40 protein-coding genes and 2 pseudogenes (1 of these 42 cut by a window edge) are annotated in these 57,671 nt (G+C 43.1%); 24 read left to right on the top strand and 18 right to left on the bottom strand.

Annotated features, from left to right (window positions below):
* Positions 1–406: 406 nt before the first annotated feature.
* The 8 genes from QX565_RS11000 to QX565_RS10970 all read right to left on the bottom strand — a co-directional run bounded on the left by QX565_RS11000 (position 407) and on the right by QX565_RS10970 (position 10,390).
* Positions 407–1,846 (bottom strand): HAMP domain-containing sensor histidine kinase, encoded by a 1,440-nt coding sequence (locus QX565_RS11000; RefSeq protein WP_025866810.1) that lies wholly within the window; start codon positions 1,844–1,846, stop codon positions 407–409.
* A 57-nt stretch (positions 1,847–1,903) separates the two neighbouring features.
* Positions 1,904–3,031, bottom strand: coding sequence for a sensor protein KdpD (locus QX565_RS10995; RefSeq protein ID WP_025866809.1), 1,128 nt, complete (start codon positions 3,029–3,031; stop codon positions 1,904–1,906).
* A 208-nt stretch (positions 3,032–3,239) separates the two neighbouring features.
* Positions 3,240–3,998, bottom strand: a complete 759-nt coding sequence (locus QX565_RS10990; RefSeq protein ID WP_414429678.1) for a TorF family putative porin — start codon at positions 3,996–3,998, stop codon at positions 3,240–3,242.
* A 12-nt stretch (positions 3,999–4,010) separates the two neighbouring features.
* Entirely contained in the window at positions 4,011–4,580 is a 570-nt protein-coding gene (locus tag QX565_RS10985; protein ID WP_025866807.1) for a K(+)-transporting ATPase subunit C, read from the bottom strand.
* Between the two features lie 11 nt (positions 4,581–4,591).
* Positions 4,592–6,640 carry a potassium-transporting ATPase subunit KdpB gene (kdpB, locus tag QX565_RS10980; RefSeq protein WP_289292779.1) on the bottom strand — a complete coding sequence of 683 codons (2,049 nt, stop codon included), beginning with the start codon at positions 6,638–6,640 and terminating at the stop codon, positions 4,592–4,594.
* A gap of 9 nt (positions 6,641–6,649) precedes the next feature.
* The gene (gene kdpA, locus QX565_RS10975; protein ID WP_221650320.1) at positions 6,650–8,356 is read right to left on the bottom strand and encodes a potassium-transporting ATPase subunit KdpA; all 1,707 of its coding nucleotides are present in this window, start codon (positions 8,354–8,356) and stop codon (positions 6,650–6,652) included.
* A gap of 7 nt (positions 8,357–8,363) precedes the next feature.
* The gene (gene kdpF / locus QX565_RS20595) at positions 8,364–8,444 is read right to left on the bottom strand and encodes a K(+)-transporting ATPase subunit F (RefSeq protein WP_081504715.1); all 81 of its coding nucleotides are present in this window, start codon (positions 8,442–8,444) and stop codon (positions 8,364–8,366) included.
* A 602-nt stretch (positions 8,445–9,046) separates the two neighbouring features.
* The gene (locus QX565_RS10970) at positions 9,047–10,390 is read right to left on the bottom strand and encodes a sigma-54-dependent transcriptional regulator (RefSeq protein WP_221650343.1); all 1,344 of its coding nucleotides are present in this window, start codon (positions 10,388–10,390) and stop codon (positions 9,047–9,049) included.
* A gap of 273 nt (positions 10,391–10,663) precedes the next feature.
* Here QX565_RS10970 and QX565_RS10965 point away from each other — a divergent pair, with 273 nt between their 5' ends.
* From QX565_RS10965 to QX565_RS10955, 4 genes and pseudogenes are all read left to right on the top strand, one after another.
* Positions 10,664–11,992: an aspartate kinase gene (locus QX565_RS10965; protein ID WP_289292778.1), complete on the top strand. Its 1,329-nt coding sequence runs from the start codon at positions 10,664–10,666 to the stop codon at positions 11,990–11,992.
* An 84-nt stretch (positions 11,993–12,076) separates the two neighbouring features.
* Positions 12,077–13,726: pseudogene (locus QX565_RS10960) on the top strand (FAD-dependent oxidoreductase); the annotation flags it as partial.
* Positions 13,727–13,813: 87 nt separating this feature from the next.
* A pseudogene (locus QX565_RS20640) lies at positions 13,814–14,536 on the top strand (DsrE/DsrF/DrsH-like family protein); the annotation flags it as partial.
* A 16-nt stretch (positions 14,537–14,552) separates the two neighbouring features.
* Complete coding sequence (locus QX565_RS10955) at positions 14,553–14,909, top strand: MarR family winged helix-turn-helix transcriptional regulator (RefSeq protein ID WP_289292776.1); 357 nt, start codon at positions 14,553–14,555, stop codon at positions 14,907–14,909.
* A 118-nt stretch (positions 14,910–15,027) separates the two neighbouring features.
* Here QX565_RS10955 and QX565_RS10950 read toward each other — a convergent pair whose 3' ends face one another.
* Entirely contained in the window at positions 15,028–16,326 is a 1,299-nt protein-coding gene (locus tag QX565_RS10950; RefSeq protein ID WP_289292775.1) for a S28 family serine protease, read from the bottom strand.
* 177 nt (positions 16,327–16,503) lie between these two features.
* Between QX565_RS10950 and QX565_RS10945 the strand changes: the two genes are divergently transcribed.
* Both QX565_RS10945 and QX565_RS10940 read left to right on the top strand, forming a co-directional pair.
* Positions 16,504–17,136: a DUF4136 domain-containing protein gene (locus QX565_RS10945; protein ID WP_289292774.1), complete on the top strand. Its 633-nt coding sequence runs from the start codon at positions 16,504–16,506 to the stop codon at positions 17,134–17,136.
* 18 nt (positions 17,137–17,154) lie between these two features.
* Positions 17,155–17,784: a porin family protein gene (locus QX565_RS10940; protein ID WP_002559122.1), complete on the top strand. Its 630-nt coding sequence runs from the start codon at positions 17,155–17,157 to the stop codon at positions 17,782–17,784.
* A gap of 113 nt (positions 17,785–17,897) precedes the next feature.
* Here QX565_RS10940 and QX565_RS10935 read toward each other — a convergent pair whose 3' ends face one another.
* The 4 genes from QX565_RS10935 to QX565_RS10920 are packed head-to-tail and all read right to left on the bottom strand — an operon-like array spanning position 17,898 to position 25,559.
* Positions 17,898–20,900 carry a serine hydrolase domain-containing protein gene (locus QX565_RS10935; protein WP_414429679.1) on the bottom strand — a complete coding sequence of 1,001 codons (3,003 nt, stop codon included), beginning with the start codon at positions 20,898–20,900 and terminating at the stop codon, positions 17,898–17,900.
* A 14-nt stretch (positions 20,901–20,914) separates the two neighbouring features.
* Positions 20,915–23,929, bottom strand: coding sequence for a serine hydrolase domain-containing protein (locus QX565_RS10930; protein ID WP_289292773.1), 3,015 nt, complete (start codon positions 23,927–23,929; stop codon positions 20,915–20,917).
* Positions 23,926–24,759, bottom strand: a complete 834-nt coding sequence (locus QX565_RS10925) for a bifunctional metallophosphatase/5'-nucleotidase (protein WP_289292792.1) — start codon at positions 24,757–24,759, stop codon at positions 23,926–23,928. Before QX565_RS10925 ends, QX565_RS10930 begins: the two co-directional genes overlap by 4 nt.
* A 32-nt stretch (positions 24,760–24,791) precedes the next feature.
* Positions 24,792–25,559 carry a 5'-nucleotidase C-terminal domain-containing protein gene (locus QX565_RS10920; protein WP_289292772.1) on the bottom strand — a complete coding sequence of 256 codons (768 nt, stop codon included), beginning with the start codon at positions 25,557–25,559 and terminating at the stop codon, positions 24,792–24,794.
* 155 nt (positions 25,560–25,714) lie between these two features.
* On the opposite strand from QX565_RS10920, the gene rplS reads away from it, so the two are divergent.
* The 8 genes from rplS (at position 25,715) to QX565_RS10880 (ending at position 41,157) form a co-directional block, all read left to right on the top strand.
* Positions 25,715–26,068, top strand: coding sequence for a 50S ribosomal protein L19 (gene rplS, locus QX565_RS10915; protein ID WP_195348863.1), 354 nt, complete (start codon positions 25,715–25,717; stop codon positions 26,066–26,068).
* Between the two features lie 187 nt (positions 26,069–26,255).
* Positions 26,256–26,816 carry an RNA polymerase sigma-70 factor gene (locus tag QX565_RS10910; RefSeq protein ID WP_195348862.1) on the top strand — a complete coding sequence of 187 codons (561 nt, stop codon included), beginning with the start codon at positions 26,256–26,258 and terminating at the stop codon, positions 26,814–26,816.
* A 263-nt stretch (positions 26,817–27,079) separates the two neighbouring features.
* Positions 27,080–28,015, top strand: a complete 936-nt coding sequence (locus tag QX565_RS10905) for a FecR family protein (RefSeq protein ID WP_221650315.1) — start codon at positions 27,080–27,082, stop codon at positions 28,013–28,015.
* Positions 28,016–28,215: 200 nt separating this feature from the next.
* Entirely contained in the window at positions 28,216–31,713 is a 3,498-nt protein-coding gene (locus tag QX565_RS10900; protein WP_289292771.1) for a SusC/RagA family TonB-linked outer membrane protein, read from the top strand.
* Positions 31,714–31,737: 24 nt separating this feature from the next.
* Positions 31,738–33,594, top strand: a complete 1,857-nt coding sequence (locus QX565_RS10895; protein ID WP_289292770.1) for a SusD/RagB family nutrient-binding outer membrane lipoprotein — start codon at positions 31,738–31,740, stop codon at positions 33,592–33,594.
* Positions 33,595–33,625: 31 nt separating this feature from the next.
* On the top strand, positions 33,626–37,420 hold the full coding sequence (locus QX565_RS10890; protein ID WP_289292769.1) for an endo-beta-N-acetylglucosaminidase: 3,795 nt from the start codon (positions 33,626–33,628) through the stop codon (positions 37,418–37,420).
* Between the two features lie 79 nt (positions 37,421–37,499).
* Positions 37,500–38,549 (top strand): hypothetical protein, encoded by a 1,050-nt coding sequence (locus QX565_RS10885; protein ID WP_289292768.1) that lies wholly within the window; start codon positions 37,500–37,502, stop codon positions 38,547–38,549.
* Positions 38,550–38,859: 310 nt separating this feature from the next.
* On the top strand, positions 38,860–41,157 hold the full coding sequence (locus QX565_RS10880) for a LamG-like jellyroll fold domain-containing protein (protein WP_289292767.1): 2,298 nt from the start codon (positions 38,860–38,862) through the stop codon (positions 41,155–41,157).
* 667 nt (positions 41,158–41,824) lie between these two features.
* Here the strand turns inward: QX565_RS10880 and QX565_RS10875 are convergent.
* Positions 41,825–42,802 (bottom strand): ROK family protein, encoded by a 978-nt coding sequence (locus QX565_RS10875; protein WP_002559109.1) that lies wholly within the window; start codon positions 42,800–42,802, stop codon positions 41,825–41,827.
* Positions 42,803–42,978: 176 nt separating this feature from the next.
* Between QX565_RS10875 and QX565_RS10870 the strand changes: the two genes are divergently transcribed.
* The 6 genes from QX565_RS10870 (at position 42,979) to QX565_RS10845 (ending at position 50,610) form a co-directional block, all read left to right on the top strand.
* Positions 42,979–43,695: an ABC transporter ATP-binding protein gene (locus QX565_RS10870; RefSeq protein ID WP_221650310.1), complete on the top strand. Its 717-nt coding sequence runs from the start codon at positions 42,979–42,981 to the stop codon at positions 43,693–43,695.
* 132 nt (positions 43,696–43,827) lie between these two features.
* Complete coding sequence (locus QX565_RS10865) at positions 43,828–45,087, top strand: ABC transporter permease (protein ID WP_289292766.1); 1,260 nt, start codon at positions 43,828–43,830, stop codon at positions 45,085–45,087.
* A 153-nt stretch (positions 45,088–45,240) separates the two neighbouring features.
* Entirely contained in the window at positions 45,241–46,485 is a 1,245-nt protein-coding gene (locus tag QX565_RS10860; RefSeq protein ID WP_289292765.1) for an ABC transporter permease, read from the top strand.
* Between the two features lie 64 nt (positions 46,486–46,549).
* A complete protein-coding gene (locus QX565_RS10855; protein ID WP_289292764.1) occupies positions 46,550–47,653 on the top strand; it encodes an efflux RND transporter periplasmic adaptor subunit in 1,104 nt (367 codons plus the stop codon).
* 18 nt (positions 47,654–47,671) lie between these two features.
* Positions 47,672–48,985, top strand: a complete 1,314-nt coding sequence (locus tag QX565_RS10850; protein ID WP_221650306.1) for a TolC family protein — start codon at positions 47,672–47,674, stop codon at positions 48,983–48,985.
* A gap of 44 nt (positions 48,986–49,029) precedes the next feature.
* Entirely contained in the window at positions 49,030–50,610 is a 1,581-nt protein-coding gene (locus tag QX565_RS10845) for an ExeM/NucH family extracellular endonuclease (protein WP_255585905.1), read from the top strand.
* A gap of 84 nt (positions 50,611–50,694) precedes the next feature.
* Here QX565_RS10845 and QX565_RS10840 read toward each other — a convergent pair whose 3' ends face one another.
* Positions 50,695–51,195 carry a DUF3836 domain-containing protein gene (locus QX565_RS10840; RefSeq protein WP_221650305.1) on the bottom strand — a complete coding sequence of 167 codons (501 nt, stop codon included), beginning with the start codon at positions 51,193–51,195 and terminating at the stop codon, positions 50,695–50,697.
* A gap of 262 nt (positions 51,196–51,457) precedes the next feature.
* Here QX565_RS10840 and QX565_RS10835 point away from each other — a divergent pair, with 262 nt between their 5' ends.
* From QX565_RS10835 to QX565_RS10825, 3 genes are read left to right on the top strand one after another with little or no spacing between them, the layout of a single operon-like run.
* On the top strand, positions 51,458–52,885 hold the full coding sequence (locus QX565_RS10835; protein WP_289292763.1) for an O-antigen translocase: 1,428 nt from the start codon (positions 51,458–51,460) through the stop codon (positions 52,883–52,885).
* 17 nt (positions 52,886–52,902) lie between these two features.
* A complete protein-coding gene (locus QX565_RS10830) occupies positions 52,903–53,787 on the top strand; it encodes a glycosyltransferase family 2 protein (protein WP_289292762.1) in 885 nt (294 codons plus the stop codon).
* Positions 53,784–54,881, top strand: a complete 1,098-nt coding sequence (locus QX565_RS10825; RefSeq protein ID WP_289292761.1) for a glycosyltransferase — start codon at positions 53,784–53,786, stop codon at positions 54,879–54,881. The genes QX565_RS10830 and QX565_RS10825 overlap by 4 nt, the downstream gene beginning before the upstream one ends.
* A 20-nt stretch (positions 54,882–54,901) precedes the next feature.
* Here the strand turns inward: QX565_RS10825 and QX565_RS10820 are convergent, their stop codons facing one another.
* Genes QX565_RS10820 through QX565_RS10810 form a run of 3 tightly spaced genes read right to left on the bottom strand, consistent with a single transcriptional unit; the run spans position 54,902 to position 57,358 of the window.
* Positions 54,902–56,002 carry a DegT/DnrJ/EryC1/StrS family aminotransferase gene (locus QX565_RS10820; protein ID WP_289292791.1) on the bottom strand — a complete coding sequence of 367 codons (1,101 nt, stop codon included), beginning with the start codon at positions 56,000–56,002 and terminating at the stop codon, positions 54,902–54,904.
* The gene (locus QX565_RS10815; protein ID WP_289292760.1) at positions 55,995–56,975 is read right to left on the bottom strand and encodes a GNAT family N-acetyltransferase; all 981 of its coding nucleotides are present in this window, start codon (positions 56,973–56,975) and stop codon (positions 55,995–55,997) included. The genes QX565_RS10820 and QX565_RS10815 overlap by 8 nt, the downstream gene beginning before the upstream one ends.
* Positions 56,972–57,358, bottom strand: a complete 387-nt coding sequence (locus QX565_RS10810; RefSeq protein ID WP_002559095.1) for a sugar 3,4-ketoisomerase — start codon at positions 57,356–57,358, stop codon at positions 56,972–56,974. The genes QX565_RS10815 and QX565_RS10810 overlap by 4 nt, the downstream gene beginning before the upstream one ends.
* 277 nt (positions 57,359–57,635) lie before the next feature.
* On the opposite strand from QX565_RS10810, the gene QX565_RS10805 reads away from it, so the two are divergent.
* On the top strand, positions 57,636–57,671 hold the 5' portion of the coding sequence (locus QX565_RS10805) for a biosynthetic peptidoglycan transglycosylase (RefSeq protein ID WP_289292759.1). 1,929 nt of this gene lie beyond the right edge of the window; 36 of the gene's 1,965 nt are visible here — the first part of the coding sequence; the start codon lies at positions 57,636–57,638; its stop codon lies off the right edge, out of view.

Here is a 57,671-nt window from a genome sequence, read left to right as displayed (position 1 = left end):
AACAAAATAATAGTTATCTTCATTTGTATATACAGATCTTGCAATAATACCCTCTCAGCTGTATTAAATACATTTATTTATGTTTTTCAACTGTTATAATATACATAAGTCCATTATTCATTATATAATACAATTTAGTACTAAAAGCTACTAAATAGTAATTGAAAAAAAATATGGATTCTTTTATTAAATTAAGCCACCAAGAAATCTTCAAAAGCAGAAAATAGATCTATTACTCCTAAATAGAATTAAAGATGTGTTATATTAAGCTGAGTTACCTTAAGGAACGAGTCTTTTATCTTTGAATAGTATGTAACCTTTTAAGTTAGAACAAATAGAATAGTATAAATTTCAAAGAGTTTCAATGCATTGAAACTATTTTCTCAATACATTGAAACAAACTGTATCACGCTTTCAACCGAATAACAAACCGGCTACCTTTGCCCAACTCGCTCTCTACAGTCAACGTGCCGCCATGTGCTTCTACGAAATCTTTAGAGATGGAGAGTCCCAGGCCACTGCCTTGCACTTTAGTGCCGGGTACACGAAAATAGCGGTCAAAAATGCTCTGATGATAACGAGGATCGATACCTTTACCAAAATCCTGTACATAAAGCTCTATCTGGTCACCTTCTTGCTGAGCACCAATAACCACACGTCCGTTCTCTCTTGAATAACGGATGGCATTACTTAGCAGATTGGTAAGTACCCAGGCTATTTTTTCACTATCTACAAACAATTTGCCGATCTTCTCTTCCGGATATTCCACTTCAATCTGTATATTGAACTTATCGGCCTGAACCTGATTGGCCTTGATAGCATATTCAATCAACTCAATGGGCTTCGTGATCTTAGGCATCATCTGGAGTTTTCCGGCTTCTACCTGAGTCATATTCAGCAGTTCGCCGGTAATCTCCAACAGGCGCTGGCTACTGTCTTTAATGCTCTTAGACAGCTGTTCCTGCTCTTCATTCAACGTACCCACACGTTTATCTTCCAGTAGTTGAAGGCTCATCATGATAGCAGAAATAGGAGTCTTCAACTCATGGGAAATGGTAGAGATAAATGTGGTTTTAGCTGAATCCAGCTCTTTAAATTCGGTGATATTCTTCAGAAGGATAACATCGCCCAACTTATGAGGTTCGTCTTTATCGGCATTGGTATTGTTGATAGGGATATAGGCAGCCTTGAAATAGCTCTCTTTATTATCTGCATAAATTTTCAATGGTTCTTTCTTATCACCGGGGCTAACGAGTTCGCGAATCAAGCGACGGAGAAGATCATTCTTCAAAGAGAGCTCTTCGGCAGATTGGCGGATCACGTTTTCTCTTTTCAAATTGAGCACATTCAGTGCCTCGTTGTTGATGAAAAGAATTTCACGCTCGGTATTCAATCCGATAATAGGCTCATTGATACTATTGACAATGGCTTCCAGAAACTTTTTGGCTGAAAGGATATCGGCAAGCGTACTGGCCCGATACTCGGTGAGGCGTTCTGCCATACGATTAAAACTGTCAGCAACTTCCCTGAATTCTTCACTGCTTTTCATATCAAGGCGCTTTTCGTAGTTATGATTGGCAATTTCAAGAATACCTTGTTTAAGCTCAAGAATAGGTCTACTAATGGAACGCGGTAACCAAAAAAGCAGAACCAGACCTGTGAGTACACAAATACCTCCTGTAACAGAGATCCATAATAAAGCCCGTTCGAGGGCAGGCAGTGCAGCAGGACTGTCGGGGTCCGTAGCAGTCAGTAGCTGTAGGTTGACAACAGATAGAGTTACCAATAAAATAATCATTCCGGCCAGTATCCCGATTCCGAAAAGCAATTTCGTTTTTATATTCATGATTTAAAGAAGTTTTTTAGTTTGTGAGTTCGTGAGTTCTTTAGTTTACTTACAAACTCATTCCACTGCAAGTATAATCAAATCTACGTTTGCTTGTGCCAGATTTGCCAAAAACTTTTTATAGGCGAACACTGCACAAAGGGCATTCGAGACACGTAAGCGGGGGCTTCCCATACAGATAGTTGTTATCTGCCTCTCACGACACGTCCGGACAATGCTTCCAAGTACATCCTTCGACTGTACCTGAACAACTTCTCCCCCCAACTCAGCTACCAATTTAAAATGATTTAATAAATGACGTTGGCTGGCAAGATCTATCCGGTCCATACTCTCACGGGGCGTCTGCACATAAAGGGCAACAAAGGTGGTATTGTAACGGGTGGCCAGACGGGCCGCTTTACGGATAATACGCCGGGGCGTCTTTTCATGGCTGCTAATACAAGCCATAAACTTTTCATGCCGGACACCCATACTCATTACAACTTCGTTCTCTACTTTTTTTTCTACACGCAACGCTACCTCTTTCAGAGCGAGTTCGCGTAACTGAAGGATATTCTCCGTTTTAAAGAAGTTATTCAAAGCTACCTGAATTTTATCCGGACGATATATCTTTCCGGCTTTCAAACGGGTTATCAGTTCCTCGGCGGTAAGGTCGATATTCACCACTTCATCTGCCTCTTGTAACACACTATCGGGAACACGCTCTTTTATTTCGATGCCGCAAATGTCCTGCACTTCTTCGTTTACACTCTCGATATGCTGAATGTTGATGGCAGAGATTACATTAATGCCCTCATCAAGCAGTGTCAGTACATCCTGCCAACGTTTCTCGTTCAAACTACCTTCAACATTGGTATGTGCCAACTCATCTACAATCACGATTTCCGGGTGGATACGGATGATGGTTTCAAGGTCCATCTCTTCCAGTTCTTTCCCTTTATAAAAAATCTTCCGCCGCGGAATCAGCGGCAAGCCCTCTATGAGTGCCTCTGTCCCGGCACGCCCATGTGTTTCGATGTATCCTATCTGCACATCTACCCCGTTATCGAGTAAATCATGTGCTTCCTGAAGCATACGATAGCTCTTACCTACACCGGCAATCATCCCGATATAGACTTTAAATTTTCCCCGGCGTGACTTCTTTATCAGATCCAGGAAATGCTGTACACTCTCTTCTCTATCCATACTTCTATATATCTATTTTTCAACCCCATAAAGCTGTGTCAAAAGTCTAAAAAAGCTATCAACCTGCAATTCAACAACGCAGATTAACGCAAATTATCGCAGATTCAATTTAATCTTTGCGTTAATCAGCGTTAATTTGCGTTTTAATAATAACGAGTTTTACTTTTTACACATCCTCAAAATACTAATTAGTTATGCCAGAGTTTAGTTAGGGTTTTAAAGTAATGCCGAAAACCAAATGGGCATCTTCCATACGTGGATTCCAGATGGCTTGTGCAAAAACCGGCAGGGAAAACCGATCACTAAACCGGATGGCAGTTGTTCCTTTCAAAGCAATATTGGTCACTGCAAAACCATTGCAATTATACTGAGGAGCAGTGTAGGGAACAATGCCACACGTTACATTCAGATCTACTGTCTTCACACTGAACGGACAGTTGAGTTCCATATAAGAGGAATAATTCTGTTTCATTTCTCCCCGGTCATTCTCCTTTTTATCCTGTCCGGCAAACATCGTGTACCAGGCAATTGAAAGCGGAAACTTTTCAACCGGCAGCGTATAAGCCAATCCTGCTTCAAAGTGATGTGCTGTTTCATGGCTTTTGAATTTAAAATAATTACCCGTCCCTTGCCCGGGCCACCAAAGGTCTGCCACTGAAAGGGTCAGTCCTGTACTTCCAAAAGCATAAGCAGCGGTCAGGTCTATTTCTTTATTCGCTTTTCCTTCTGAGGCCTGACAACCATCGAAATCGGTTGATCCCCAGGCCGTCAATGAAAAGCCACCGATAGTAAAGCCTAAGGTTGGCTGGATACTGGCTCCGGTCTGATACATTCCACGCCATACATATGAACTGACTAAGTCGCCCTGTACGGTAAATTCCTGTGCTTGTGTGTTGGTGGTTGCCATTAAGCAACCAACTACAGCTACCAATGAACCTAAAAATACTTTCTTACTAAAAACCTTCATATACTACAATGTTTATTTTGCTTTTTCCAAAGCAATGTTCAGTTTCAATACATTCACTTTCTCTGTTCCAAAAAGTCCTAATAAGGGCTTTTCTATCGTTTTGTCGACAATCTCTTTTACCTGTTCCTCATGCATCCCACGTGCCTGTGCCACTCTTTTCACCTGTACATAAGCACAAGTAGGGGTGATATCCGGATCGAGTCCCGATCCACTGGCAGTTACCATCTCGGCAGGAACCTCACTACGGTTCAGGTAGGGATGATGAACGAGGAAGGTGTCAATGCGGGCTTCCAGTTCAGCCAGATATTCGGGATTCGTAGGCCCTTTGTTACTACCGGAAGAACTCGTAGCGTCATAACCATCTCCGGCACAGGAAGGACGACCCCAGAAATAAATATCTTTTGTGAAATTCTGCCCCACATTGGCAGCACCGACCACCTTACCATCCAATGTTGCCACTTCGGCATTTCCTTTATTCGGTCCTGCCACCTGTGCAAAAAGCCAAAGAATAAGGACATAAAACACTGCAAAGAATACGCAGAACGCAAGCGTTATTTTAAATGATTTCAATAAAGTTTTCATCGTCATATTATTTAAAAGAATAAACTTACTACCAAATCGATCAACTTAATCCCGATGAAAGGTACAATTACCCCTCCCAATCCGTATATCAGCAGATTACGGCGAAGCAGTGCACTGGCACCTATCGGTTTGTACTGTACTCCCTTCAAAGCAAGTGGAATCAGGACCGGAATAATGATAGCATTGAAAATTACAGCCGACAGAATAGCACTCTCCGGACTATGCAAGCCCATGATATTGAGCGCTGCCAACTCGGGGATAGCCACCATAAACAAAGCAGGTACAATTGCAAAGTATTTGGCTACGTCGTTGGCTATCGAGAATGTGGTCAGTGTACCGCGTGTCATCAGTAGCTGTTTACCGATCTCCACAATCTCAATCAGCTTGGTAGGATCATTGTCAAGGTCTACCATATTACCGGCTTCTTTGGCTGCCTGTGTGCCACTATTCATTGCTACGCCCACATTGGCTTGTGCCAGTGCAGGAGCATCATTCGTTCCGTCGCCCATCATCGCCACCAGTTTGCCGGCTTCCTGTTCTCTCCGGATGTATTCCATTTTATCCTCCGGTTTGGCTTCGGCTATGAAATCGTCTACTCCCGCCTTTTCTGCAATATATTTGGCAGTCAGCGGATTATCTCCGGTCACCATAACGGTTTTCACTCCCATCTTACGCAGGCGTTCAAAACGCTCCTGAATGCCCGGTTTGATGATGTCCTGCAACTCTATCACCCCGGTAACCTGCTGATTGACGCATACCACCAGCGGTGTACCCCCATTGCCGGAAATAGCTGCAATAGTCTCTTCCACTTCCTTCGGAAAGGTGTTCCCGGCCTTTTCTGCAATCCGGCGGATAGCGTCAAATGCCCCTTTGCGAATCTGGGTACCATCGGACAGATCAACGCCCGAACATTTCGTTTCGGCAGTAAACTTAATCATGCGCGCGCCGGTTGTGTTCAGGTTCCGCATTCGCATCCCCGACTCACGTCCCAATTCTACAATCGATTTACCTTCGGGAGTTTCATCGGACAGAGAGGCCAGCAGGCAGGCTTCTACAAAACTACGTTCGTCTACTCCCGGTGCCGTATGGAATTTGGTCGCTTTACGGTTACCAATGGTTATCGTACCTGTTTTATCCAATAGCAGCGTATCAATGTCTCCGGCTGTCTCAACGGCTTTACCGGATTTAGTAATTACGTTGGCACGCAACGCACGGTCCATACCGGCAATGCCAATGGCAGAAAGTAATCCTCCGATAGTGGTCGGAATGAGGCAGACAAACAGTGAAAGAATGGCAGCAATAGAAATGGTTGTACCCGGATGATCAATGTTAGTATAATCGGCAAAAGGAATCAGCGTGATACAAACAATCACGAATACCAGCGTAAAACCTGCCAGCAAGATAGTCAGGGCAATTTCATTCGGCGTTTTCTTTCGGCTGGCACCTTCTACGAGGGCAATCATCTTATCAAGAAAACTCTCACCCGGTTGCTGAGTCACCAATACTTTAATGTTATCCGAGAGTACCTTCGTTCCGCCCGTCACCGAGCTTTTGTCTCCTCCGGCTTCTCTGATAACGGGTGCTGACTCTCCCGTTATAGCGCTCTCGTCGATGGAAGCTAATCCTTCAATTATCTCACCGTCGGCAGGAATCGTATCTCCGGCTTCACAAACAAAGATATCTCCTTTCTTTAGCTTTGAACTGCTCACGGTCTGAAGTTTATCACCTGTCATCAATTTTGCAGGAGTCTCTTCGCGCGTCTTACGCAAACTATCTGCCTGTGCTTTGCCCCGTGCTTCGGCAATGGCCTCGGCAAAATTGGCAAACAGCAAAGTGGCAAACAGAATAACGAATACCAGCAGATTGTATCCGAATGAACCGTAATGATCTCTGTTTAGGGAGAGGATGGTAACCACCAGCATAATAACCGTTACTATCTCCACTGTAAACATAATCGGATTCATCATCATCGTTCGTGGATTCAACTTCACGAATGATTGCTTTAAACTCTCTATGACTTGCTCCTTTTGAAATAAAGAAGCCGATTTATTCTTTTTCATACTCTTTACTTATAGACTAAAATGTTCAGCAATCGTACTCAAGGCGTGTACCGGGAAGAATGACAAAGCAGCGACGATAAAAATAACTGCAAACGTCATGACGCCGAAAGTTGCTGTATCTGTTTTCAATGTGCCGGCGCTCTCGGGGATAAACTTCTTCTGAGCCAGCAAACCTGCAATAGCTACTTGCCCGATGATAGGGATGAAGCGACTGAGAATAAGTACAATACCGCAGGAATAGTTCCAGAAATAAGTATTATCACCCAAGCCTTCAAAACCGGAACCGTTGTTGGCAGCCGAAGAGGTAAACTCATAAAGCTGTTCGCTCAGCCCATGGAAACTGGGGTTATTGAGCCAGCCTCCTTCACTCGCCACAAAATCCGGATGATGTGCATATAGATAGCTGGACAGAGCTGTACCAACAAGAATCACAAACGGATGGAGTAGTGCCACAATGGTAGCTATTTTCATTTCACGGGCCTCTACCTTCTTTCCCAGAAATTCCGGTGTACGTCCCACCATTAATCCGCTGATAAATACGGCTATTATGATAAAGGTGTAATAGTTCATCCATCCCACACCAACACCACCAAACCAAGTGTTTATCTGCATGTTCAGCATCTCGATCAACCCACTAAGCGGCATAGTAGAGTCGTGCATACTATTTACCGATCCGTTGGAAGTCACCGTAGTTGTCACGCTCCACAGAGCACCGGAGGCTGAGCCGATACGTACTTCTTTTCCTTCCATAGCTCCACCGGACTGGGCAATTCCCATTTCGTCGATACGCGGATTACCACCCATTTCCTGGCTTACGTTGATAAAGACTCCTACCAGATAGGCTGCCAACATAACTCCAAATATGCTATATGCCAGTTTCTTACGTTTAATGTAGAATCCGAAGGCAAAGACCATTGCCATAGGAATAATCAGGATAGACCAGCATTCTACCACATTGCTCAGGAAAGTAGGATTCTCCAGGGGATGTGAAGAGTTGACTCCAAAATACCCTCCCCCATTCGTACCCAGTTGTTTGATCGGTACGATAGCTGCCGTAGGCCCTTGCGAAACCATTTGCTCCTGTCCTTCCAGCGTGGTTACTTTCATCTTACCGTCAAATCCCATCGGCGTACCCTGTAAGATAAGGATAAAGCCCACAATCAATGAAAGCGGCAACAGGATACGTGTACAACTCACTACCAACAGTTGCCAGAAATTACCAATTGTTTTCGTGGTTTTAGCAGCCATCGCCTTCATCATACCCGCCATAGCAGCCATACCGGTTGCAGCAGTTATAAACTGGAAGAGCATAATTACGAACAACTGCGTAAAGTAAGTCAGCCCGCTTTCGCCGCTATAGTGCTGCAAGTTGCAGTTGACCATAAAACTAATACAGGTATTGAATGCCTGATCGGGTGTTTGCGGCCCGTTCCCATCGGGATTTAAAGGAAGCCACCCCTGAGAAATCAAAAGCACCATTCCCCAAAAGAACCAGAATGCATTCAGAATCAATAATGATTTGAGGAATTGTTTCCAGTTCATCTCTTCCTGCGGACGGATGCCGCATACTTTATAAATTATTCTCTCAACAGGAGCCATGAAGTCCGACCAGGTCTTCTCTCCTTTATAAACCTTAGCGATGTACTTTCCTAACGGATAGGCAAGTACCACCATCAGGATCACCTGTAAAACTACACCTAAAATTTCTGTATTCATTGCTTCATTAAAATTTTTCCGGTTTGATGAGTACGTACATCAGATAACCGAAGATTGCGATACCTATCACAAATAGTATTGTATACATAAATCTAATTCTCCCTTTCTTTAAATCTTCTCAAACCAATCCACACATTTCCAAAAGAGCCAGAAGCAGGCAAAGCCGCTCAAGAGGCAGAAAATAAATGATACTGTAATTCCCATGTTTTTACCTTGTTTTAATTGTTACTAATTATTTTTACCTGATTTACTGTGTGCCAATTGCGTGCCAAAAGCGGAAAGAAAGTAATAAAACAATAAGTATCAACAGATTACATCACAAAGCATTTAAAAGAAGAAACAGCGCTACCCTTCCATTTTGAAAAGGATTGCACTGTTTTGAAAGAATGGAAAGCGTTGTTCCATTAAAGGGTTCGTCAGGGATGTCGTAGACAAACCTATCGAAGCTCGTAGAGGAGCGTTGTTTTACATGTACATGTAAAGCTGTACGACATGTGCATGTCGTGCTGCTCCACATGTGCATGTCGTGCTGCGATACATGTACATGTAAAACAACGTTCTCCGGTGAGAAAAACAACACTCTTCTACGAGATAAGGAAAGTATCCCGGTGAGTAAACACACGAAGGAAGGTGAGAGTAATATGCCATGCCAACGCAGTCCTATTGGCACATTAGCATATTGCCACACTATTATAGTTTATATTCCTCGATTTTACGATACAACGTGGTAAGTCCTATTTTAAGCAGACGCGCCGCTTCTGTTTTGTTCCCTTTGGTATACTCCAACACACGGGCAATATGCCTGCGCTCCATGGCAGATAATTCAAAACTCCCCGGTACAGCCTCGTCAGACTGCTCATAATGACAATTCTGTATTTCCAGCGGAAGGTCGCATACCTCCAGGCACTCTCCATCGCATACAATGAGGCTACGCTCTATCACGTTACGCAATTCGCGTATATTTCCCTTCCACATTTGCTGGCAGAGTGCTGCAAGATATGCCGGAGACATCCCGGTCACCGGATGGGAGAGCTTTTCGGAGAAACTACGCACAAAAGCCTCAGCAAGAATCCTGATATCTCCCGCTCTTTCGCGAAGGGATGGCAAGTGTACCTGGAAAACCGAAAGACGATAGAATAAATCTTCCCGAAAACGTCCGGCAGCAATTTCCTCCGGTAAATTCCGGTTAGTGGCAGCAATGATCCGGACATTCACCCGGGTGGGTTTCGTATCACCAATCTTTATATATTCGCCGGTTTCGAGAATACGGAGTAACTTGGCCTGTAATTCAAAAGCCATCTCCCCCATTTCATCCAAAAAAATAGTTCCGTTGTTTGCCTCTTCAAAAAGCCCCTTCTTATCTTTCAATGCCCCGGTGAATGATCCGGCCCTATGACCAAACATTTCACTTTCCAGCAAGTCTTTGCTGAACGAAGAACAATTGACGGCCACGAAGTTCTGCTTGCCCCGCTTACTGTTATAATGTATAGCTTGTGCAAAAACTTCTTTGCCTGTTCCTGTTTCTCCGGTCAACAATACCGGCACATCAGTCACAGAAACCTTCCGGGCCAACTGTACAGCCTCTTTCAACGGTTTCGATTCACCCAGAATAGACTCGAAGGAGTACATCTGTCCCACCTTCTTTTCCAGTTTTTCAAGGCGAACATTCATGCGTGCTTTCTCCACAGCCCTGCTGATAAGAGGGATAATCTTATTGTTATCATCTCCTTTGGTGATATAATCAAATGCCCCATTTTTGATGGCCTGTACGCCATCCGGGATATTTCCATGAGCAGTCAACAGGATTACCTCCGTATTGGGAGCCGCCTTTTTAATAGCTACTACCAAGTCCACACCATTCCCATCGGGAAGAAATACATCACACAAAGCTACATCGGGGGAGTGAAGTTCCAGTTGCTTTAAAGCCGATTTGCAGTCTCCGGCCTGGCACACTTCATAACCTTCTAATTCCATCATTCGCGCCAACAGGCTACGAATCTGGGTTTCATCATCGATAATAAGAATCTTACTCATGATTTCATAAGAGCGGTAAAAACAGGGTGCGCAAATATACAGCTTTTCAACAGACTGCCAAAGATTTTGGTATGCCATTTGATTTTTATATGTGAGAAGCAGAGTGGAGAAAGGCTTACAAATAGCTCCGAAGCACTTGTAAAGGCATTTGGAGGATATAACTCCCGAAACCGGAACCTTCCGCTCCCCTTTCATTTTGATAAAAACGAACTGAAATGAAATGGTACTTCCCAAACGTATAACTAATAATACAATCACTTAAAAACAAAAACAATGAAAGTCTGTAAATTTGGTGGAACCTCTATCGGTTCTGTAGAGAGAATGAAAAATGTGGCCAACCTGATCAGCGATAATGACCCTAAGATCGTTGTACTATCGGCAACCGCCGGTACAACCAACCATCTGGAAGAGATAGCTTCCCACCTATTCAACCGCGAAATAGACGAAGCACACGACGAAATAACCAGACTTGAATTCAAGTTTATAGATTTCGCCAACGAACTGTTGGAGGATGATTGCATCAAGCAGGAAGCCATAGATTATATCCTGGACCGATTCCGCAGACTCTGGAAGTCTATCCGGGATACATTCACCTCTGCCGACGAGAAAGAAATTGTAGCACAAGGCGAACTTATCAGCACTGCACTGATGAGTTTCTACCTCAAAGAGCAGAAGCGGCACAATGTACTCCTTTCTGCCTTCGACTTTATGCGTACGGGACCTGAAGGAGAACCCGATCTTGAATATATCAGCCAGCATTTGCAAGAGGCACTACAGCATAATAAGGGTATTTCACTCTTCATCACCCAGGGATTTATCTGCAAGAATGCTTATAATGAGACGGATAACCTGAAACGAGGTGGCAGTGACTATACCGCTTCGCTTATCGGGGCAGCTATCAACGCCGAAGAAATTCAGATATGGACAGACATTGACGGCATGCACAACAACGACCCGCGCATCATAAAAAACACCACGCCTGTGAAGAAACTGAGTTTTGAAGAAGCAGAACGCCTGGCTTATTTCGGAGCAAAAATACTCCATCCTTTTTGTATCGCTCCGGCCCGGGAGAAGAATATACCGGTACGTCTTCTCAACGCCATGGAGCCACAGGCAGAAGGCACGCTTATATCAAAAGCACAAGACGATAATATCATTAAAGCCATTGCCGCCAAAGACTCTGTTTTTCATATCAAATTCGAATCAAACAACCTGCTGCGCCCGTATCTGTTCATCAGCAAAGTATTCAGCACTTTTGCCAAATACAGAACTCCGCTCTGTCTGCTCACTTCCTCCAATACCGCTATTTCCATCGCCACCGACCGCAATGAGACTCTCACGCACATCATTCGTGAACTGTCAGCGTATGCCACAGCGTACCTGGAAGATCACATGTCGATTGTTTCTGTCGTAGGTAATATGAAATGGCAGTTCACCGGGTTTGAAGCACGAATCATGGAAGCCCTGAAAGATATTCCATTGCGTATGATTTCATACGGCAGTACCAACAACGATGTATCTGTAGTAGTGAAAGCTGTTGATAAACAGAAAGCCCTACAAGCCCTCAATGATGCATTATTCGCTCCCGGATACGCAAAATAGACTTTTTTTCCAACCATCGGTGAACTTTATCTATTTCTTTTGCGTTATTATTTCCAAAGGAAACTATTTACAAGAAAAAGAAACATGAAGATTATTATCATCGGAGGCGTAGCAGGAGGAGCAACCACTGCTGCCCGAATCAGAAGAATGGACGAGACAGCAGAGATTATTCTCCTTGAAAAAGGAAAGTACATATCCTATGCCAACTGTGGACTACCCTATTATATAGGAGGGGTAATCGCCGAACGGGAGAAACTCTTTGTGCAAACCCCGGAGGCTTTTTCCGTACGTTTTCGTGTAGACGTACGTACAGAGAACGAGGTCATTTTCATTGACCGGAAAAGAAAGACCGTAACCGTGCGCCTCAGTAGTGAAGACACGTACGAAGAGAGTTACGACAAACTATTAATCTCTACCGGAGCTACTCCCGTTAAACCTCCATTGCCGGGCATTGACTCTGAGGGAATTTTCACGCTACGCAATGTGAAAGATACGGACCGGATAAAAGAGTATGCCAACCAGCATGCTCCCCGGAGAGCCGTAGTAATCGGTGCCGGATTCATCGGACTGGAAATGGCAGAAAACCTGCATGCACTGGGAGCCAAAGTATCTATTGTAGAAATGGCCAACCAGGTGATGACTCCCATAGACTTCTCTATGGCATCACTCGTACATCAACACCTGATGGATAAAGGGGTAAACTTGTATCTGGAACAGGCAGTAGCTTCTTTTGAGAAGGCAGGCAGAGAGATAAAGGTTGTTTTCAAAGACGGACAGTCCATACCCGCAGATATTGTAATACTCTCCATCGGGGTACGCCCGGAAACAACGCTGGCACGTGCTGCCGGACTGACTATCGGAGAAGCCGGAGGTATCTCGGTCAATGACTACTTGCAAACTTCGGACGAATCGATTTATGCGATCGGAGATGCCATTGAATATCGCCACCCGATAACCGGGAAACCCTGGTTGAACTATCTCGCCGGTCCTGCCAACAGACAGGGACGCATTGTTGCTGACAATATATTAGGAGCCAAAATCAGTTATGAGGGTGCTATCGGCACTTCTATCGCCAAAGTTTTCGATCTGACCGTAGCCACTACCGGCTTACCGGGCAAACGGTTGAGGCAAGCTGAAATAGCTTATGCTTCCTCTACTACCCACTCGTCTTCGCATGCAAGTTATTATCCGGACGCTACGCAGATGAGTATTAAGATTACATTCGATAAGGAAACAGGAAAACTATACGGTGCACAGATTGTGGGTTATGACGGAGTGGACAAACGCATCGATGAATTTGCCCTGGTCATCAAGCATCAAGGCACCATCTACGACCTGATGAAACTGGAACAGGCCTATGCTCCTCCTTTCTCATCCGCCAAAGACCCGGTAGCCATTGCCGGTTACGTTGCAGAAGATATCCTGACAGGAACCGTGAAACCGGTTTACTGGCGTGACCTGCGTGACATTCGCCTGGAACATGAGTTTCTGCTGGATGTACGTACACCAGATGAATTCTCTCTGGGTTCATTGCCGGGAGCTATCAACATCCCACTGGACGAGATACGCGACCGCATGGATGAAATACCCAAAGATAAGCCGGTCTATGTGTTCTGCGCTGTAGGGCTGAGAGGCTATCTTGCCTATCGTATACTCGTTCAACACGGATACGATAAAGTCCGCAATCTGTCCGGCGGATTGAAAATATACAAGGCGGCCACTGCCCCGATTATCAGGAATGAGGGGTGTGATACTCCTGCCAGTATGGAAGAGAGTGCAACACCCGTGTCCATTCAGGAAGAGCCCGCCGCTCCTTCGCGCACCGTTCAGGTAGATGCCTGTGGTATGCAATGCCCCGGTCCTATTCTGAAAATGAAAAAGACAATGGATACGCTTGTACCGGGCGAGCGGGTACAAGTAACCTCCACTGATCCCGGCTTTGCCCGCGATGCAGCCGCCTGGTGCAACTCCACCGGAAACAAGCTGATATCCAAAGAGAGTGCTGCCGGAAAATCAATCATCGTTATCGAGAAAGAAGAGCCCAAAGCTTGTAGCATGGTGACATCCTGTGAAGGTAAAGGGAAAACATTTATCATGTTCAGTGACGATCTTGACAAGGCATTGGCTACCTTTGTACTGGCGAACGGTGCGGCAGCAACAGGACAGAAGGTAACTATATTCTTCACTTTCTGGGGACTGAATGTTATCAAGCGTCTCAGCAAGCCTAAAGTAGAAAAAGATATCTTCGGAAAGATGTTTGGCATGATGCTGCCTTCGAGTTCCCTGAAGCTGAAATTGTCTAAAATGAGCATGGGTGGTATAGGCGGCAAAATGATGCGCTACATTATGCACAGTAAAGGTATCGACTCGCTGGAATCTCTTCGTCGTCAGGCATTGGAAAATGGTGTGGAGTTTATTGCCTGCCAGATGTCAATGGATGTAATGGGCGTGAAGAAAGAAGAATTGCTGGATGAAGTTACAATTGGCGGCGTAGCCACCTACATGGAGCGTGCAGACAATGCTAACGTCAACTTGTTTATATAAGTAAGAACATAAGAGTATGAAAACAATATGCATGATGCGCGATCTTTATAAAGCTCTGGCGGAGTTTGAAGCGCAATTTGAGAAAGAATATGACCTGTCGCTCAATGAAGCGATGATACTATGTGCCTTGCAGGAGGTAAAGGAAGAAATGACTTCTACTGCCCTCTCTGCCCGTACAGGTATGGCTGCTTCACACACATCCAAAGTTATCAGAGCAGTGGAAGAGAAGGGATTGATAAAAAGAGCCTTAGGAAAGACTGACAAAAGGCAAATGTATTTCAGCCTGACCCCGGAAGGGAAAGAACGGCTGAAAGAACTCAACCTTGAAAAGGTAGAGGTGCCGGAGAGGCTGAGGGGAGTGATTAGTGAATAGTGAGTAGTGATTAGTGAGTAGTGATTAGTAGGCTGCGCTATCATTCTGCATAGTCAACTGTCAACTGTCAACTAAATAAGCGCAGCCCACTAATCACTAATCACTAAACCGCTAATCACTACTCACTAATCCCCTCCTCTATCTGCGCCATCGCCCGAACCCTCATCGCTTCGGGTAATGTACTGATACGTGCCAGGTGGCTTCCCCCGGGCTGCACAAATACATGGATATTCTTTTTCCCTTTCAGCCAGGTGACACCGGCTGCCGTCCATGGGTCATTCTGACCATAAATAAATATCATCTTCGGATCATTCTGCTTCAAGAACTTCACAATCTTCCGTCCCAGCCGCTTATCAAATTTCATGTCTCCCAATTCCTCCGGAAGCATCAACCGGTGCAGATAGTTCTTACTGCTTTTGATAGAAAGATATTTCTCAAACGGCTTTATATCATAGCCATAATAGCCCAATTCACGTGCAGCCTGCACAAAGAAGGATACGTTAGGACTGTCCTTTATGAAATAAGAAGGTTCACTGATCTCCAGGAAATGCCGGAATACCTCATCGTCCGTAGCCGTTACGGAAGGAATAGTACTCACTTCTGTTCCCCACTGCCACAACGCAAAGGAATATTCGAGCACACAATAATCATAAATCTCCTCCAACGGTGCACGGAATACATATTTCTTTTCAGCACAATACTTCTCAAAACGAGGCAGTAACGTACTTTTACGTTTCAACACTTCCAACTGGAAGTCTTCTATCACCTTTCTCTCTTCTGCCGTAGATACCTGCCGTAAAAACGGTTCATGCCTTCCGTCTTCCACCCCATAACAAAGCGGAGCGACATAGGGTACCGAAACGTCTACATCATCGGGGAAGAATGCACGATATAATAAAGATGTCTGTCCTCCTTTGCTGATACCGGTACTTATCCACTTCCCTGGATACAACGTTTTAAAAGCAGTAGTCACTGCATGCAAATCTTCTGCAGAGTTCTCAGCAGTCAGATATTTCCAGTCCCGGGGTTGCGGGGTAGACTCCAGAAAATAGCGGTGTTCCACAAATATCATATTGGCATTGAACAGCCGTGATAACTCCTCACGATACCCCGGACGCAACGCATAAGCAGCACCATAACCTTCGGTAACAATCACCGTTGGACGATCAAACCCGACATGTGCCACAATGACGCGTTGATCGAACGAACCTTTTTCGGGACGACGATGATCCAGTGGTTGTGAGAAATACGCAACATATTTTTCAACAAATTCAGTAGTTTCCAATGGCTTCACACTATCCACGGAAGTTATGTTTTCTACTTTTCTTTGTAACTCTGTCTGTGCCGATAAATGGGTGGACAGGACAAAAAGTAAGAAAGCCAAAAGTGCTGCGTAGCAGCGGGGTAACGGTCTCATATGTATTCAGTTTTTAATTTCGTACAAAGATAGCCCCTCTAACAAAAAAGTCGGCCCATACTTTAACATTTTAACATTCACCTTTGCGAACCTTTTATAAAAGAAGTTGTTGTTTCTATCAAAAGCCTAAGGTACCAGGGCAGGATTTTTTTATTTAACCTAAACATTATAAAAGATATGAAGAGATTAATTCCTATTTTATTAGCGGTCTTTGCATTCGCTGCTTGCGAAAAAGACCCTGACATGGACAAATTGGACAATGATTATTTGGTGTATACCAACTACGACAAGAAGGCTAACTTCAAAGAGTTCACCACTTACTATTTGCCGGACAAAATTCTTGTAATCAGCGACAAAGAAGAACCAGAATATCTGGAAAGTGAAGCTGCACAAGAAATTCTTGCTGCTTATAAGAGCAATATGGATAACAGAGGCTACACGATGGCTGCTTCTAAAGAAGATGCTGACCTGGGTGTACAGGTAAGTTATATTAAGAGTACCTATTTCTTCACCGATTACGGACAACCAGAATGGTGGTGGGGATATCCAGGATACTGGGGCTCAGGCTACTGGGGTAACTGGGGTGGCGGATGGTATTATCCGTATGCTATAAACTATAGCTACAGTACCAACTCGTTCATTTCTGAGATTGTAAATCTGAATGCACCGGAAGGACCGAAAGAAAAGATTCCTGTTCTGTGGACAAGTTACATGACCGGACTGGTATATTCCAGCAGTATGAACAAGGCACTTGCCGTAAAAGGTGTTAACCAGGCATTTGCACAATCACCCTATCTTACTAACAAATAATAAATAATCAGAACCGTTATGAAGACAATAAAATATATTTCATTGAGAGTGCTGGCTATAGCAGCTTTGGCTCTCGTCTTTGCCATGCCGGCAAAGGCACAATTATCAGATAATGGATACGCTAATATCGACTGGCAGTTCAATGTGCCATTGAGCAATGGATTTGCCGATGATGCCAGCGGTTGGGGTATGAACTTTGAAGGTGGTTATTTTGTAACTCCCAATTTAGGTCTCGGACTCTTCCTCAACTATCATAGTAACCATGAATATGTAGGTCGCGAAACTTTCCCGGTAAACGGTGGCAGTATGACCAGCGATCAGCAACATACTATTTTCCAGATGCCTTTTGGTGCTGCTGCACGTTATCAGTTCAACCGTGGCGGAGCATGGCAACCTTACGTTGGTGTAAAACTGGGTACTGAATATGCAAAAGTACGTTCTAACTATAATGTCTTTGAATCCAGAGATGAAAACTGGGGATTCTACGTTTCACCGGAAGTCGGATTAAACGTTTACCCATGGGCTTACGGTCCGGGCTTACACCTTGCACTGTATTATAGCTACGGAACAAACAAAGCTGATAAGGTATTGACTTATAGCGTTGACAAACTGAACAACTTCGGTTTTCGCGTCGGTCTTTCCTTCTAAAATAGTGATTAGTGATTAATGATTAGTGATTAGTGGCATGCGCTGTGAGTGCGCAGCCTGCTAATCACTTATCACTTATCATTAATCACTAATCATTTATCACTAATCACTTATCATTTTTTTAACGCCTCATACATCGCTTCCTGTATTTGTCCACGTATGTCCAATTGCATCAGCTTACGGTTTGTGGCATCAGGATACGTACGATTACTGAGAAAGACATATACTAAATCATTTTCCGGATCCACCCAGGCACATGTTCCTGTAAATCCGGTATGACCATAAACAGAGGCGGGAGCCGATTCAGAACAAGGACTCTTGTCGGGTGATTTTGCATCCGGCTTGTCAAACCCTAATCCACGGCGGCTGATTTTGGATACTTCCGTAGTAAACAACTGACACGTTTCGTTACTCAGATAACGGCGTCCGTTCAACTCTCCTCCATTCAACAGCATCTGATAGATAGAAGCTACTTCACGGGCATTTGAAAACAATCCTGCATTTCCGGAAACGCCTCCCTGGAAAGCTGCTGACTCATCGTGTACAAATCCTTGTAACACACATTTACGAAGGAATTTATCATTGGCAGAAGGCACAATCTGAGCTTTCGGGATATGCCGTAAAGGAAGATATAAAGTACGCTCCAATCCCATCGGTTCGTAAAATTCACGTGCCAGGTATTCATCCATCGGCATACCAGCCAACTGTTCAGCCAGGAAACGAAGAAGAATAAACCCAACATCACTGTAACGGTACTGCTTAGCCCCCAAAGGAGCTTCAATAATCTTCTCTTGTAGCACTTTTATAAACGACTTATTGAGCCAAAGGCTATCGCATATCTGCAAAGTGTAATTAGCATTCCGGGTTCGGGACAGTGTCTCCGGCTTGAAATGAAAGTTCGGATTGGCCCAGGTGGTAGCTCCCAGTCGTAACGGATGCAACGCATCTTTACGGGCGGAGAACAGACGGCCTTTATAACTCTCCTTATCAATAGCCTCCGGATAGAGTACAATTCCGGCAGGCAGTCCGGACTGATGTAACAACAGTTCACGAATGGTCATATCTTTCTTATTCGTACGTTGCAACCACGGCAGGTAGTCAGATAATTTATCAGAAAGGTTAAAACGTCCTTTATCGTACAATTTCATTAAAGCCAGCAACGTTCCGGTCGTTTTAGAAAGAGAAGCCAGATCATACAGATCTGTAGGCCGCACCAGCGTACTTCCTTTACCTGCATGTGTTCCAAAAGAGTGATCGTACATCGTCTTTCCGTCTTTCAGAATCACAATCTGACATCCGGGATAAGCTCCTTCTTGGATACCCCGTTTAGCGATGGAATCAATACGCCTCAAGGCAATGGAAGACATTCCATACTCTTCCGGATTGAAATGCGTCGGCGTATGCGGAGTTATTGTAACTCCGGCACCGGTTGGAAACAGCCCTCCTAAGCTGGCGGAAAGTCGTCCATCGGCAGAAGCACGGGCGAAGAGTACGTCAGCAACCTGTTGCTGTACATCGTGACCGGCAGAATGTGCCAACACTACGGACTGGGCGGCTGACACGGCACGATGTATCTGTAGCATCATCTTTCCGGGAGTGAAAAAGACATAGATTGCCGGAGCCGCTTTTTTATCAGCTGCCAAGGCAGCAAAAAAAGGTTGAAAAGGTGCCAGCCGCTGTTCGGCAACAGCCACAATAACACGGCGGTACTTCGAGAGAGAATCTCTCAGAACCTTTCCCTGTGCCTCCGTCATCTCTTTGCGAAGACGAAAGCGCACAAGGGATGTATGTTTCTCCAACTGTTTGGCAAGGACATCCGTCTCTCCCGCATCGCCTACCTCCAGCAGAGCCATAGGTGGCGTTTCTTTGTCGGAATGAAGAGGAAGTATATTTCCTTTGTTATTCAGTACTGTTATAGCAGCCAGATTCAAACGCCGGATAAGGTCACGCGTCTGAGGTGTATTGATACGACTTCCTAATCCGGAAAGTTGAATGGTCGGTTTTCTCTTTAAACCAAGAATGTATTTATAAGTAAGTACCTTCCGGCACTTACGATCTATATCTTCACGGGATAACTCACCACGATCTACAGCCTCAACGACTGCCGCAACCTCTGTTTTCAGATTTCTCGGAGCAAGTACCATATCATTACCCGCCTTCAATGCCTGCAAACTGACACTGGCATTACCGGACACCCCTCTCATGGCAAGTGCATCGGTAAAAATGAGACCTTTAAAAGCCAGTTCTTCCGTAAGCAAACCGTACACCACATTGCGCGAAAGAGAAGAAGGCAACCCTCCCAAAGGTTCAATAACAGGTACTTGGAGATGCCCTACCATCATCCCGCTCAATCCAGCACGTATGGCTTCTTTGAAAGGATACAATTCCACGCTGTCCAACCGTTCGCGAGTGAAGGGCAGTACAGGCAATGCTTTATGAGAGTCGACGTCCGTATCTCCATGTCCCGGAAAGTGTTTACAAACAGAAAGCACTCCTCCTCCTTCCAGTCCGGTGGCATAAGCAATCACTTTATCAGCCACACGTACGGGATCTTCACCAAAAGAACGATTGTTGATAACCGGATTTTTAGGGTTGACATTCACATCGGCCACAGGAGCAAAGTTAACCTGTACTCCCAGTTCATGGCATTGACGAGCCATCTCACGACCGTATTCATAGATAAGGCGATTGTCTTGTATGCACCCTAATACCATATTGCGTGGGAAAAGCGGCGTGCCGCGAAGGCGCATCGCAAGTCCCCATTCACCATCAAAAGTTATCATCAACGGCAAGCGTGCCATTCGTTGCGCCTGATTGGTGAGGATGGCCTGTGTCTGCATCTTACCGCCGGAAAACAAAAGTCCTCCTACCTTATAAGTATCCACAGCATCACGCAGTAACGCCTGATTGTGTTTTGTATCGACCGGAGCAATGGTATAAATAAAAAGCTGACCGATCTTCTCTTTCAGGCTCAGACGGTTCATCACCGAATCGACCCATTGCCGGCAACGCGCATCTTGTTCCGCTTTATAAAGCAGGAGAGGTTGTACATCGTTCTGTCCATATATTGCTTTTCCGAAACATAAAAGCAGAAGAATTATCAGGTATTTTCTCATATTCATCATTGGCATCATTCATTATCGCCAGGCAAGTCTTTGGTATCCGGCAAAGAATCATAAATAGCTTGCTGTATGTTCTGGCGTATCTTCATATTGTTAAGTTTAGTATTCCACTGATCGGGGCAAACACGGTTACTCAGAAAAACGTAGATCAATCGTTCTTCGGGATCTACCCAGACACAAGTCCCTGTAGAGCCGGTATGCCCATAAACCCGGGCAGGTGTCCCAGAAGCACAATTACTGGCTTTCACATCCCGGTAGTTCGGCTTATCAAATCCCAATCCGCGATGGCTGAGAACGGATGTGTATGTGGTAAACAGGCGAACGGTAGCCTCATCCAGATAACGATGTCCTTTCCACTCTCCATCATTGAGCAACATCTGATATACAGCTGCCACCTCTCCGGCTGTGGAAAATAATCCTGCATTACCGGCAATACCACCCAGGCAAGCAGCCGTTTCATCCTGCACATAACCGCAAAGGTCTTGCCTCCGCAGATAATCGTTGGCCGCTGTTGGCATCACTTCCGATCGATCATAGTGAGTAAGCGGCGTAAACAAGGTACGTTCCAATCCCATCGGACGATAGAATTCCTTATTCAGAAACTCATTTATAGGCTGTTTTGTTATTGCCTCAACCACCTGTTGAAGTACGACGAAACCGACATCACTATATACATAGCGTTTCTGTCCCATTTCCGAACGGGCTATTGATTGCTGAACCGTACTCTTAAATGCTTTATTCAGCCACATACCTTCGGCCATATGCAACGTATGTGTTGTTGTCTGCTTCGGAGATATTAACCCTTTCTTAAACTTAAAGTCCGAACAGGCATAAGTATATTCCCCAATACGTGTGTGATGCCACTCATCTGCGAATCCTTGTGTAAAAGGTCCCGTAACGGTGTTCTCATCTATTGCCTCCCGATAGAATCGGATATAAGGCAGCAATCCGGACTCATGTAACAGAAGATCACGAATCGTTATATTCTTTTTGTTGGATGAGCGCAACCAGGGCAACCAGGCAGATGCCTTATCCGTAAGTTTCAGCTTTCCCTGATCATAAAGCTTCATCACAGCGAGTAAAGTAGCGGTGGTCTTAGTCAGCGAAGCAAGGTCAAAAAGATCAGTGGGGCGCACCGCAGTCTTATCTGTATCAGAATGACTACCAAAACAACGATTGTAAACAGGAATACCATCTTTCATCACCACCACCTGACAACCCGGGAAAGCTCCGGCAGCTAATCCTGCATTGACAAGCGAATCAACACGGTGCAACCTGTATCCTTTCATACCGCAATCTTCGGGTTGTACCACAGGCTTCATTCCCGGAACAATATCACTCCCCTCACCTATTGCAAACAGATGCCCGATACGCATAGACAACCGTCCCCCGGCAGGAGCTTTGGCAAAACAAACGTCTGCAACATGTCGCTGAAGATCTTCCTCGGACGAATGTGCTAACACAACAGCAGCGGTACGTTCCAACATCGCCCGAATTGGGAACATCGCCCGGTAAGAAGTGAAAAAAACACAGGTAACAGGTACCTGCAAATCCAATGTATTCAGAAGTGGGGCACATACAGCCAATTCTTCTTTCTCCATTGTAACAGAGATAACGACACGACGAAAACGTTTCAAGTCATTAGTGATCCGGTGCCACTCTTCCTCTGTCATATCTTTTGTGATCCGAAAACATTCCACCGGCGATGTATACTGAACAAAGCGGTCGATAAAGGGTTGATCGGACTTTTCCCTACCTACACTCAGAATGGCCGTAGGCTGATCGGCCGGCAAAGGAATTGTAGTAAAATTATTGCGTAATACGGTCACTCCCGCAAAGCACAATTTGCCCGCAAGCGCTTGTGCTTCGACTGTATGAATGCGCCCATTCAATCCATCTGCAGAGATTCTGTTTTCTTTATCCAATCCTAACAGATACTTATAAGTCAATATCTTACGGCATTTGGTTTCAACCTCATCCACACTCAAATCTCCCCGGTCAATAGCTGCCAGCACCGTCTCAAATGCTTGTTCTATATCTCTACCCACGAGTACCATATCATTACCCGCCCGTAGCGCTTTGACTGTAACATCACGTTCACCGGATACAGCTTTCATAGCCAACGCATCAGTAAACACCAATCCGCGAAAGCCCAGTTCTTCTTTTAAAACATTTGTCACAACGCTTCGTGACAAAGAAGCAGCAGTCAATCTGTCCGGTTCCAATTCAGGTACCCGCAGATGCCCCACCATGATACCTCCCAATCCGGCACGAATCACCTCACGAAAAGGTAACAACTCAACGCTATCCAACCGGGCACGGTTATAATACACGGTTGGCAATGCTTTATGAGAATCTACATCCGTATCCCCATGGCCCGGGAAATGCTTACTGACAGACAGTATACCACCACTTTCCAGACCACGGGCATAAGCTAATGCCCGCTCGGCTACAGCCTTCGGATCACCTCCAAACGAGCGTATGTTAATTACCGGATTCTCCGGGTTGGTATTCACATCTGCGTCCGGAGCAAAATTGACGTGGACACCCAGCTCGCGAAGCTCACGGGCCACCTCATGTCCATATTCTTCTATCAGTGAATTGTTTGTTATACAGCCCAATGCTGCGTTTTTAGGAAAAAGAGGTGTATCCTGTAATCGCATGGCAAGCCCCCATTCCCCATCAAAGGTTATCATTAGAGGAATCTCTGTTTCCTGCTGTGCAAGGTTAGTCAGTCTCACCTGCCCGCCGGCTTCTCCACCGGAAAAGAGTAATCCGCCTACTTTATATTTCTTTGCCAGCTGGCGTACCAGCTTTTCGTTCTTTTTGCTCCATTCCGGACTTAGTGTATAAACAAATGTCTGACCGATCTTTTCTTTCAGACTCATCCCCGAAAGTATCTTGTCCACCCACTCCCGACATGCATCGTCTTCCTGCCGGGGAAGCAGACAGGGTACTTGTTGTGCCATCAGAGACGCTACTGCCACCAACAACACAACAAGTATACCTATCATTTTCCTCATCGTTCAAATGTCAAATCTATCTTTCCCACAAAAATACCGTTTTTCCCTGTATGAGATACTGGTACACTCTCTCCGTCCAGATTCACGAAAACAGTCGGTTCCTGCATGAAAGTATGTGAGTGCCCACCCAGTACCACATCAATATTGCGGGTTTGATGCACCAACATTTCATCTTCTTTTATTCCCATATGCGAAAGACAGACAACAGCATCACATCCTTCTACTTCTTTCAATTTGGCAGCAATTTCATTGGCCACGGTCACAGGATCCTGAAAGGTTACTCCTTCATATTTATCCGCCTGCACCAGTCCTTCCATTTTTGCACCAAGGCCGAATACACCTATCTTCAAACCATCACGTTCCAATATAACATATGGTTTTACAAGCCCTTCAAGCACTGTTCCTTCCACCCCATAATTGGCACATACTATCGGGAAATCTGCCATCTTGAACAAACGCGCCATATTCTCCAACCCAAAGTCGAACTCATGATTGCCAATGGTGGCAGCGTCGTACTTCATGAGATTCAACATTTCGACCTCTACCTCACCTTTAAAAAGATTGTAGTAAGGAGTACCCTGCGAAAAGTCTCCACAGTCGAACACCAATACATTCGGATTGTCTTTACGAAACTGGTCAAGCATGGTGGCACGACGTACAAACCCACCCATTCCAGCATATTTGTCGGCTGCATGTATATCTATCGGTTCTATGCGGCTATGTGTATCACTGGTTTGCAACAAAGTGAGTGTCTTTGTCTGTTGCGCAAATCCCGGAAGGAGCACACACAGGAAAAACAATATAGTGGCTGATATCTGATATCTTTTCATCTTCTCATAATTTGGTAATTCGTTATTCATAATTATTTCACCGTAATTCTCCCTTCTATACGTGAAGTGATCTTTTTACCGGCTTTAGTCTGCTGCTCTACATAATTCATAAACAGCCCGCGTAAAGTAGCACCGGGAGGACAATCTCTTTTTTCGGCCTTTGCCAACGGCCCCATTCCGTCATTCCCATCTGCCAGATAGTCAATGGTAGCTACCGTATACAGTTTATTATCATCGATTGGCTTACCACCAATAGTACCATCAAGTAATTTACCGTCTTTAGTGATTTCAAGACGTACTCCGCTTACTCCCTCACCTTTACAGGCCGCTATGGCAGCAAACAGTTCTTTCAATACGCTTCCCTTTAGTGTCACTACACACAACGAATTCTCAAAAGGCAATATCTCATAAATGTTTCCACAGGTTATTTCTCCTTCAGAAAGTATATTCCGCAAACCACCCATATTCATCAGTCCCATATCGGCAGGTTTACCCAATACTTGCGTAGCAGCCCCTTTCAGTACATCTGCTACCAGATTGGAAAGCAAACTTTCCGGTCCTCCCTTTTCCATTGTCATTTCACTTGTACCTACTACACGATACATCATGCTGTCTACCGATGCCTTGTAAGGAGCTAACAGCGCCACAGCCTCTGCATCAGGATGTGTATCCCAGACCGAATCAATTGTAATCATACTTCCTTCGGTATTCACCAGTTTATAAGGTGACTGACATGAAGAAAGCATCAGGAGTACCATCAGAGCCACTCCGGAAAAGAGCTTTGCATAAGTTTGTTTCATATCTTGTTTTTTTAATCGTGCTACAAATATAGATAAAAATGTTGGTAGTGTGCTAAATAATTCGTTACTTTGCACCGCTTTCGCGCAATCGCTGTCAGGAGAGAGTTGCCTGATATGTTGCGTTGTAACGATAAAACAATTTAATAACAAGAACAATGGATTTCATTAAAATTGCAGAAGAAGCATTTGCTACCGGTAAACAACACCCAAGCTTCAAAGCAGGTGACACAGTAACTGTAGCATATCGTATTATCGAAGGTAACAAAGAACGTGTACAGTTGTACCGTGGTGTTGTTATCAAAATCTCTGGTCACGGAGACAAGAAACGTTTTACAGTACGTAAAATGTCAGGAACTGTAGGTGTAGAAAGAATTTTCCCGATTGAATCACCGGCTATTGATAGCATCGAAGTGAACAAGGTAGGTAAAGTTCGTCGCGCTAAATTGTACTACCTGCGTGCACTTACTGGTAAAAAAGCAAGAATCAAAGAAAAAAGAGTTAACGGTTAATTCCGAGACCCTTCGATTCGAGATAAAAAAGAGAGAATTCCACAAGGAATTTTCTCTTTTTTATTATGTCCATTTCCCACCTGTCATAAAACTACAATCCATACTTTTTAAGCTTTTTTTGGGCTAATCCTATCACTCATCTGTTATTTTCACTACATTTGCCCACTATTAAGATTTTACCCTGAATATGAATAAAAACTCAGAGCTGGCCGCCTTCAACAAATTATTTTCCGACTACAAAGAGCGATTCGTTCGCTTTGCATATACGTACGTGCGGGATCAGGCTGTCGCTGAGGACTTTGTTATCGATTCTCTTATTTATTACTGGGAAAACCGCCACCGATTGGACGAAAACACGAATGTACCGGCTTATGTACTAACCACAATCAAACACAAGTGCCTGAATTACCTGCAACATATCCGCCTGCACGAAGAGGTGGCCGAAAACATGGTAAATCATGCACAATGGGAACTACAAACCCGTATCGCTACATTGCAAGCCTGCGAACCTTATGAACTTTTCACAGCAGAGGCTGAGGAAATAGTGAACCGCACCCTTGAAAGCCTACCCGAACGTACCCGCCAGATTTTTATCATGAGCCGAATGCAGAATATGACCTATCAAGAGATAGCCAGTCAACTTGACATTACAGCCAAAGGAGTCGAGTTTCACATTGCTAAAGCACTAAAAGAATTGCGTATCAGTTTGAAAGACTACATGCCAGTCTTTATCTATCTGTTTTTATAGAAAACAAATTGCTGATAAAATCAGCATCCTCGGAAACACCATTCAAAACGTATGTACATTAGGGATTTATAAAGAAATTCTTCTGCCCCTGTGCTGTCAAATCGGCTATATTCTATATAGCATGAATGGGTAGACGCTCTTTTCTTTCTCTTGTACTTCAATGTTATTAAAAGTTAAATAGGTGAGAGTTGCACTATGCATCCCTCTCACTTAGCTGCTGTATTATCGTAACGGCTCATAATGCCTTTAAACAAAAAAAGAATATGAATAAAGAACTATTATATACTTTCTTTCAAGGAAAAACCACGCTGAATGAAGAGGTGCGTATACGAGAGTGGATGGAATCTTCTCCGGAAAACTATCGCACTTTCTTAGAAGAGAGAAAACTATTTGATGCCATGATACTGCTTGCTGACGAAAAACGTCTGTTGTCCAAACGTAACCAGTTTAAGCTGTTAGTAAGCACATGGGGCAAAGAAATAGGCAAGATCGCTGCCGTGGCTATTATCACCCTTGTAATGACGCTTACCAGCCAATACATATTCAACAATGAAGATATGATGCCCTTGCAAAAACTCAGTGTACCGGCAGGACAGCGCATCAATATAGAATTGGCAGACGGTACGGTGGTATGGCTGAATTCACGAACCAGCATTCAATATCCCGCAGTATTCAACGGGAAAGAACGTAAAGTAAGTATTAACGGAGAAGCCTACTTCGAAGTAGCACACAACAGGAAGCAACCTTTTATTGTAGAAACTCCCAAAGGGCAGGTTGAAGTAACCGGAACAAAGTTTTATGTAGAAGCTTATTCTGATAACAATGATTTTGTGACTTCACTGATAGAAGGTTCCGTCAATGTTACTAAAGACGATAAATTGATCACACTACGCCCTTCTCAGATGGCCTATCTCCAGGATGGAAATCTCCGGATAAAAGAGATAGAGGATTATAATGTATACAGGTGGCGCGAAGGATTGATGTGTTTCAAAGACAAGACCTTTGCCGAGATTATGGAGAAATTTGAAAGACACTATGGAGTAACAATCAAGATAGAAAATAAAGAAGTACTTAATTACCGTTGCAGCGGTAAATTCCGCTATTCCGATGGTATTTCATATGCTCTGCGGGTTTTGCAAAAAGACGTAAAGTTCAAATTCCACAGAGATGAGAACAGCGATATTATTCACATAAAATAAAAAGGAGAACCAGCCTATGATGTAGAAATTGCCTAATCCCCCAAAAGGAGGATACCGACAGGTCCTTCACCACACTGCCGGAATCCCTTTGAATCAACACAGTAGAAACCATATTAAATCAATGCAAAGATATGAATAAAAAGTCTATAATGGATTTTTTATCTTTTGATGAAAAACAAATTAACCATCTTCTTAAGATTATGAAAGTAGCACTTCTATTAATCTGGATTTCCATATTTTCACTCAATGCCAAAGAAGGGTATTCACAAAGCGCCCGGATTTCGTATTCAGCACGAAATACCCCTATTGAAAATATATTGAATGAGATAGAGAAACAAACAGAGTATTTATTTATTATAAACTCGCACGTTGACATTGATAAGAAAGTGTCAATTAACGCCAAAGAAATTCCTGTTTCTAAAGTTCTGGATGATTTATTTAAGGGTACAAACATCCATTACCTAATGGAGGGTTCACACATCATTCTTTCCAACAAAGTAGGAGAAACCAAAACAGACGGAATCAATCAGAATGATAAAAGAGTAACCATTTCCGGTAAAGTAACCGACAGTACAGGGGAGCCTCTAATTGGTGTCAACATCACTCTCAAAGGAACGAATGAGGGAGTAATCAGTGACATCGACGGTAATTATTCTATCCGTATTCCGGAACTTTCCGGAGAACTGACATTCTCGTATATCGGGTATAAGGCAATGACTGTCGCTATCCGGAAGAATATGATTAACGTCACTTTAGCCGAAGACACAGAAGTTCTGGATGAAGTAGTCGTTACCGCACTTGGTATCGAAAAGAAAGCATCCTCACTTACTTATGCCACTCAAAAAGTAAACGGAGATGAGTTGACACGTGCCAAAGATGCCAACTTCATCAATGCTTTGCAGGGAAAAACCGCTGGTCTGGTAATCACACCAAACTCTACCGGTGCCGGTGGCTCTTCAAAATTGCTCCTTCGTGGTAATGCATCTATCTTAGGAAACAACCAACCGTTGATCATCCTGGATGGAGTACCTATGGCAGACCGCAGTACCGCACAGATTGAGGATGCTTTGTTGTCCGGTGGTAATAGTACGGACGGAGGAGATGGTTTATCAAACATCAATCCGGATGATATCGCTGATATTAACATCCTGAAAGGTGCGAACGCAGCTGCATTATACGGTTCAAAAGCTGCCAATGGAGTTCTTATCATCACAACCAAGAAAGGTCAGGAAGGACGTACTTCGGTGGATGTATCAAGCAGTATGTTATTTGAAACCCCACTGGTAACTCCTAAGTTTCAAAATACATACGGTGCAAATGCTGAGTTTTATGATGATACCAGCCTGAATCCAAATGAAGCAATCAATAAGCGTCGTTTGAACATGTATTCATGGGGAGATCGCATAGGCCGTATGTCACAAACGGCTCTAAACGAAATACCCTATGCACGTAATAACGCTGTAGATAATATTAGTTCATTCCTTCAAACCGGTACTAACTTCAATAATTCTATTTCCGTATCTTCCGGAGCAAAGAATTCAACTTCTTACTTCTCTTATGGTAATACAACCTCGAAAGGAATGATACCTCAGAATAAGTTTGAACGGCACAATATCACATTACGCCAAACTGTAAACCTGCTGGACAATCATGTCGAGGTCAGTTTTTCAGGAAGCTATATACACCAGACTTCTAAAAACCGTCCGGGTTCAGGTATATATGCCAATCCTTTATATGACCTGTATCTGATGCCTCGTAATGCAGATATCTCTTACTTCAAAGATCACTCTGAAACATACGGTCAATTGTACTACGTCAGAGAAATAAACGGAAAGTACCCCAAAGCCAATGCCGAAGGCCCTATACAACAATGGCCCTGGTTAGACAATGAGAACCGGAACTCACCCTACTGGTATGCCAACCGCCTGCAAAAGGAGAATGTCCGTGAACGCGCATTTGCTACAATCGGACTAAAAGTAAACATCATTGATGGCCTGACCGCATTGGCCCGTTGCAAGATAGACAGGACCAAAGATACGAACGAAACAAAAACCTATCAAGGTACCAACGCCAAAAACGTGTACAACTCCATACACGAATATAACAAAGCAACCAGTGACCAGATCTTTGCAGACTTTCTGGTTAGCTACAACAAGAAAGTAGGTGATTTTGATCTATCAGCCAATGTAGGAGGAAGTACGTTGAAAGAAGATTTCACTTCATTCGGATTCAATTACTGGATGGCAGATTCAACGAGTACACCGAATGTCTTCGATCCGAGCAATATTATCACAACCAAGCATGACGGAGCCAATGTACCGACCAGCAAATCGAAAGACCAGAATTGGGAAAATGCAGTGTATGCGACAGCATCAATCGGCTATAAAGACATGGCATTCATTGATGCTTCTGTCCGCACTGACTGGGCACGTGTATATACTCAGTTCTCAGCCTTGGGAACTCCCAACCATTATACCTACTACAGTGTGGGTGGTAATGCATTACTGAATTCCATATTCGGTATACAAAGTGATGTACTCAACTATTCTAAAGTGCGTATATCCTACAGTGAAGTAGGAAACTCAATACCCAATTTGAGTTATGGAGGTATGTCCAAAAACTGGGGTTCGCAAATCACGGAAGCCTCCGGTTATCGAACCTTCTATAACCCATTGCCAGAGACCATGCGTTCTACAGAACTCGGAGTAGAAGCCCGCTTTTTAAACAACACCATTGACTTTGACCTTACGTTTTACAATACGATCATGTTGAATCAGTGGTTGCCTAAATCAGCGGCTACAGGAGGACAAATACCTCTGAACTCCGGTAAAATCAGAAACCGCGGATTTGAAACGACTTTAGCTTATAATTTTTCAAGACTCAACGGAAAGTTCATCTGGCGTACAGCATTCAATTATTCATTCAATAAGAATGTGATTCTTAAAACTTACGGAGAGAACTTAAATAAAGTGATGGAGACGACCCCTGTATATACCGGTGGGTTGAAGATCCGCTATGAAGTAGGTAAACCATACGGCGAATTGTACGGAAGAACATTTGCCTACGGATCAGACGGGAAAATAAAAACAGATGTCAATGGTGCTCCCATGATCAGTTCTAAGTACGACTGCTATCTGGGAAATGCCAACTCCCCGCATCATCTGGGTTGGAGTAACTCACTCAATTACAAAAACTTCTCTTTTTACTTCCTGATTGACGGTAAAATAGGTGGTACGGTTATCTCTTATACGGAAGCAAGATTGGACGCATACGGACTCTCGGAAAGAAGCGGAAAAGCACGTGACGCAGGTGTCACTTATCTGTCCAAATCCTCAGTAGGAGGGCAGCTTGTTATGAAGCCTGTTCAGGGAGTTGTCATGCCCGACGGACAAATAGCACCAGCCAAAGGTTACTACCAAGCTATCGGTCTTGGTGAACCGGCTTTAAGTGAATATGCCTACTCGGCTACCAACTTCCGTTTACGGGAAGTTTCATTTGGTTACACCTTCCGTAAATTGTTTAAGTTACCTATCGACTTAAGTGCTTCTCTGGTAGCACGAAATCTGTTCTTCTTATACAAAGATGCTCCGGTTGACCCCGATGTATCCGTATCCACAGCCAATAGTTACGGTGGTATTGAAGCATTCTCATTACCTACTACCCGCAGTTACGGCCTAAACTTAAAATTATCATTCTAACCACCTCTTCAAATTATTAGAGATATGATGAAAAACAAGAAATCTATATTATTCTCTTTCCTCTTAACGATGACATTAACAGCATGTTATGACTCATTGTTAGACTATGACGGAAATGCCTCAATCATCAACAGAGAAGACGGTACTTCTTCGAGTACAGGAATCTTAGCCAATGCAGAGCTTGCTTCCGAATTTCTCCGGACAGCACAGATGAGGGTTCTTGACTCACGAGAGCACAAATATCAGTATCAACGTAGCTTTATCAGTGATGACTATGCTGGTTATATGTCTGTTCCTCATAGTTTTGACGGACGCTTGAAATCGTCTCTATCTTTCTATGCGGATTTTGCCAGTGGTCCTACCGCAAATATGCAATGGGTAGCCCAGCAGGTTGTACCGGTAATGCGTTCTTCCGATACCCTTAAAATAGCTCCTTTAGGTGCATTTGCATCTATACTATTTTCTGATGAAGCGGTTCAGTATACCAATGTACACGGACCGATGCCGCTGAAAGATTACAAAGAACTGAAAGAAGACCATCCGCTGACTTACGAAAAACAAAGCGAAGTATACTCTCAGATATTCCGTGATCTGATTAAAGCCGATTCCATACTGGAAGTTTATCAGGAAGCCCCTACCAACAATATTGACGCTCTTATCGAGAAAACGGATATGGTGACCGAACAAACCTCTGCCAGTGCTATTGTCAAAATGTGGCGGAAATATGCTAATTCCCTCATTCTGCGTATGGCCATGACTACTGTTAATGTGGAAGGATATACCTGTATGGTCAACGGAGTCCCCAAAACGGCCCGCCAACTGGGAGAAGAAGCTGTTCAGCGTGGAGTTCTGGAAGCTGGTGATAAAACGATCGGATTGATTTGCGGAAGCGGAACAGATGTTGGATATCATCCTTTGTACAAGATAGCTAATAGCTGGGTAGACTCTCGCCTCAACGCAAGTTACCACAATATCTTAGTACGAACCCAGCACCCGATTCTCGAATTCTGGTTCGCTAAAAATGGCGGAGATATAAAAAATCAAGAGCAAAAAACATTGAAAAAAGAAACTGAATATGTCAGTATTCGTTCAGGAATCACATTGGATGTAGCCGGTGTTACCTCACAAAACTATCAATACTACTCCAAATTCAACCTGAATTTTGCAGGCGAGAAACTGGCATTATTCAAAACGGAAGAAGCGCTCTTCCTACGTGCAGAAGGTGCTCTGCGAGGTTGGAGTATGGGAGGTTCGGCACAATCATTCTATGAAGCCGGAATCAAAGAATTCTTCGATAAACACTCTATGTCGGGCAGATATGATGAATATATGGCCTGGAGAGGCATGGGAGATCAGACGGTCTCTTCCACCCTGAAAAACGAAGCTATTTATCGTGACTGGTATGATGCAGACAATAATCTGCCATTATGGTCAGGGTACTATCAGCTCAACAATGCATGGTACTTCCCTGCTAACGCTGACAACAATCCCTATTACCATAATCCGGATGAGGATAAAGAACAGGCATTGCAGAAAATCATTACCCAGAAGTGGATTACGCTGTTCCCAATGTCACTGGTTGCCTGGACCGACTATCGCCGTACCGGATATCCGTTGCTCATCCCTGCCTGTCCTTATGCTTACGGATACTCTGACGGCTCATTGGAAGAACCGCGTTTTAACTGGATAACAGGAGAAATCTTAACCGAAGGAGTTACTGTCCGGAGAATACCTTACAATTCCAGTGATTCGGAAATTGTAGAAGAAGTAGAACTCACCGCAAAAGAAGCGCTCAACTCTGAGACAACCGGTATCAGTATGGACGATTGGCAGGGAACACGCCTGTGGTGGGATGTAGCAAACAGAAAAAAATTACAATAAATCTTTATTAATTCACTAAATCCTAATAGTTATGATGAAATTCAGAAACCTATTTGCATCGATTGGCCTATTGGCATCTATCGGTACGATGGCTCAGAGTATTCCAACACACGACATGTACGTGGACTTCGGAATAACAGACAAGAACAAGATGATTGAAGCTCTTGACAAATGGACACCCGGCAGTTCTTTCAGTGACGATCCGGCATATATGGATGATAATTTCTTTATCTCACGTGTTCCCTTGAAAGAACGTTTCTGGAACAATGAAACAAAAGCTAATAAAGATCTTACAGATGCAAATAACAAAAATCTTTGCTGGTGGGCTCCTATCGGTGAAATGACCAAAAAGTGGGGGCCACTTCCCCGTTACAATTTTGAAGCAGACAACTTCAATATGTGGCAATACATCAACATCCATGGTAACTGGTCTAACTCCTGGTTCCGTGTACCGGGTGCATTCAATGACGTAGCTCACAAAAATGGTGTGAAAACAGGATGCCTCTATTTCATAGACTGGGCTGCTTCGGTAACCGAAAGCAGTGAGGCCGGAAAGTTCCTCGGACAACTTTGCGCCAAAGACGGAAGCGGTAACTTTAAATATGCCCGCAAACTGATCCAGTTCCTGAAATATTATGGTATAGATGGTATCGGCATCAACCCCGAAGGATATTGGTCTTCTACACTGAACGAAAACTTCTCTTCTTTCCTGGCAGAGTGTCATAAAGTAGCGAGAGAAGAAAACTGGCCGTTCCACGTAGACTGGTACGCTTTCGTTTCCAATTCCGGTGGTCTTTCAGATAACGGATGTAGCCTTGGAATCGGTGAAAACGATAAATGGTTCCAGAAAAACGGAGAACCTGTTACAGATGTATTCTTCCTGAACTATAACTGGGGAGAAAACCAACTGATAAAATCAGCAGAAGCAGCCAAAACATTGGGCCGTAGTACTTTCGATGTATATGCAGGTTTCGACCAGCAAGGACGTGGTTACGGTTTAAGATGGTCAGCATTGATGAGACAACCTGTTTCAGTAGTAGTATGGGGAGCACACGACCGTAGCCAGTTGTATGCCAGCTCTACAGAAGGAGGTACTTCCGACTTAGCCATTCAGAAAGAGTATCAGACCAAACAGGAACTGCTGTTTACCGGTGGTACACGTAATGTTCTGAATACCCCGCCTGTAACTGATGCACAAGTAACAGCCAACTTAAGCCAATTAAAAAACTGGCACGGATATTCTAAAGCTGTTATTGAAGAGAGTGCGCTGACAGAAACTCCTTTCTTTACACGTTTCAACTTAGGTAACGGTATGTTCTTCAAGAAAGACGGAGTAACTACCTTCGATCATAAATGGTACAACATCGGTATACAAGACATGCTGCCAACCTGGCGCTGGTGGATTGACAATGGTGACGGCCAGACAGTTCCTACCGATGCTATTCAGTGTGATTTCACTTTTGACGATGCATGGTTCGCAGGTTCCTGCCTGAAAATACATGGTGCTACTGCACATTCTGATATCCGTTTGTTCCGTACAAAATTCAATGTAGTATCCGGAGAGGATAAATTCTCCCTAACATTCAAAGTCAACAGCGGAACTGATCCTAAAATGAAATTGATGGTATCCAAAGAAGGCCATGCCAATACGTTTGCTTATTATACTATTCCGGCAGAAGGTATCGCACAAGGCGAATGGACAACCATCACTGTCAACGCATCCGAATTAGATTTACAAGCCAATGATGTTATCGGATGTATCGGATTATCTGTAGCCGGTACTGATAGCAATTATGAAACACTGTTGGGTGAACTCTCATTCGTTCCTTCAGACTTTAACAAAACACCGGTACGTCCGACTATCGCCGCAACGAAAGTAATGAAACGCGTATATAACCGTGCAGATTTCAAAATTACATTTAACTCTGCATTCACCGGTGACAGAAAACCAGAATATGAAGGATGCCCGATCTACAATGAAGAAGTAAACACTTCTTATTTCGAGATTTACGTGAAACAAAAAGATGTTACTCCATTCGTAGTGACTACTACCACTTCATGGGCTGCCTATGTTGTAGATGCTCCACTTAAAAACACAACAGATCCGACTTTCCAGGTTGGTGTACGTGCTATCGGTCTGGATGGTAAAAAGGCTTCGCCAATTGTATGGAGTGATGCTCTTGAAAGTGATCTTGCAATTATTGAAACCATCAATATCGACAAGGATATCATCAAACCGGGAGAAGAATTCACTATCGGATTTGAAGATCCTAATCATGCCGTATCTAAGTTCCAGATATACAATTCACTGACAGGAGCAGAAGTTAGCTCCAATGATGTGGCCGCCTTATCTTTCACAACTTCACTACCCGAAGAAGGTACCTATGATGTTAAAGTAACCAGTGAAGGCAAAGAGAATATGACCCGTGGCTTGCTCCTTATCTCTAAAGAAGAAACAGGACGGTTACCGGAAGTAACTAATATCCTTGCAGACAATACTGAACCCAAAGCCGATACTCCGGTGAAACTCACGGCAGAGATCAACGAAGGTGTAACCTACAATGATGCCGACTGTAATGTATCACAAGCACTTTATATGAAAGAGCCTTACCAATTGACCGTAAACAGTGGTGTACTCAGCAATTATCAAACGACATCATTCGGACTGTGGTTCAAGGTTGAGAAGTTTGAGCATGCATCTTTAGGTACTCTTTTGATGACCAAAGTGAACAGAAACTATTCTGGTACATGGACAGAACAGGTATGGGGTGAGATGTGGACAGCCATCCGTCCTTTTGACTACAGCAAATATGCAAATGCAGAAAATGAACTGTCTGTATCTGTAGATGCTCCTCCTGCAGGTACTGCTAACTATGAGCACAATGCTGAAGTAGATGGTATTACGACAGGATATTCACTGACTCCGGGAGTTTGGTATCATGTTTGTGTGGTTAAGAATGGTAAAAATGTGAAGATGTATCTGAATGGCAAGAAGGTGTTGGATGTAACATCCAGAGGTAGAGGTCCAAAAGACTGGCAAGGTGCTAACTTCTATGTAGGCGGCAACATGACCAACCTCGCCAGCTTCACCGGATGGGTAGACGAAGTACAGATCTGGGACAAGGCTCTTACTGATGCCGAAGTACAGCAGTCAATGAAGGGATATAGAATTGCTCCTACCGGTCTACAGGGATACTTCACTTTTGAAGAGACTCAGACCGATGACGATGGTAATACATATTTCCCCAATAAGGGTAAGAACTCCACACTGGTGAAAGGTGCTTATATGACAATCAGTTCTGTAGTCGATAAGAAAACAATCGATACTCCGCAGAATCAGTTATCTACCGCATTGGGTGTTCCGTCAATCACCGGTGTAAGAAAAGTTACTTTTGAATCAGCCAAATGGATTTTAGAGGGTGCATCTTTCACTCAGGATAGCAACACATCTGCTACGGCTTCTTATGCTAAAGAGGGTGAATTCCCGGTTAGTCTGACACTGACCAATTCCTGGGGAACTACAACCAAAACGATCAACGACTATATTGTAGTAAAAGGTGGTGTAGGTATCAAAAACGAGGTAGTAGAAGATCTGAGCATTTATCCGAATCCGTTCATGGAATATGCCAATATCATGTTCTCACAGGAAGGTAAGTATGACGTAAGAGTATGCGATACACAAGGTAAACTGATTACAGCCAAACAATATCATGCTGACAACAATGAGGTTTGCAAATTGAGTTTCGATGCTCCGAAGGGTGTGTACTATGTGATAATTTCAAGAGACGGTAAATGTGTCCGTTCATTCAAAGTAATAAAAGAATAATACCACCGATGTAACAGAAAGGGTGTGTCGTAACCCACACACCCTCTCCTTTCATTTTTTGAATCTGAAAATAACGAATATGAAACATCTTACATTAAGATTACTGTTCTACTTGGCACTCCCGTTGTTATGGGGTTGTAGTGACGACGACAACAGCCTTTCAGGACCGTCCACCAACGGTAGTCTGATAGAATTTAATCCTACGGAAAACTACAAAGGTAGTTATGAGGTTCCTATTCAGGAATCCGGAGCCTTGCTGTTTATCAAAGTAGACGGTGTACAGCAAAGTGACGAATTCATTGTACGCAAAGCCGAAAATAACGAAGATTTGTACCTGGACTGGGGATATAAATATGCAGGAATTATCGGAGACGAATTAGGATATTACCAACGTACCTACCGTTCAGACACCATTATGGTGGGGCTCGGATTCAAAGATAACTGGACAGTAGGAGAATACGACCTGCTGTTGGTACGTGGTGATACTTACCAGAAACTGGATCGGTTTAAATTCTGCGTACTCAAAGATATCACAGTAGATCTGTCTCAGAAAGCAGCAGGTGTCATTAGAGTAGCAGCAGATGGCTGGCTCGATATTGCCACTTACGGTTCTATTGATTCACTGGAGTTTGTCAACAAAGCCACGGGTGAGATCATAGAAAGTATAGCCTCTACGTATAAAGCCGATGATGCAGAAGAATATCTGCCTATCAAGTTCTCGTATGAGAAATACCCGACAGGAGAATATGAAATGTACATCAAACGCTGGGATTACGGTTTCCGCCAGAAGATATGCGAATTTGATCTCTTCCAGTATGCATTTGTAAACTCCGATCCGATTGTGAAGGCAGAAGACGGAAATTACTATATACAATTCTACGTTTCTGATTTCGACGAAACGCGGGATACATATGCTATAGTAGATATCCCCGATCAGTCTTATTATTATGATGATGGTAAACTATCTAAGGCAAACTGGGATCCGGAAACGATGATTTACCGACTTAAACTCGACGATGCCAACTGGTTTGGTCGTAAGAAAGACGGTATTTCGTTCACAATGCAGCTAAGCATAAAAGGATTAGATATTACTGTGACCGGTCATAACAAACTACAGTTAAGCGAGTAATACTTTATTACAGACGCAAGGACACACAATTTGCAGAGAAAAATCCCCTACACTTCTGCAAAATGTGATGTCCTTGTTTTTTTTACACTTTCCACTAGGGAGACTTCCGGCTCATCTGCTTTAAAGATATAGGGGACGAAAACGTCGTCTGGTTTGTATAATCTATAAATTTAAAAGTATGATGAAAAACAATCGCATTCAATCCTCCATCCGGGATCCGGCAATTCTTTCCGTCTCAACGCGAAGTACACCATCCGGCAGTTTCGCAAACCATTCAACAGAATAAAAAAATCAAATACATATTATTACTATGAATAAAAATACTCTTTTCACATTATTAGTTCTCTTATTAACTTCATTTATCAGCGTAAATGCAAGTGAGAATAAAGCAATAGATATCCCGGCTGCTGTATGGCAGAGTAATAAATTAACTGCATATCGTCTTGAAGTTCTCGACAACTTGCTTGGCGAACGCGGTACCACCGACGAGCGCATAGGTAAATCTTTCACAATAGCAGCATGGGTTAATCTCAGAGCACTGCCTGCAGGAGGTATGTCTTATATCATGGGACATGGTGCCCAGGGACATTTCAACCAAAATGGAAGTCTGATACTTATGGCCAACAAAGATGGAGACTTCTATGTAAAAGGTAATAAAAAAGAATATTCATTAACCGAAAAAGTAAATGTTGGTGAGTGGATCTACCTCACTGTTGCCTACGATTATGACAATAACAGTATCACAGCCTACAAAAACGGAGAAATACTTGGAGCTACCGTTGAATTAGGAGATAGTAAACTGGAAATATTCGCAGATGATCCATGTATCTTCTATGTAGGCGGAAGTCTGTACGATGGTTTCTGTGATGAATTTCAGTTCTATAATAAAGCACTGACACAAGAAGAAGCCGCCCAGGCCATGATTGATGCCTCTACCGTAAACAGTATCACCGCACTCTACAATCTGAATGAGGAAGTAGACGGCACTACCGGAGCATTTGCCAATCAGATAGAGGGAGACAAAGCGAATATCAACGCAGTATACAATAAAATATCCGGTACAACAAAATGGCAAGGAGAGGGAGAATTCCCATATACTACCAGTACTCCCACATCTCCTACTCTGGTAGACGGACGTGCTTTCGCCATAACTCTGGAGCAACCTGCTACCGGCGGTTCTTTCGAGATCCGGAAAGACGGAGCGGCCATTACTTCCGGCGATAAATTTGAGAATGGCACTGTACTGAGCATTGTAGCAACTCCCGATGCTGGTTATCAGGTAAGTTCTATCCTGGTGAACGGTATGGCTATCGAAGGCACAGAGTTTACTGTATCAGTAACAACAAACGTTACTATTGAATTCACCGAAGCGGAAGTTGAATATTGTACTCCTACTTTCTCAAAAGGGCGCGAAGTGGGACACATCACATCGGCAACTACTACCGGAGCTGTCGCCAATCTGAATTACACAGACACAGGTACCGGAAATTATGATAACTACAACAAAATCGTAGACCGCTCTATGGCAGTCAGAACCGGACAAACGATTGAAGTAACTGTGCAGGCACAAAACGGCCGCTGGGGAGTTGAACGTATTTTCGTTGACTTGAATGGAGACGGCCAGTTCGGTGTCGACGAAATGATTATCAAATACGGAGATACAAGCAACAGTAATAATAATCTGAATAATGTTGTTGCAAGTTTCACTATACCGGAAGATTTCTCTGCAAAGAAAACATTGATGCGTGTACTCTTCACCGACGGTGATACTCAAGGTGGAGACAATGCATGTGGTACATATGTAGACGGTGGATTCTACGACTTTGAGATGCGCATAGTAGATGCAGCCTACGCAGTTACTTATGCCAATGCAACCCCGGATCTGGGTGCAATCAATGTAAAAGCAGGAGAAAACGCTATCAGTAGCGGTGACGAAATAGAAGCAGGCACCGAACTGACAATTGAAGTGGCTCCTAACGAAAATGTAAAGATTGCTTCTTTCACTATCAACGACGAAAACCGGTTGAGTGATTTGAAAAACAATACACTAAAGATTACTGCTACCAATTCTATTGATATCAAAGTATCATTCAAGAGCACGCAGTATACATTCAACATGGTAAATGTTACTCCGAACTCAGGTTCAGTAGCTGCCAAAAATTATGATACCCAGGCAGAAATTTCTGATGGAGATAAAATCAATGAAGGCGATTTCATCACCATCACCCTCACCCCTAACAAAGGAGAGAAAGTGATTGGTCTGAAAAACAATGAAGAGGCTGTCGACCTGAATAATGAAGTAGATGATTATGGCAACTATATGGAGTATTCATTCGAGGCGAAAGGGGATGTCAGCATCGAAGCTACATTCAGCAAACTGGTAGGAATCACATCTGCCAATGCCGACCTCACTGCTTACTATGACGCAGCAAGCCAAACATTGAATATCGGAGACAATGCAACAGCCGTTATTTATGATCTGGCAGGGAATGCAGTTATGAACGTTAGCGAAAAACAAAAGAAGCTGGCTGGTCTGAATAGCGGATGCTACATTGTTAAAGTAGAAGCATCCAATATAACAAAAGCATTTAAGGTAATAAAGAGGTAAATAGGTTTAAACCGGGAGTTCCCGGAGTTCAATTGAAGTAGAGAATGTATATTAACACTGTACATTTTCTACTTCTTTTTTTTAATGGCTAAACGATATATGTCAATATCCAATAAACTGTGTTATATTGATATGCCTCCCGTATCAATAGTATTTGTAATCATTCATAAATAAACCACCACTATATCTAACTCGCATTTCGTTAACATCGTTAATACGTTTTTTTAACGTTTAAAATTCACTTTACCAAAGTGTACAATTAAGCAGCACAAGAATGTACAAATTAGCAGGACAAAAGTGTACAATTAACACTCACTATAATGTACACTTTTGTCAGCCTTTAAATTCGAAAGCTTTATTCATTATCAACCAGTCAATTACATTAAAAGCAAAGACTCACATTTTATCTTTTGTTTCCTTTTATAAAAGTCTTGTTATTACTTTTTCGACAACTATATATTGACCTAATAAATCATTGGGATGTCTGTTCCTTTCTGATTTCCTAAAAAATAACGGAGGGGAACAAAACCTAATTATCTCTCGGTTCATTCTATATTCCACAGGAGTTTTCCGAATAAATCCATGTGCAGAAACCAGAAGCCCCGAATGAACAACTGGTTCATCCGGGGCTTCATTACCTTTATAAATAATTAATGGGACACGCTTATTACATATCTTTCAGTTCCCAAGCCAATGCACTGGCACCCAATACAGCAGCATCAGAATCTTTCAGTTCGGAAACCAACAATTTGGTTTTTCCTTTATAGATATTAAGCAGGTTATCTTCCATGGCTTTGTGGATCGGCTTCATAATGTAATCACCCGATTTTGCCAGACCACCAAACAATACAATCGCTTCCGGACTGGAGAACGCTATGAAATCTGCCAGTGCTTCACCAAGCAAAGTACCCGTGAATTCAAAAATTTCCTGTGCCAGTTTATCACCTTGCACTGCTGCATCATATACATCCTTAGAAGTAATGTTTTCAGCAGAAATATTACGCAAAAGGCTTGCATCTGTACGGGCAGCCAACAATTCACGTGCTGTACGAGCCACACCTGTAGCCGAACAGTAAGTCTCCAGACAGCCTTTACGACCACAACCGCACATACGTCCTGTACCACGACGAACAATCACATGGCCCAGTTCACCGGCAAAGCCGTCATGACCATAAACCATCTGTCCGTTGATTACGATACCGCTACCTACACCTGTTCCCAACGTAATCATGATAAAATCTTTCATACCACGGGCAGCACCATATGTCATTTCGCCTACAGCTGCTGCATTCGCATCATTGGTTAATGCAGTAGGAATGCCAAGACGTTCTTCAAACATTGCAGCCAGAGGGATAATGCCCTTCCACGGCAAGTTTGGAGCAAACTCAATTGTTCCGCTATAATAATTTCCATTAGGAGCACCGATACCGATACCTTTTATTTTTTCAACCCCGCCCTGTGAGATGATAAGTGGAAGAAGGTTTTTGCACACTTCGTCTACATACTCTTCTACTGTAGAATAGGCCTGAGTTTTCACCGAGCCACTTGCTATAATAGTTCCACGTGCGTCTACAATACCAAAGACAGAGTTTGTTCCGCCTATGTCAATACCCACTACATAGGGCTTTTCCATGTTTGAATTCATGATAGTTCGTTTAAAAGGGTTAGCTTATTAAATATTTATTGCACACAAATTACGTAAAGAAGATTGATTCGGCAAAATGTTTTTGAAAAAAAGTTCACTCTGTTTGCAACTTTTCGTATCTTACGTGCGTCTAATAGATGAAATTATAAGAAAATAAAAACTAAACAAAGGAAATTGTGATATACCTTAAAGACATTAACAAGACCTACTACAACGGAGCACCTCTCCATGTACTCAAAGGTATCAACCTCGATATCAAACGGGGTGAGTTTGTATCCATCATGGGGGCATCGGGCTCTGGAAAATCCACCTTACTAAATATACTGGGCATTCTGGACAATTATGATACCGGCGAATATTACCTGAACAATGTATTGATAAAGAACCTCAGCGAAACGAAAGCTGCAGAATACAGAAACCGGATGATCGGGTTTATTTTCCAATCTTTCAATCTGATTTCTTTTAAAAATGCAGTGGAAAATGTAGCCCTCCCGTTATTCTACCAGGGAGTGGGACGTAAAAAACGGAACGCTTTAGCACTGGAATATCTCGACAAACTGGGACTGAAAGACTGGGCACATCACATGCCAAACGAAATGAGCGGTGGGCAAAAACAACGTGTGGCAATAGCACGGGCACTAATCACCCAGCCACAGATAATCCTTGCCGATGAACCCACCGGAGCATTGGATAGTAAGACTTCCGTTGAAGTGATGCAAATCCTGAAAGACCTTCACAAAACAGGAATGACTATCGTAGTAGTGACCCACGAAAGCGGTGTGGCCAACCAGACCGACAAAATAATCCATATCAAAGACGGAATTATCGAAAAGATTGAGGAGAATCTAGACCACGATGCATCGCCTTTCGGACAACACGGAATAATGAAGTAAAGATATTTACGATTGGACGATTGACAATTTACGATTGAAAAATCTTTGTAAATCATAAAGCCAAGGGACAGTCGTAAATACAAAAGTAATTTCAATCGTCTAATTGTAAATCGTTAAATCGTAAATAAAATCATGTTTGACATTTGGCAAGAAATATACGGTACCATCAAGCGGAATAAACTTCGTACCTTCCTCACCGGATTTGCTGTGGCATGGGGAATTTTTATGCTTATCGTGCTGTTAGGAGCAGGCAACGGATTAATACATGCCTTTGAGCAATCGTCTTCGGAAAGGGCGCTGAATTCCATAAAAATATATCCGGGGTGGACAACCAAATCATACGAAGGACTGAAAGAGGGACGAAATATCCGGCTGGACAACAAAGACCTGGATGTGACAAAACAACAATTTCAGGAAAACGTAATCAGCGTCGGTGCAACTCTGTATCAGAGTAGTGCCAACCTCAGCTTTGGCAAAGAGTATGTCAATCTGAGTCTTACAGGTGTATTTCCCAACTTCCCGGAAGTGGAAACTGTAAAACTGTCCGAAGGAAGGTTTATCAACGAAATGGATATACAACAACGCAGAAAAGTTGTTGTTCTTAACGTCAAGACAGCCGATATACTCTTCGGGAAAACCCATATAAACCCCATCGGGCAAAATGTGAAGACCGGAGGTATCGTCTATCAGGTGATAGGACTATACAAAGATCAGGGAGACAATAGCTCAAGCGATGCCTATATCCCTTTTACTACCCTTCAGATTATTTATAATAAAGGTGATAAACTAAACAACATTGTGTTTACCACCAAAAATCTGAAATCAATAGAAGACAACGAAGCCTTTGAAACACAATACCGTAAAGTGCTAGGAGCAAATCACCGCTTTGATCCCACAGATAACAGTGCTATCTGGATATGGAATCGATTTACCAATTATCTGCGGAACATGGGTGCAATGAATATGCTTCGGATTGCCATCTGGGTAATAGGTATCTTTACGCTGCTAAGTGGCATTGTGGGGGTATCAAACATTATGCTGATTACCGTAAAAGAACGTACCCACGAATTCGGCATCCGCAAGGCCTTAGGAGCCAAACCGGGATCTATCTTATGGCTTATCATCGTAGAGAGTATCGCTATAACAACTTTCTTCGGATACATAGGTATGGTAGCGGGCATTGCCGTAACAGAATGGATGAACAGTGCTTTCGGAAACCAGCAAATGGACAACGGCATGTGGTCGGAGACAGTATTCTCCAACCCGACGGTGGACCTAAACATTGCCATACAAGCAACTCTGACGCTGGTAGTTGCAGGAACACTGGCAGGATTTTTCCCCGCACGCAAAGCGGTTAGTATCAGCCCGATTGAGGCACTGAGAGCGGATTAATAATATTTACGATGGACGATTTACAATTTAAGATTAAAAGATCTTCGTAACTTAACGGAAATCCGAGATAAACAAATGAGGCATGAGGGAAACAGAATATTCTTTTGTCGTTTAGCTCATACCAAATAATATAGCACTTAGTAAATAATAAAGATGCGAATAGACATGGACACGTGTGAGGAAATCCTCATCACGATAACAAGAAACAAAACCCGAAGCCTGCTTACGGCATTCGGTGTATTCTGGGGTATTTTCATGCTTGTGGCACTCATTGGTGGCGGACAGGGTATGCAAAATGCAATGCAAGTACAATTTGAGGGGTTTGCTACCAACTCGGGATTTGCCTGGCCCCAACGTACAGGTGAGGCTTACAAAGGATTTAGTAAAGGCCGTTGGTGGAGTATGAACATCGATGATATTGAACGGATACGTGAAAATGTAGAAGGCATCGAGCTTATTACTCCTTCCATTGCCCGCTGGGGGGCTAAATCCGTGCACGAGGACAAAAAGTTCGACTGTATCGTAAAAGGTCTGCACCCCGAATATGAAAATATCGAAGCACAGGATATCGCACTCGGACGATTTATAAACGATGTGGATATCCGTGAGGCACGCAAAGTGTGCGTCATCGGAAAGCGTGTATACGAAAGCCTGTTCACCCCGGGAACTGACCCGCTGGGGAAATACATACGTGTAGACGGAATTTACTACCGTGTCATCGGCATGTCGGCAGCAGAAGGAAATATCAATATTCAAGGACAGTCGTCAGAATCGGTTATACTACCCTTCACCACCATGCAACGGGCCTATAATCTGGGACGTAACATAGAGCTGGCCTGCTTTACAGTGAAACCCGGACTGAAAGTGACCGATATACAACCGGAAGTAGAACGTATCATTAAAGAAGCACACTTCATATCGCCGGACGACAAACAAGCAATCATGGTACTGAACACAGAAGCCATGTTTTCAATGATGGACAACTTGTTCACGGGAATACGCATTCTTATCTGGATGGTGGGACTGGGTACACTGCTGGCAGGAGCAATCGGGGTATCGAATATTATGATGGTGACTGTCCGCGAACGTACAACCGAAATTGGAATTCGCCGTGCCATTGGTGCACGCCCCAAAGATATTCTCCAGCAGATTCTCTCCGAAAGCATGGTACTGACCACTGTAGCCGGAATGATGGGAATTTCATTTGCCGTGCTGGTGCTTCAGGTTATGGATCTGACGATTACCAGTGACAGCGGAAGGTCTTTCGGCTTTCAGGTGACATTCGGCTTAGCCGTAGGTACTTGCCTACTACTTGTCACGCTGGGCATGCTGGCAGGACTGGCACCTGCTTACCGGGCAATGGCTATAAAACCGATAGAGGCTATCAGGGACGAATAACAGATACGTGGGCCAAAGAAAAGTGAAAAACAAGAATAAAATAAAAATCAAAAATAAAACTAAAATGAAAAAGTTTCTGAAAATCACATTGTTAGTACTCCTAGCAGCCGGTATTATAGGGACATTTGTATTCCTGTGGATGAAATCAAGACCCAAAGTTGTTGTATACGAAACCGTAACAGCAGAGGTGGCCGACCTTCAAAAAACAACCGTAGCTACGGGAAAAGTAGAACCACGCGATGAAATTCTTATCAAACCCCAGATCTCCGGTATCATTGACGAAGTGTATAAAGAAGCCGGACAAAGTATCCGCAAAGGTGAAGTGATTGCCAAAGTAAAGGTAATCCCGGAACTGGGACAGGTAAACTCCGCCGAAAGTCGTGTGCGCCTGGCGGAAATAAATGAGAAGCAGGCACAAACAGACTTTGACCGTATTGAGAAACTATTCAAAGACAAGCTGATCAGCCGAGAAGACTTTGAGAAAAGCGAAGTAGCACTGAAACAAAGCCATGTGGAAGTGCAAACAGCCAAAGATGCTCTCGAAATCATCAAGGAAGGCATTACCAAAAACAGTGCTTCACTTTCCAGTACACTGATTCGCTCTACAATAGACGGACTGATCCTGGATGTTCCGGTAAAGGCCGGTAATTCGGTTATCATGAGTAATACGTTCAATGACGGAACGACTATTGCTACGGTGGCCAACATGAATGACCTGATCTTTAAAGGCAAGATAGACGAAACGGAAGTAGGCCGTATCCACGAAGGTATGCCCGTAAAACTGACTATCGGTGCATTGCAGAACCTGACATTCGATGCTATACTGGAATACATTTCACCAAAAGGTGTGGAAGAAAACGGAGCCAATCAGTTTGAGATAAAAGCAGCGGTAGTCGTTCCGGATAGTGTACAGATCCGTTCGGGCTACTCGGCCAACGCAGAGATTGTGCTTCAACGTGCCCAGCAGGCATTGGCGGTGCCCGAAAGCGTGATTGAATTCAGTGGTGACTCTACATTTGTATATATAATGACAGATTCCGTACCAGAACAGAAATTCCAGCGCAAACCGGTTATAGCCGGCATGAGTGATGGTATCAAGATTGAAATTAAAAGTGGCGTAACAGCCAAAGACAAAATCCGTGGAGCGGAAAAGAAAGATAAGAAGTAAAATCAATAACAGGAAATTATGAAAAAAGGACTTATTATATTCTCTCTTGCCACACTCTATGCCACCAGTCAGGCTCAAGAAGGGTGGACGCTACGCCAATGTATCGACTATGCCATCGAGCACAATATAGAAATTCAGCAAACAGCTAATGCTGCCGAACAAAGTGCTATAGAGGCAAATACGGCAAAGTGGGCAAGGTTACCGAATTTGAGTGGCTCGGCAGGTCAGAGCTGGAGCTGGGGACGTTCGGCTTCACCGGTAGACAATACGTATAGTGACATCAATAGTGGTAGTACACAATTCGGTCTTAGTACCAATGTCCCACTATTTACCGGACTGCAACTACCCAATCAGTATGCCCTTAGCAAACTGAATTTCAAAGCTGCTATTGAAGATCTGAATAAGGCAAAAGAGGATGTTGCTATTAATGTGACCTCTTCTTATCTACAGGTTTTATTTAATATGGAACTCAATAAAGTAGCAGCCAGCCAGGTTGAACTCAGTAAAGAACAATGCAAACGTATTACCCGCCTGGCCGAAGTAGGAAAAGCGTCGGCAGCTGAAGTAGCTGAAGCTAAAGCACGGGTAGCACAAGATGAAATGAGTTTAGTACAAGCTGAAAACAATTACCAATTGGCTTTACTGAATTTGAGCCAATTGCTGGAACTGTCTACTCCCAAAGGATTTTCACTCGCACAACCAGATACTCTTGTAGATTTCGCCCCGCTGACCCCACCGGATGATATATATACAGAAGCATTGAGTAATAAACCGGGTATCCGGGCTGCACAACTCCGCTTGGAAGGTAGTGAAAAGAGTATACGCATCGCACAAAGTAACTACTACCCACAACTTTCTTTCGGAGCGAATTTGGGAACGAATTTCTATACACTAAACGGATCTGCCGAGCACAGTTTCGGATCTCAGTTGAAAAACAATCTGAATAAAGGCATCGGATTCAATCTGAGTATACCACTGTTTAACCGCTTGGCTACCCGTAACCGCGTTCGCAGTGCCCGACTACAGCAAACCAATCTCGCCCTGAAACTTGATAACACTAAAAAGGTGCTTTACAAAGAGATTCAACAGGCATGGTACAACGCTATAGCTGCCGAAAGCAAATTCAACAGTAGTACAGCGGCCGTCGCAGCCAACGAAGAGTCTTTCCGCCTGATGAGCGAAAAGTTCGATAACGGGAAAGCTACTTTCGTTGAATACAACGAAGCCAAACAGAATCTGACAAAATCGCTGTCGGACAAGATACAGGCAAAATATGATTATCTGTTCCGTACCAAGATTCTCGACTTCTACAAAGGAAAGGCTATTGAGTAACCAATAATATCAGTATCTTTGCTTCATAAACAAAAAAGCTGTCTATGAAGCAAAGGTTACTCCTATTACTGATTTTCCTGCCGACCGCTCTGCTTGGTCAACAAAAGATTATCTTCCCTGATGATTTTAATACAGGCCTGAATGGAAAGGATGTAACCATTACCAATCCGCTCATTATCACGGATACCCGGCAATTAAGTTCTAATGGTATATTGGTTTTAGCCGCCGAACGCATACAGTCTGCCACAGAAGAACATGAACCGGGGGAAGAAATGTATGCTCAATGGCAAAAAGAGTTCCCTAAGCGCATACTATCCCTTAAAGTAGATAAAACAGCTTTTTACCGTACCGGACAACAAACCACCAACCTCACGGGAACAGTATCTGTCAATAACGGCACTTATACAATCATCCCCAAAATGGCTCCTTCCTTCGTAGGTAATGAGCGTACCACTCACCCCCGGAAAGTAACAGCACCACACAACCTGAAAATCGCCAGCTTCAACCTGAACTTCTACATTGCTAATTCGTCATTGTGGAATCCGGACTACGGTGCAGCCAACCTGAATGAGTTCACACGCCAGCGTACTAAAATACTTGCAGCTCTCAAAGCAATAAATGCAGACATATACGCACTCTGCGAAGTTGGTGAAGGACAAACGGCCGTGCAGGATATTGTGAAAGGATTGAATGACATAGCCGGAACAAACCGGTATGCTTATACAGACAATGGGGATACGAAAGAAAGTACGTATACTAAGAATGTATTTGTTTACAACACGGATAAGGTAGAACCTTATAAAGAAGTCCTCACCATTGGTTCATACCTCAAACTCCGTCATGTAGCACAGGCCTTCAATCTGAAAGAAAACCAGGAAAGGCTGATTATCTCATTGAATCATTTTAAGTCGAAATCGTCTGGTAGCGGCACCGATGCCGATCAATATGACGGACAGGGGAAATCAAATAATCAACGGAAAGCAGAAGCCTACACATTGGTCAACGAACTGAATGCACTAACCAATTATTACGAAGACCCGGATATACTGATACTGGGAGATCTGAATGCATACTCCAAAGAAGACCCGATACGGATACTTACAAATACTTCTTTAGTGAACTTGCTGGAGCATTTCTCTCCGCAGGATTATAGCTATGCCTACAATGGAGCTATCGGCTATCTGGATCACTCCATAGCCTCTGCCAGCATGAGCAAGCAGGTAGTAGATGCAGCGCCCTGGCATATCAATGCAGATGAACAAAGTAAATTTGGTTACAAAAATGCCATAAACTATTCGCCGGATCCCTATCGCTGTTCTGACCATGACCCTATCATTACCACTTTAATGCTGGACCGTGCTACGGGCATTTATACTCCGGGGAACGGATATAAAAACAGAATTCAGATATCTGGCAACCCACATGACGGATATTTCACTCTGCAAAGCGAACGTATAGACAAAGTAGAAATACTTAGCATCAGCGGACAAGTGCTTTTCACAAATACACCTGCCGTAGCAGGTAATTATTTCATTCTACCAACCGGCGGACTCATGGGTGGTTTTTATATCATTCGTGTTTACTGCAATAATTATTGCATTACAGATAAAATTGTACTTCCATAAAAGAAAGTATACACTGAAAAACGAAGCTCCGCGTTACCAAGAAAGTAACGCGGAGCTTCGTTTTTATTTTTATTACAAATATTTTTAATAAGCAAATGCTATCAGATTTGAATTATAGTCAACTCTGTTTACCACATTCATAGTCCAGTCACTCTCCGATTTATTCCACTTATAGTTCATATAGGCAACCGGCATGTTTTGTTCATTCAACTCATAAACCGTCTTCTCTACTGAATCAATATATGCTTTGCGACTCTCATTCCAACGTGCATATTCCATTGTGATTTCATTATTGGTGTACAAATAAGTAATCTTAAAATACGGAGTCCATTTGTCATGACTACCATCCCACTTAAATGCCTCTTTTGCAGTCATTCTATTCTGATCATCATAAGAAAAATCATATTTCATATGACGATAAAGCGAACCATCCATACGATAGATAACCTTCGACGTAACTAAGTCACCCTCTTTAACTTCATTCGTTACAAAGTTCGTATCCTGTGCTTTTAACTCTGCATTTACAACACCTGTAATTGTCATCACTACTAAAACAATCATTCTGAAAAATACTGTAGTTTTCATAATCGTATATTTTTTATTAGTTAAATTTTTTCCTGTTTATATATTAGACGTATTGACTTATTCAAAGGTTGCATCACTTTCTGTTTTTTTTCGTTTTTTATTTGATGACCGCCTTCGTAATATATAAATGCAAGAGGTGTGCCAGAATAATAAAACACTGATAACCAACAACATAAAGTAAATCCTTAGTGTACGAAAATGAACACATGTACGCTTATATGCGGACAGTGTACTATTTTTAATTATCTTTGCCTATTGTTTTATGGAACAACAAAAAGAATATAGAAGTATCGTAAAAGCTACAGCCCTCTTCGGAGGCGTACAGGCTTTTCAGGTTCTGCTTACTTTGGTACGTACCAAAGTGGTGGCATTGCTTCTTGGTGTAGACGGTGTAGGCCTGTTAGGAATGTTCAACAATGCCATAAGCATGGTACAAAGTATAACGGGGTTAGGTATCAATCAGGGAGGTGTCAAAAGCCTCTCCTCCGCCGGAGATCCCCGTAAAGCTGCACAAATAGCAACTCTAATCCGGCAAATGAGCTTATATGCCGGATTACTCGGTGCAGTGGTGGTGCTTGCACTTTCTCCATGGCTATCACAATGGAGTTTCGGAACGCGAGACTTCACAGGAGCATATATGTGGCTCGCCTGTACCATCTTATTTGACACGCTAACCAAAGGAGAACTCGCCATATTTCAAGGATTCCGACGCCTCCGTATTCTGGCACAAGCCAATCTACTGGGTGCATCTGCAGGACTTCTTATCTCACTACCTATTTACTATATATGGAGAACAGACGGTGTTGTGGTTGCTATTATACTCTCTTCCATTTGTGGTTACTTTGCTACACTGCTGTTCCGCGACAAACAAAAAGTGCCACCTTTATCTGTTCGTCAGGAAGGTAAAAGTATCATCACAATCGGAGCCATGCTTACCATCAGCGGTTTTGCCAGTACATTGGTCAGCTATCTATTCAATATCTACCTTAGAAGTCACGGTGGATTGGAAGATGTGGGTATCTACCAGTCCGGGTTCGGACTGATAGACAAATACATCGGGCTTATCTTTGTGGCAATGAGTACCGACTACTACCCCCGACTGGCAGCCGTTCATAATCAAAACACAAAGCTCAGTTCCATAATGAATCAGCAGACCATAGTATCACTGCTGATACTGTGTCCGGTTATCACAATCTTTCTGCCAACAGCACCTCTGATTGTCCGCCTGCTACTGACCAAATCGTTCCTACCGGTCATTCCTTTTCTGTCATGGGCCATCTTAGGTATGATCTTTAAAGTGGTTTCTACCAGTATGGGATATATACTTATCGTTAAAGGAGCACACCGGTTATTTCTTGGTACCGAATTATTTTCATGGAGCACTATACTAATAACCAATATCATAGGATATACTTTATGGGGAATTGAAGGAATAGGCATTGCTTTTTTATTCAGTTATGTCTGCTATCTGGCAATAGTGGGAATTACCTGCAGAAAAATCTTCAAGATTGTATTTAACCGGGAAGTATTATACCTATTTCTCTTTACCAGTACATTAGCTATAGCCAGTTTTATTTCTGTACGCTATCTGGTACCTGTTAATCCTTGGTACGGCTATGCAATATGTATGTTATTAATCACATTCTCCTTATGGATTGCCATAAAAAGACTATGGCAGCATATTAAATAAATTACTATTTTTGCATAATGAAGCCATTACTAAGTATAATCATTCCTTTTTATGGAACGGCAAATAAAAAAATGCTGGAACGTTGTATTACTTCCATCCGCAATCAGGGTATGGAAACAGAGGACTACGAAATACTCATTGAGGATGATAATGGCAAAGGATTGGGTGGAGCGCGTAATATTGGTATTGGTAAAGCCCGGGGAGAATATCTGTTATTTATAGATGCGGATGACTATCTATTTCCGGGAATGCTGGCACAATGTATAGTTCTGCTAACACAACATCCGGATATGATATCTTTTGGATTTCAACAAGTATCACACTCCAATGAAGCAGTTAGAAGTAAAGAAGAAGTTACATTTAAAACCTACCCGACAGGAGCTGCATTTATGAATGAACATAATTTCATGGGTACAGCCTGGAGGCATCTTTTTCTAAGAGAATGGCTTCTCAAACATCGGCTTGTATTCCCTGAAAATGCCTATCACGAAGACGAAGCATTCGTGGCCAAAGCCTATTTCCATGCCGGAACTACTATCATAACAAACTTGACAGTATATGCCTATTATCAGTGCCCCCATTCTATTTTGCACAAGCAGGATGTAACCAACCGTACTCAACGGATACAGAATTTCCGGCAAATACTGACAGATCTGAAAAACTATCTGAAAGAGACAGCTGCAGAAGCTTCTTCACAGCAACAACGGGCGCTACAAAGGAGAATTCATTTCCTCACGATTGACTATATATTACAATTAATACACAACCATTATCCACTTTTGGGATATCCTGCGGCTCTAAAAGAATTAAAAAAACATCAGTTTCTTCCATTACCAAATGAAAAATACTCATGGAAATACTCTGTAGCCCGAATACCCCTCAATCTTTTTGCACTGCTATGAAAATACTACTTCTCGGTGAATTCAGCAATATCCATTGGACCTTAGCAGAAGGACTCCGCATATTAGGACATGAAGTGTGTGTTGTCTCAGACGGCAACCACTGGAAAAATTATAAACGGGATATCTCTCTGTTGCGCCCAACAAATGGAAAAATAGATGGAGTCAAATATCTGGCAAAGGTTTTATTATTGCTTCCTAAATTAAAGGGATATGATATCGTACAAATCGTTAATCCCTGTTTTCTGCATCTGAAACCGGAAAAGAGCCTGCCCATCTATCGTTTTTTACGGAAACATAATAAGAAGATATTCTTAGGTGCCTTTGGTACAGACCATTACTACGTAAAAACCTGCATGGAAACGAATGTCTTTAAATATTCTGATTTCAAATCTCAGGACAAATTCAGAGACACGCCTGTCAACCGTAAAATAATAAAAGAATGCCTGTACGGCGGAACAGCACGTGCCAACAAAGAAATAGCTCAAACCTGCAATGGCATCATAGCCTGCCTATGGGAGTATTATGTATCTTACACTTCATACTTCCCGGATAAATTAACGTTCATCCCACTCCCGATTGACTATTCTGACATTGTTAGCCGGGTACGGCCCGAACCCGAAAAAGTGAACTTTTTTATCGGTATTCAATCTGCACGAAGTGATATCAAAGGAACAGATATTATGTATCCCGTTCTCAAGGAAGTACAACAAAGATATCCGGACCGATGCTATATTACAGAAGCTATCGATACTCCCTATGATACCTATCAACGGTTAATGGATGACGCCGACGTACAATTAGATCAGTTATATTCATATACTCCTTCTATGAACTCTTTGTTAGCTATGGCAAAAGGGATTATCGTTGTGGGAGGTGGAGAAGAAGAAAATTATGAAATAATAAACGAGAAAGAACTACGTCCTATTATTAACGTATATCCTTCCGAAGAAGATATTTTCCGGAAACTGGAATTCATCGTGCAACATAAAGAACAGATTCCAATACTATCAGCACAAAGCATTGAATACGTAAGAAAGCATCATGACTATGTAAAAGTGGCACAACAGTATGCAGACTTTTGGGAAACACATTAATCCCCAGAATACGAACAGATTTATTCAAACTTATTGATTGCCGCAATCACATAGGCCACTTCTTCAACCGTCATCAGGGGAGACATGGGCAAGCTCAATTCTTCACGATGTATTTGCTCCGTCACCGGCAATGAAAGAGCAGCATATTCAGTCAAGGCCTCTTGTTTGTGCGGAGGAATCGGATAATGTATCTGTGTTTGTATTCCTTCCTCCGCAAGGAAAGTCTGCAACCTGTCACGGCAAGATGAAAAGATAGGGAAAATATGAAATACATGCTGCTGCCAGTCATCGACTCGTGGCAAGGTTAATTGCGTATTCTGAATATGCGTCATGTATTGAGAGGCAATCAGGCGACGACGTTCATTGTCAGCATCGAGACGCGACAGTTTCAGACGCAATACGGCGGCCTGAAGTTCATCCAGGCGACTGTTTATACCTTTATAAAGGTGGACATACTTTGCAGAAGAGCCATAATTGGCGATAGAACGAACCATCGCAGCAAGCGATTCATCATTGGTAGTCACTGCACCACCATCTCCCAATGCACCCAGGTTCTTCGCCGGATAGAAACTGAATCCGGCAGCATCTCCAAGGCTACCAGTACGTTTCCCGTTATAAATGGCACCATGAGCTTGTGCCGCATCCTCCACAACTTTGAGATTATGACGTCTTGCTATATCTTTAATGGGCTGCATATCAGCACATCTTCCGTATAGATGTACAGGAAGTATAGCTCTGGTTCGGGAGGTAATCAGGGATTCTATTTTTTCGGGAGCTATATTACATGACAACAAAGAAGGTTCACAGAAAACCGGCTTCATTCCGGCACGGATCACCGCTAATATAGAGGCAATGTAAGTATTGGCAGGAACAATCACCTCATCACCGGGCTGCATTTCTCCCAACTCGCAGTAAGCCATAAAGATAAGAGTCAATGCATCCAATCCGTTACCTACACCTACACAGCAGGTTGTACCACAATAATCAGCAAAAGCCTCTTCAAAAAGATGGTTTTCTTCTCCCTGTAAATACCAACCGGAACGAACCACACGAAGCATAACATCCGACATCTCCGGTTCGAAAGAATCGCTAATACGCTGTAAATCGAAATATTTAATCATCATCCACAGAGTCTAAACAAAGTTCATATGTATCATACATGACCGCACGTCCACCAAATCCTTCTTTCTGGAATATTAATCCCTCATTCAGATAACGTCCTCCATCTTCTACAGAAACTCCAAAATCAAAATAACGTTTCTCTGTATAAATTTGGTTTATCAGGCAGTCAAACAAAAGATCAAGTGCTCCCATATCCCGCCCTCTATCAGTAGAAGCAATATATTGGACATGAGCAACTTCACCAGAGATATACATCACACATCCTCCTACCGTTTCGTCTTTATCGAGTACCCGATAAAGTTTTATTTCTTCCGGGAACAGACGATTAAGGCGTACAATCTCCTCTAACGAATGTACCGGTAATCGATCATGACGTTGTTGCAGATTCTGCTCCAGAACAGGCCAGAAAGCACTAAAAGCGTCATCCTGGCAAATGCTTAATCCACTCATATGTGCAAGCTTCAGTTTTCGACGCCGAAGTGTGCTGAAAGGACAGCCTCCACCAGGCATTACAACCGAAGAGATCTTCCGCTCTGTCAGTCGGGCATTCAAGCGAAACAGGGCATACAAATCCTCTTCAGCAGGATATTTATGATATATAAAAGGAATAGTACGATAAACAATCCGCTTTATTCCGGAGGTTTCTTTCAGGTAACGGCACAAAAGATAAAATGCCTCCAGTACTACACTCGCACTTGCCTGATAAGCAAGAACGAACCCGCCATATGTCAAGCCGCCATGCGTACAGTAAGTATCACCCTCCATATTTCCCGGTAATAAAGCGAGCAATCGCCCTCCTTTATAAAACAGCAGAGAATAATCGGTGAAACGATCGGCATGATAATCCATATAATCACGCATAAACAAAAACGTACCATTTCTGGAGGCAGCCACAAAACTATCCCAAACTATCTTTTGGTCCGATGTATAACGGACAACGCTCAACTGTAAGTCTCGGATAGCAAGTGTCATTTCTTTATATATTCCAGGAATTCGTCGTATGAATTAATATAATTATCAAGGCAGTAGGGATGAGAAGCCAGAACAAGAACAACAGCATCCGGTGAAAAATTACTCATAACCTTCCACATTCCCGGCGGAATTAACAAGCCTTCGGAAGGAGAAGACAGATGATAGTGTTTACGTCCCGTTATATCTTCTGTCCAGATATCAAAACTACCGCTGACAGCCACAAGATATTCGGACAGCTCCGTATTGGCATGTTGTCCACGTTCCTGTCCTTCGGGTACATTATGTATCCAAAACACACGTTCAACAGGAAAAGGTATATCCTGTCCTACCTCAAGAAGGGTCAGACTCCCCCGTTTATCTGTAAATGTCTTTAAACGTTCCATAACTATATAGAATAACGATATTTAGCGGATATTATTATAAGTGGTACTTCAAATTTAATTCATACTATGCCAGTGTTTTATTGAAACGCAAATGATCGCAGATTTTCGCTGATTAGATGGCTTGCTACACTTAAGGGACAATATTCTTTGCGTAAATTTACGATAATCTGCGTTTCAATGATACGATCATTTAATTAGGATACAGTACTTACGAATAATAGTTTATAGTTAACTTTGCAGCCAGAAAATCAAGCTCTAACAAGAAGGGAGAAAGTTTATGCAAAGGTATCAACAAATTGCATTAAAATCAACA

The organism is Bacteroides sp. 41_26 (assembly GCF_949740115.1).
Taxonomy (GTDB): Bacteria; Bacteroidota; Bacteroidia; order Bacteroidales; family Bacteroidaceae; genus Bacteroides; species Bacteroides nordii.
Note: the sequence above shows the minus strand (reverse complement) of the source record. Positions and strands in the feature narration are given on the sequence as shown.

Excerpts from the sequence above, each read along its gene's own strand:
- QX565_RS10820 (WP_289292791.1), bottom strand. The coding sequence starts at position 56,002 with ATGATTAAATATTTCGATTTACAGCGTATTAGCGATTCTTTCGAACCG.
- QX565_RS10875 (WP_002559109.1), bottom strand. The coding sequence starts at position 42,802 with ATGAATTCAAACATGGAAAAGCCCTATGTAGTGGGTATTGACATAGGC.
- kdpF (WP_081504715.1), bottom strand. The coding sequence starts at position 8,444 with ATGTATACAATACTATTTGTGATAGGTATCGCAATCTTCGGTTATCTG.
- QX565_RS10840 (WP_221650305.1), bottom strand. The coding sequence starts at position 51,195 with ATGAAAACTACAGTATTTTTCAGAATGATTGTTTTAGTAGTGATGACA.
- QX565_RS10890 (WP_289292769.1), top strand. The coding sequence starts at position 33,626 with ATGATGAAATTCAGAAACCTATTTGCATCGATTGGCCTATTGGCATCT.
- QX565_RS10830 (WP_289292762.1), top strand. The coding sequence starts at position 52,903 with ATGAAGCCATTACTAAGTATAATCATTCCTTTTTATGGAACGGCAAAT.
- QX565_RS10905 (WP_221650315.1), top strand. The coding sequence starts at position 27,080 with ATGAATAAAGAACTATTATATACTTTCTTTCAAGGAAAAACCACGCTG.
- QX565_RS11000 (WP_025866810.1), bottom strand. The coding sequence starts at position 1,846 with ATGAATATAAAAACGAAATTGCTTTTCGGAATCGGGATACTGGCCGGA.
- QX565_RS10935 (WP_414429679.1), bottom strand. The coding sequence starts at position 20,900 with ATGAGAAAATACCTGATAATTCTTCTGCTTTTATGTTTCGGAAAAGCA.
- QX565_RS10880 (WP_289292767.1), top strand. The coding sequence starts at position 38,860 with ATGAATAAAAATACTCTTTTCACATTATTAGTTCTCTTATTAACTTCA.
- QX565_RS10835 (WP_289292763.1), top strand. The coding sequence starts at position 51,458 with ATGGAACAACAAAAAGAATATAGAAGTATCGTAAAAGCTACAGCCCTC.
- QX565_RS10885 (WP_289292768.1), top strand. The coding sequence starts at position 37,500 with ATGAAACATCTTACATTAAGATTACTGTTCTACTTGGCACTCCCGTTG.
- QX565_RS10845 (WP_255585905.1), top strand. The coding sequence starts at position 49,030 with ATGAAGCAAAGGTTACTCCTATTACTGATTTTCCTGCCGACCGCTCTG.
- QX565_RS10815 (WP_289292760.1), bottom strand. The coding sequence starts at position 56,975 with ATGACACTTGCTATCCGAGACTTACAGTTGAGCGTTGTCCGTTATACA.
- QX565_RS10925 (WP_289292792.1), bottom strand. The coding sequence starts at position 24,759 with ATGAAAAGATATCAGATATCAGCCACTATATTGTTTTTCCTGTGTGTG.
- QX565_RS10965 (WP_289292778.1), top strand. The coding sequence starts at position 10,664 with ATGAAAGTCTGTAAATTTGGTGGAACCTCTATCGGTTCTGTAGAGAGA.
- QX565_RS10955 (WP_289292776.1), top strand. The coding sequence starts at position 14,553 with ATGAAAACAATATGCATGATGCGCGATCTTTATAAAGCTCTGGCGGAG.
- QX565_RS10900 (WP_289292771.1), top strand. The coding sequence starts at position 28,216 with ATGAAAGTAGCACTTCTATTAATCTGGATTTCCATATTTTCACTCAAT.
- QX565_RS10990 (WP_414429678.1), bottom strand. The coding sequence starts at position 3,998 with ATGAAGGTTTTTAGTAAGAAAGTATTTTTAGGTTCATTGGTAGCTGTA.
- QX565_RS10855 (WP_289292764.1), top strand. The coding sequence starts at position 46,550 with ATGAAAAAGTTTCTGAAAATCACATTGTTAGTACTCCTAGCAGCCGGT.
- QX565_RS10850 (WP_221650306.1), top strand. The coding sequence starts at position 47,672 with ATGAAAAAAGGACTTATTATATTCTCTCTTGCCACACTCTATGCCACC.
- QX565_RS10985 (WP_025866807.1), bottom strand. The coding sequence starts at position 4,580 with ATGAAAACTTTATTGAAATCATTTAAAATAACGCTTGCGTTCTGCGTA.
- QX565_RS10930 (WP_289292773.1), bottom strand. The coding sequence starts at position 23,929 with ATGAGGAAAATGATAGGTATACTTGTTGTGTTGTTGGTGGCAGTAGCG.
- QX565_RS10995 (WP_025866809.1), bottom strand. The coding sequence starts at position 3,031 with ATGGATAGAGAAGAGAGTGTACAGCATTTCCTGGATCTGATAAAGAAG.
- QX565_RS10950 (WP_289292775.1), bottom strand. The coding sequence starts at position 16,326 with ATGAGACCGTTACCCCGCTGCTACGCAGCACTTTTGGCTTTCTTACTT.
- QX565_RS10920 (WP_289292772.1), bottom strand. The coding sequence starts at position 25,559 with ATGAAACAAACTTATGCAAAGCTCTTTTCCGGAGTGGCTCTGATGGTA.
- rplS (WP_195348863.1), top strand. The coding sequence starts at position 25,715 with ATGGATTTCATTAAAATTGCAGAAGAAGCATTTGCTACCGGTAAACAA.
- QX565_RS10865 (WP_289292766.1), top strand. The coding sequence starts at position 43,828 with ATGTTTGACATTTGGCAAGAAATATACGGTACCATCAAGCGGAATAAA.
- QX565_RS10825 (WP_289292761.1), top strand. The coding sequence starts at position 53,784 with ATGAAAATACTACTTCTCGGTGAATTCAGCAATATCCATTGGACCTTA.
- QX565_RS10945 (WP_289292774.1), top strand. The coding sequence starts at position 16,504 with ATGAAGAGATTAATTCCTATTTTATTAGCGGTCTTTGCATTCGCTGCT.
- kdpA (WP_221650320.1), bottom strand. The coding sequence starts at position 8,356 with ATGAATACAGAAATTTTAGGTGTAGTTTTACAGGTGATCCTGATGGTG.
- QX565_RS10970 (WP_221650343.1), bottom strand. The coding sequence starts at position 10,390 with ATGAGTAAGATTCTTATTATCGATGATGAAACCCAGATTCGTAGCCTG.
- QX565_RS10860 (WP_289292765.1), top strand. The coding sequence starts at position 45,241 with ATGCGAATAGACATGGACACGTGTGAGGAAATCCTCATCACGATAACA.
- QX565_RS10810 (WP_002559095.1), bottom strand. The coding sequence starts at position 57,358 with ATGGAACGTTTAAAGACATTTACAGATAAACGGGGGAGTCTGACCCTT.
- QX565_RS10910 (WP_195348862.1), top strand. The coding sequence starts at position 26,256 with ATGAATAAAAACTCAGAGCTGGCCGCCTTCAACAAATTATTTTCCGAC.
- kdpB (WP_289292779.1), bottom strand. The coding sequence starts at position 6,640 with ATGAAAAAGAATAAATCGGCTTCTTTATTTCAAAAGGAGCAAGTCATA.
- QX565_RS10895 (WP_289292770.1), top strand. The coding sequence starts at position 31,738 with ATGATGAAAAACAAGAAATCTATATTATTCTCTTTCCTCTTAACGATG.
- QX565_RS10940 (WP_002559122.1), top strand. The coding sequence starts at position 17,155 with ATGAAGACAATAAAATATATTTCATTGAGAGTGCTGGCTATAGCAGCT.